The sequence below is a fragment of the Acetobacter cerevisiae genome, from assembly GCF_001580535.1.
Taxonomy (GTDB): Bacteria; Pseudomonadota; Alphaproteobacteria; order Acetobacterales; family Acetobacteraceae; genus Acetobacter; species Acetobacter cerevisiae.
Genome location: NZ_LHZA01000136.1, coordinates 1 through 44453, shown reverse-complemented (window position 1 = coordinate 44453; position 44453 = coordinate 1). Strand labels below are relative to the sequence as shown.

General features: G+C 57.1%; 41 protein-coding genes, 1 tRNA gene and 1 pseudogene. 13 read left to right on the top strand and 30 right to left on the bottom strand.

Annotated elements, in window-relative coordinates; translation table 11 throughout:
* Positions 1–426: 426 nt before the first annotated feature.
* Positions 427–2796: a heavy metal translocating P-type ATPase gene (locus tag AD928_RS06240; protein ID WP_082779775.1), complete on the top strand. Its 2370-nt coding sequence runs from the start codon at positions 427–429 to the stop codon at positions 2794–2796.
* Here AD928_RS06240 and AD928_RS06235 read toward each other — a convergent pair.
* The 9 genes and pseudogenes from AD928_RS06235 to AD928_RS06195 all read right to left on the bottom strand — a co-directional run bounded on the left by AD928_RS06235 (position 2750) and on the right by AD928_RS06195 (position 13526).
* Positions 2750–4572: pseudogene (locus AD928_RS06235) on the bottom strand (ABC transporter ATP-binding protein/permease). The gene AD928_RS06240 and the pseudogene AD928_RS06235 overlap by 47 nt on opposite strands.
* Positions 4490–6538, bottom strand: coding sequence for a TonB-dependent siderophore receptor (locus AD928_RS06230; protein WP_062249126.1), 2049 nt, complete (start codon positions 6536–6538; stop codon positions 4490–4492). The pseudogene AD928_RS06235 and the gene AD928_RS06230 overlap by 83 nt, the downstream one beginning before the upstream one ends.
* A gap of 332 nt (positions 6539–6870) precedes the next feature.
* Positions 6871–7083: a heavy-metal-associated domain-containing protein gene (locus tag AD928_RS06225; RefSeq protein ID WP_062249124.1), complete on the bottom strand. Its 213-nt coding sequence runs from the start codon at positions 7081–7083 to the stop codon at positions 6871–6873.
* Between the two features lie 80 nt (positions 7084–7163).
* Positions 7164–7811 carry a ubiquinol-cytochrome c reductase iron-sulfur subunit gene (gene petA, locus AD928_RS06220; protein ID WP_062249122.1) on the bottom strand — a complete coding sequence of 216 codons (648 nt, stop codon included), beginning with the start codon at positions 7809–7811 and terminating at the stop codon, positions 7164–7166.
* The gene (locus AD928_RS06215) at positions 7811–8623 is read right to left on the bottom strand and encodes a cytochrome c1 (protein ID WP_062249120.1); all 813 of its coding nucleotides are present in this window, start codon (positions 8621–8623) and stop codon (positions 7811–7813) included. The genes petA and AD928_RS06215 overlap by 1 nt, the downstream gene beginning before the upstream one ends.
* Positions 8623–9864 (bottom strand): cytochrome b, encoded by a 1242-nt coding sequence (locus tag AD928_RS06210; RefSeq protein WP_209436668.1) that lies wholly within the window; start codon positions 9862–9864, stop codon positions 8623–8625. The genes AD928_RS06215 and AD928_RS06210 overlap by 1 nt, the downstream gene beginning before the upstream one ends.
* Positions 9865–10023: 159 nt before the next feature.
* Positions 10024–11046: an Lnb N-terminal periplasmic domain-containing protein gene (locus AD928_RS06205; protein WP_062249116.1), complete on the bottom strand. Its 1023-nt coding sequence runs from the start codon at positions 11044–11046 to the stop codon at positions 10024–10026.
* Entirely contained in the window at positions 11046–13079 is a 2034-nt protein-coding gene (locus AD928_RS06200) for a lipase family alpha/beta hydrolase (protein WP_156470121.1), read from the bottom strand. Before AD928_RS06200 ends, AD928_RS06205 begins: the two co-directional genes overlap by 1 nt.
* Positions 13080–13172: 93 nt before the next feature.
* The gene (locus tag AD928_RS06195; RefSeq protein ID WP_209436667.1) at positions 13173–13526 is read right to left on the bottom strand and encodes a winged helix-turn-helix transcriptional regulator; all 354 of its coding nucleotides are present in this window, start codon (positions 13524–13526) and stop codon (positions 13173–13175) included.
* Positions 13527–13626: 100 nt separating this feature from the next.
* Between AD928_RS06195 and AD928_RS06190 the strand changes: the two genes are divergently transcribed.
* The 4 genes from AD928_RS06190 (at position 13627) to AD928_RS06175 (ending at position 16425) form a co-directional block, all read left to right on the top strand.
* Complete coding sequence (locus AD928_RS06190) at positions 13627–14646, top strand: zinc-binding alcohol dehydrogenase family protein (RefSeq protein ID WP_062249112.1); 1020 nt, start codon at positions 13627–13629, stop codon at positions 14644–14646.
* A 52-nt stretch (positions 14647–14698) separates the two neighbouring features.
* The gene (locus AD928_RS06185; RefSeq protein ID WP_156470120.1) at positions 14699–15133 is read left to right on the top strand and encodes a cupin domain-containing protein; all 435 of its coding nucleotides are present in this window, start codon (positions 14699–14701) and stop codon (positions 15131–15133) included.
* Positions 15134–15172: 39 nt separating this feature from the next.
* Entirely contained in the window at positions 15173–15760 is a 588-nt protein-coding gene (locus tag AD928_RS06180) for a DNA-3-methyladenine glycosylase I (protein ID WP_062142972.1), read from the top strand.
* Between the two features lie 458 nt (positions 15761–16218).
* Complete coding sequence (locus AD928_RS06175) at positions 16219–16425, top strand: hypothetical protein (RefSeq protein ID WP_062249110.1); 207 nt, start codon at positions 16219–16221, stop codon at positions 16423–16425.
* A gap of 13 nt (positions 16426–16438) precedes the next feature.
* Here AD928_RS06175 and AD928_RS06170 read toward each other — a convergent pair whose 3' ends face one another.
* The 6 genes from AD928_RS06170 to AD928_RS06145 all read right to left on the bottom strand — a co-directional run bounded on the left by AD928_RS06170 (position 16439) and on the right by AD928_RS06145 (position 25373).
* Positions 16439–18478, bottom strand: a complete 2040-nt coding sequence (locus AD928_RS06170) for an FUSC family protein (RefSeq protein ID WP_233419978.1) — start codon at positions 18476–18478, stop codon at positions 16439–16441.
* A 376-nt stretch (positions 18479–18854) separates the two neighbouring features.
* Positions 18855–20465, bottom strand: a complete 1611-nt coding sequence (locus AD928_RS06165) for a carbohydrate porin (protein WP_082779774.1) — start codon at positions 20463–20465, stop codon at positions 18855–18857.
* A 150-nt stretch (positions 20466–20615) separates the two neighbouring features.
* Positions 20616–22226, bottom strand: coding sequence for a TolC family protein (locus AD928_RS06160; RefSeq protein ID WP_062249106.1), 1611 nt, complete (start codon positions 22224–22226; stop codon positions 20616–20618).
* Complete coding sequence (locus AD928_RS06155) at positions 22223–24040, bottom strand: FUSC family protein (RefSeq protein ID WP_062249104.1); 1818 nt, start codon at positions 24038–24040, stop codon at positions 22223–22225. The genes AD928_RS06160 and AD928_RS06155 overlap by 4 nt, the downstream gene beginning before the upstream one ends.
* Positions 24021–25070 (bottom strand): multidrug transporter subunit MdtN, encoded by a 1050-nt coding sequence (mdtN, locus tag AD928_RS06150; protein ID WP_062249102.1) that lies wholly within the window; start codon positions 25068–25070, stop codon positions 24021–24023. Before mdtN ends, AD928_RS06155 begins: the two co-directional genes overlap by 20 nt.
* A 3-nt stretch (positions 25071–25073) precedes the next feature.
* Complete coding sequence (locus AD928_RS06145; protein WP_231874864.1) at positions 25074–25373, bottom strand: YtcA family lipoprotein; 300 nt, start codon at positions 25371–25373, stop codon at positions 25074–25076.
* Between the two features lie 61 nt (positions 25374–25434).
* On the opposite strand from AD928_RS06145, the gene AD928_RS06140 reads away from it, so the two are divergent.
* On the top strand, positions 25435–25791 hold the full coding sequence (locus tag AD928_RS06140) for an ArsC family reductase (RefSeq protein WP_062249098.1): 357 nt from the start codon (positions 25435–25437) through the stop codon (positions 25789–25791).
* Positions 25792–25841: 50 nt separating this feature from the next.
* On the opposite strand, the gene bfr is transcribed toward AD928_RS06140, so the two are convergent.
* The 11 genes from bfr to AD928_RS06085 form a co-directional block, all read right to left on the bottom strand.
* Positions 25842–26327, bottom strand: a complete 486-nt coding sequence (gene bfr / locus AD928_RS06135; protein WP_179193820.1) for a bacterioferritin — start codon at positions 26325–26327, stop codon at positions 25842–25844.
* A gap of 229 nt (positions 26328–26556) precedes the next feature.
* Positions 26557–27339, bottom strand: coding sequence for a tetratricopeptide repeat protein (locus tag AD928_RS06130; protein WP_062249097.1), 783 nt, complete (start codon positions 27337–27339; stop codon positions 26557–26559).
* 78 nt (positions 27340–27417) lie between these two features.
* Entirely contained in the window at positions 27418–30786 is a 3369-nt protein-coding gene (locus tag AD928_RS06125) for an ATP-binding protein (RefSeq protein ID WP_062249095.1), read from the bottom strand.
* Positions 30779–31537 (bottom strand): DUF4194 domain-containing protein, encoded by a 759-nt coding sequence (locus AD928_RS06120; protein ID WP_082779773.1) that lies wholly within the window; start codon positions 31535–31537, stop codon positions 30779–30781. Before AD928_RS06120 ends, AD928_RS06125 begins: the two co-directional genes overlap by 8 nt.
* Positions 31534–33009 (bottom strand): DUF3375 domain-containing protein, encoded by a 1476-nt coding sequence (locus tag AD928_RS06115; protein ID WP_062249093.1) that lies wholly within the window; start codon positions 33007–33009, stop codon positions 31534–31536. Before AD928_RS06115 ends, AD928_RS06120 begins: the two co-directional genes overlap by 4 nt.
* 192 nt (positions 33010–33201) lie before the next feature.
* Positions 33202–33287, bottom strand: a tRNA-Leu gene (locus AD928_RS06110).
* 107 nt (positions 33288–33394) lie between these two features.
* Complete coding sequence (locus AD928_RS06105) at positions 33395–34102, bottom strand: M48 family metallopeptidase (RefSeq protein WP_062249090.1); 708 nt, start codon at positions 34100–34102, stop codon at positions 33395–33397.
* A 55-nt stretch (positions 34103–34157) separates the two neighbouring features.
* Complete coding sequence (locus AD928_RS06100; RefSeq protein ID WP_062249133.1) at positions 34158–34682, bottom strand: YcgN family cysteine cluster protein; 525 nt, start codon at positions 34680–34682, stop codon at positions 34158–34160.
* Positions 34683–34710: 28 nt separating this feature from the next.
* Positions 34711–35169 (bottom strand): hypothetical protein, encoded by a 459-nt coding sequence (locus tag AD928_RS06095; RefSeq protein WP_062249088.1) that lies wholly within the window; start codon positions 35167–35169, stop codon positions 34711–34713.
* Positions 35166–36146, bottom strand: coding sequence for an extracellular solute-binding protein (locus AD928_RS06090; protein ID WP_062249086.1), 981 nt, complete (start codon positions 36144–36146; stop codon positions 35166–35168). Before AD928_RS06090 ends, AD928_RS06095 begins: the two co-directional genes overlap by 4 nt.
* Positions 36147–36306: 160 nt before the next feature.
* Positions 36307–37428 (bottom strand): ABC transporter ATP-binding protein, encoded by a 1122-nt coding sequence (locus AD928_RS06085; RefSeq protein WP_062249085.1) that lies wholly within the window; start codon positions 37426–37428, stop codon positions 36307–36309.
* Positions 37429–37495: 67 nt separating this feature from the next.
* On the opposite strand from AD928_RS06085, the gene AD928_RS06080 reads away from it, so the two are divergent.
* From AD928_RS06080 to AD928_RS06050, 7 genes are all read left to right on the top strand, one after another.
* Positions 37496–37798: a hypothetical protein gene (locus AD928_RS06080; RefSeq protein ID WP_043551376.1), complete on the top strand. Its 303-nt coding sequence runs from the start codon at positions 37496–37498 to the stop codon at positions 37796–37798.
* 38 nt (positions 37799–37836) lie between these two features.
* On the top strand, positions 37837–38262 hold the full coding sequence (locus AD928_RS06075) for a hypothetical protein (protein WP_062249082.1): 426 nt from the start codon (positions 37837–37839) through the stop codon (positions 38260–38262).
* A gap of 135 nt (positions 38263–38397) precedes the next feature.
* On the top strand, positions 38398–38892 hold the full coding sequence (locus AD928_RS06070; RefSeq protein WP_061507925.1) for a MarR family winged helix-turn-helix transcriptional regulator: 495 nt from the start codon (positions 38398–38400) through the stop codon (positions 38890–38892).
* A 22-nt stretch (positions 38893–38914) separates the two neighbouring features.
* Positions 38915–39109, top strand: coding sequence for a DUF1656 domain-containing protein (locus AD928_RS06065; RefSeq protein WP_025826372.1), 195 nt, complete (start codon positions 38915–38917; stop codon positions 39107–39109).
* 28 nt (positions 39110–39137) lie between these two features.
* Entirely contained in the window at positions 39138–40049 is a 912-nt protein-coding gene (locus AD928_RS06060; RefSeq protein ID WP_025826370.1) for an HlyD family secretion protein, read from the top strand.
* 19 nt (positions 40050–40068) lie between these two features.
* Positions 40069–41583 (top strand): efflux transporter outer membrane subunit, encoded by a 1515-nt coding sequence (locus AD928_RS06055; RefSeq protein ID WP_062249131.1) that lies wholly within the window; start codon positions 40069–40071, stop codon positions 41581–41583.
* Positions 41584–41599: 16 nt separating this feature from the next.
* Positions 41600–41884 carry a hypothetical protein gene (locus AD928_RS06050; RefSeq protein WP_062142024.1) on the top strand — a complete coding sequence of 95 codons (285 nt, stop codon included), beginning with the start codon at positions 41600–41602 and terminating at the stop codon, positions 41882–41884.
* Positions 41885–41932: 48 nt separating this feature from the next.
* Here AD928_RS06050 and AD928_RS06045 read toward each other — a convergent pair whose 3' ends face one another.
* The 4 genes from AD928_RS06045 to AD928_RS06030 all read right to left on the bottom strand — a co-directional run.
* On the bottom strand, positions 41933–42742 hold the full coding sequence (locus tag AD928_RS06045) for an alpha/beta fold hydrolase (RefSeq protein WP_062249081.1): 810 nt from the start codon (positions 42740–42742) through the stop codon (positions 41933–41935).
* Between the two features lie 187 nt (positions 42743–42929).
* Positions 42930–43439: a RidA family protein gene (locus tag AD928_RS06040; RefSeq protein WP_082779771.1), complete on the bottom strand. Its 510-nt coding sequence runs from the start codon at positions 43437–43439 to the stop codon at positions 42930–42932.
* Between the two features lies 1 nt (position 43440).
* A complete protein-coding gene (locus AD928_RS06035) occupies positions 43441–43875 on the bottom strand; it encodes a c-type cytochrome (protein ID WP_062142022.1) in 435 nt (144 codons plus the stop codon).
* On the bottom strand, positions 43875–44453 hold a 579-nt coding region (locus AD928_RS06030), incomplete at its 5' end, for a flavin monoamine oxidase family protein (RefSeq protein ID WP_209436666.1). The genes AD928_RS06030 and AD928_RS06035, both read right to left, overlap by 1 nt.

The window sequence follows — 44453 nt, the reverse complement described above, 5'->3', positions numbered from 1 at the left end:
GTGCTGGTGCTGGTGCTGGTGCTGGTTGCTGATTGCGCCAGCGCAGGCTCTGTCGCACTGACCAGACCAAGGCCACCGGCCAGAACCGTTGGCGCGATGAGGCGCAGGGATCGTGACGATGCAAACGGTCTGCCGGGCAGGATACGAAGCAGAAGAACAGGCATGAGCTCAGACAAATGAGGGGGCGCAGAAAAGCAGGGCCGGAGCAACCTGATACCCCGACGAGGGTATGGTCTCAAGAAAGGATGCTGTTCCGCAGGAAGCCGCGACGGCATGACCGGGAGTTCTGCCGGGGTTGAGGGGGAAGGCCGTGCTGGTCATATAAGGCTGTTCCCTGACAGGGCACGCGCTTTGCATGCAGGTTTTCTTTCTTTTTTATACCGGTATGGGGTATAAAATACAATGAAATCCCCTAAGGAGTCCTCTGTGTCACAGACCGTCAGTTTCCCCGTTGGTGGCATGACCTGCGCAGCCTGTGCAGCGCGTATTGAAAAAGTTCTGAACCGTCAGGATGGTGTGCAGGCAACGGTCAATTTTGCCTCGGAACGTGCTCAGGTGCAGATGGACGGGCCAGAAACTTCTATCGAGACTGTTGTTGGTGCAGTCCGCAAAGCGGGTTTTACTGTGGATGAGAGAAGCATCGACCTCTCCCTCTCAGGCATGACCTGTGCCGCCTGCGCGGCCCGGATTGAAAAAATCCTCAACAAACTGCCCATGACGCAGGCCAGCGTGAATTTTGCAGCGGAAAAGGCGCATATTGTTTATGTGCCCGGTGTTGTGGAACCGGAAACCTTTATTGCCCGTATTGAAAAAGCCGGTTTTGGCGCGAAGCGGCTGGATGATGGGGTTCGGGAAGATCCCAATGCCCGGCGTATCGCTATCTGGCAGACGGAACGTAATCGCTTCCTTCTGACAGCACTCCTGTCTCTGCCGTTCTTTGTGCAGATGGTCGGCATGGTCTTCGGCTCAATGCACATGATGCCCGACTGGATGCAACTCCTGCTGGCCACACCCGTCCAGTTTTTCTGCGCGCGCCATTTGTACCAGCGTGCATGGAATGCGGTGCGGGGTGGCTCAGCCAACATGGATGTGCTCGTGGTGCTGGGTACAAGCATTGCGTATTTTTTCAGTGCTGCCGTGGTACTATTCCACTTGCATCAGCCAGTTTATTTTGAAGCCAGCGTATCTATCATCACGCTGATTTCTCTTGGCAAGCTGATGGAAACCCGCGCGAAGAACAAGACCAGCGCCGGGATTGAAGGCCTTCTCCAGCTTCAGCCGCAAATTGCTCATGTGGAAAGCGGTGCAGACGTGCTGGATCGCCCTGTGGCGGAGGTGCATGTCGGGGATATGCTGGTGGTGCGCCCCGGCGAGAGCGTGCCTGTGGACGGCGTGGTGGTGGACGGCACCTCTGAGGTGAATGAAGCTATGCTGACGGGTGAGAGTTTGCCCGTGCTCAAGCAGGCGGACGCTCAGGTGTTTGGTGGCACAATGAACGCCAATGGCGTCCTGCGCGTAAAAGCCACCGGCGTGGGGGCAGATACCGCGCTCTCCCGTATTGTGAAAATGGTTGAACAGGCACAGGGCTCTAAAGCCAATGTGCAGCGGCTGGCGGACAAGGTTTCCAGTATCTTTGTGCCTGCCGTGGTCAGTCTGGCGCTGGTGACGTTTCTGGTCAGTTGGCTGATCACCGGCAATGCCTCATGGAGCCTTGTTTCTGCGGTCTCCGTGCTGGTTATTGCCTGCCCCTGTTCTCTGGGGCTTGCAACGCCTACAGCCATCATGGTGGGCACCGGGCTGGGCGCGCGCTGCGGTATTCTGTTCCGCAATGCCGATGCACTGGAACAGGCGGAAAAACTGACCACCATCATTGTCGATAAGACTGGCACCCTGACAGAAGGTAAGCCGACTGTCAGTGATGTGCAGCCAGCCCCGGAGGTTGAGACTGCGCATCTTCTGGCAGTTGCTTATGCGCTGGAAAAGGATTCCGAGCATCCACTGGCTCGCACTGTTGTAGACTACGCCATGGCCCACAGTGTGCAGGCTCCTGTAGTCAGCGCATTCCAGGCCGTTCCGGGCATGGGCGTTACGGCGCAGATGGGTGAGGCGCTGGCCCGTCTGGGGGCCCCGCGTTTTCTGACGGATGCAGGTGTGACGCTGGATCATGCTGTGATTGAACTTCTTGAGAGCGAAGGCAAAACAGTTGTTGGTGTGACACTTGGCGATCAGCTTTTGGGTTATATCGCCCTGTCTGACCGCCTGCGGCCCGATGCAATTGCAACAGTTAGCGCTTTGAAAAAATCCGGCATCAAGGTCGTGATGCTCACGGGCGATAACCAGCGCACCGCCTCTGTTGTGGCGGCGCAGGTTGGCGTGGATGAGTATATGGCCGGTGTTCTCCCCGGCCATAAAGCGGATGCTGTTGAAAAATATCGTGCGGCTGGCAGCCTTGTTGGCATGGTGGGGGATGGCATTAATGACGCCCCGGCACTGGCTGCTGCTGATGTCGGCTTTGCGATTGGGGCCGGGTCTGCCATTGCGCTGGATACGGCGGATGTTGTGCTGATGAAAAGTGATCTGACCAGTGTGCTGGACGCGATTTCACTCTCCCGCGCAACACTGGCCAAGATCAGGCAAAATCTATTCTTTGCCTTTATCTACAACATCCTTGGTCTGCCGCTGGCAGCCTGCGGTTTGCTGAACCCGATTGTGGCCGGGGCAGCCATGGCGATGAGTTCCGTCTCGGTTGTCAGTAACTCGCTGTTGCTGAACCGCTGGCGGCCGCAGTCTCGCTGATAGTCTGAACGAGTGCGCCTTTTGGGGACAGCAGAATTTCGTGCTGATGGAAGCGGCGCAGGTTGGCGTGGTGCGCCACACTGACAAGTGTGGCCTGCGGAAGGTGTATTGTCAGCACACTATAAAGCAGGGTTTCATTCTCTTCATCCAGCGCCGATGTTGCTTCATCCAGAAATACCACACGCGGGCGGAAGAGCAGCACGCGGGCGATGGCAAGGCGCTGTTCCTCACCGGGGGAGAAAATCTGGCTCCAGTCTGCAACGTCATCAAGGCGAGAAATATAGCATGCCAAATTGACACTTTTCAGAACGCTCTCATAAGCCTGCGTGTCATAATGGTCCGGTGTGGCCGGGTAGCTGAGAACCTGCCGGAGAGACGTACCATCGGGCACATAAGGCCGCTGCGGGACAAACATGGCATGCTGTGTGTCAAAGGCAAGTGTGCCACTGCCATAGCCCCACAAACCCGCCAGCGCACGCAGGAGCGTGCTTTTACCAACACCAGACGGGCCGCTGATCATCCAGCGTTCGCCAGTGTACAGAGTCAGGTTGGGCAGGCTGGTCAGAACAGAACCGTCCGGCCGTTTGAGGACAAGATTTTCAATCTGCACATCCCCGGAAGAGAGCGTGTGGCGGGTAATCCCTTTTTCAAAAGGATGCCTCACAATGCGTTCAAACTCGTTCAGACGTTGCAGGATGGAGCGCAATGTGGCGAGGTCCGTGTAGTTATCAATAAACCATTGCAGGCTGTTGCGGGCCTGCATGAAGGCGGCATTGGTGCGGGAATATAGGCCGACTGTCAGCGTATGAGCCAGAAGTTTGGGGATGAGCATAACCCAGAGCAGGCAGGACGCTGTTTCATGAAAAAAATTGGTAATGAAATTAGCGCGCCATGTGTAGGTCACAACGCTGCGCCAGTTAGTAGCAATATGCGCAAGATAGCGTGAAAAACGTAGGTTTTCGGCTTCCTCTCCACCATAAAAGGCAATTTGTTCAGAGTTGCGGCGCACGTCCATCAGGCCTGCACGCAGGTCCGCGTCATAATGCTGCTGACGGTAATTGGCGCCCACCAGCGGGCCACCAAACCGTTCCAGCACTAAAGACGTAAACAGGGTTGCCAGAACAGTGCCGAGAAACAGATAGCCGGGAATATGAATGGCATGGCCATGCCAGCTGAAGGACAGTGTGCCGCCATGTCCCACAGCACGATGGAAAAAGAGATTAGGGTGGTCACAGCCTGAATGGCGTCCAGTCCCAGCTTGAGCGTCCAGATTGTCATTTGAGACAGATCGTCCGCAATACGCTGGTCCGGGTTGTCTGCCTGTTCCTGGCCATGCTCCAGCCGGTAATAGGTCTCGTTTGAAAGATACTGGCGCAGATAGACACGTGTATTCCACAGCCGCCAGCGCATGGATAAAACCTGTGTCAGATAAACCTGAAAAACATAAATGGCAGAAGAAAGAGTGGCCATAAGAAGATAAGATGGCAGCAGGGAAAGGCAGTCCTGCGCGCGAAACGCAAACATGGCATCAAAAAAGGACTGGTTCCATTTTCCAAACCACACTGCCGTGCGGACATAGAGAAATGACAGACCAATAATCCCTCCCAGCATGGCAAAGGCCCGCCATTTTTCTTCTGAAAGCCAGTAGGGGAGAATGACCTTCCAGTCTGAAAGGGAATGAGGGGGCATTTTCTCAGTAGTTTGCACGAAGTGTGGCCATAAAGCTGCGGGGGGCTGCGGGGAAATTGAACTGCCAGACACCGCTTGCCCGTTCATAATAATAGCGGTTTGTCAGGTTGCTGGCATTCAGCTGGATCTTCAGATGCGGTGTCACATGATAGCCGATCATGCTGTCCAGCGTCATGTATCCGCCCTGCACTGTTGTCGGGTAGCTGCCGCGCAGAGTGCTGTTGGCGTCCAGTCCAACCCCAAAGCTCAAAGTGCGCAGCCGCCCGCGCGGGACGGTATAGTGTACCCAGGATTTAAACATGTGCCGCGGAGAAAAAACGCCACCAAAATCCGGGGTGCTGGGATTGGAAACTTTTGTATCCAGATAGGTATAACCAAGAGAAACATTAAGGTCGGGTAGGATGTTGCCGTCAATCTGCGCTTCCCAGCCCTGACGGCGGATGGGGTCGGTTGTTATATAAAACTGGGAATGGTCCGGGTCCTGCACCGGCTGATTGACGTTTTCCATTCTGAACAGCGCAGTTGAAAGATTCAGACGTCCATTGAAATATTCGGCTTTGAAACCCGTTTCCACCTGATTGCCGTGTTGCGGCTTCAGCCCTCCGCCGTGGTAGGACATGTTCCCAACAGAGGGTGTGAAAATGCTGGAATAGCTGGCGTACCAGGAGATGTTGGGTGTGATCTGATACACTGTGCCCAGATACGGCGTGAGCTCTCCATGAATATTGGCTTCCGGCTGCCAGCTGCTGGTCGGTCCGGGCGAGATATATCGCATCCGCTCGGAAAAGCGTGAGACGCGCCCACCAAGAATCAGGGAGAGATTCTTGATAATTTCAAGACGAAGTTGCCCGTAAAAGCCCCACTGGGTCGCATTATCCCGTGTGCCATATCCGTCCGGGTCTTCCTGATAACTGATACTGCCTGCGGGAGGGCGTGGCACACTATTGGTGTTGTTGATGTTCACACCATTATAAATGTTATCGCTCAGAATATTGCCGTAACGCGTCACCTGATTGTAGGAATTGTAATTGAAGCCGAACAGGGCGTAATGGGTACGGTTCAGAAAACGAAAGCTGCCATTGGCGTAAATATCGGCTGAGCGTGCGCTGTTGGTGCCACGCATAGCGACAATACCTGCATCCTGATACTGCATGGTGCCGGTCTGCGCATCAATCTGCGTCCAGGGTTCATTATAAAGCGTATTGTAGCTCTGGTCATAAAAGGTGCCGCGGGCCGTCAGTTTCCAGTCGCCCCAAAGTTTTTGAGACAGAGAGGCGATGGTCTGCTGCGTCATGTAATTGCTGTATCCCCATTTCTGGGATGGATTGGCACTGCGGCCTCCATACCAGAGGGTCTTTTCTGTCGTGACAGGCAGCCCGTAATAAGGAGCCGTAATATCCTGCTGCTGGGCGGCGTGTGAGACAATAAAGGTAGTGGAGGGTGTAATATCCCATTCCAGCGCACCATAAGCCTGCCATTTGCGCGAATGGGCATATTTATAGAAATAATCATTATCCTGAAACAGATCCGCCGTGCGGAAACGCAGGGTCTTGGAGGCATTCAGGGGGGTGGAAAGGTCAATATCCGCGCGATAATTGTTGAAACTGCCAACGGTCGCCGCACCATTGACGGAAAAATCCATACCGGGTTTTTTGGTCACCTGATTGACCACGCCCCCCGGCGAGCCACCGCCCTGCAGCAGGCCGGCAGAACCGCGCAAGACTTCAATCCGATCGTACATTGAAAGATCAAAGCTGGCATTATTCAAAGTGCCAGCGGATCCCGGCGTGTTGTCAACCGAGGTCGTCATTTGATAACCGCGAGAATAGAAATTGGAATTTGCGGTCGAGCCGGGCAGAACGCGGATGCCGTTAATCTGGCGCATGGCGTCCGTCATGGTCAGCATGTTGGAATCCTGCATGCGCTGCTGTGTCAGAACAGAAACGGATTGCGGGATATCCTTCAGCGCAACAGGTGTTTTTCCCCAAGCTTCTGCGGTCGGCGTTGTATAGGAATGACCACTCCCAACAACCTCGATCTTTTCTTCTGTCATGCATTCTACCTGACCGGGCGAGGCAGGCGCAGGAGCGCACATGGGTGGTGCTACAGTATGGGGTGGGGGCGTTTGTGCTTTTTTGTGCACCATAGGATGGCACAAGGGCCGGATGCACATCATGCGTTTGGTTTTATGGGATGAGGGCAGAGGACTCAAACGCCTCTGGCCTTCTGCTTCGGCAGATACAGGAGCCCAGAGGCCGGTCAGAATCCCGCTTAAAATCAGAGCGCATTGTGAAACACTGGCAAAATGACGCGCGCGACGGCCAGACTGTTTCATGATGGGCACCCCGGCAGGAGGGCAAAAGACACAGTTTTGTCAGCAGGCACTCAGGAGGCCAGATCAAACCCCAGATCGTCCACCACTTCAGAAAACTGGGCAGGCGTTACCAGGGCAGGGTCATACTGCACGGTTACTGTGCCACCTTCCAGAACCACGTCTGCTTCGGACATACCCTTCAGGGCTTCAAGCGCTTTTTTCAGTTTGCTGGAGCAGCCATTGCAGGACATGCCTTCAACAATGAATGTTTCTGTCTTTGTCATAGCCTTCGCTCCTTTTATGGCCAGCCGCGTGAGAGGGACTTATCCGCCAAACGCCGGCATCAGGCAACACGCCGTGTTTTTCAGATCTGTTCAATGGTGGAAAAGTCGAAGCTTTCTCCCTTGGGGTTCTCACCCAGTCGCAGTGTTGTGGGGGTGGGCATGACATAGGGGGGGACCGGCAGATTATAAGGGGCAGGCGCGCCTTTAAACACGCGGCCGGCCAGGTCAAACTGCGAGCCATGGCAGGGGCAGGCGTAGCGGCCTGTCTGGTCAGGTGCTGCGGCCGGGGCCGTGTAGGCCGGCACACAGCCCAGATGCGTGCAGATGCCAACATACACACCATATTCCGGCACAAGTGAGCGGTGCCAGTTGCGGGCGTAGGTGGGTTGTTGCAGCGCGTCAGACTGTGCGTCCCGCAGTTCGTTCACCAGGGTCGGGCTTTGTAGCCTGGCGAGGTCTTCCGGCGTGCGGCGCAGAATGAAAATGGGCTTGCCCTGCCATACGGCCGTCATCTGCTGGCCCGGTGCCAGTTTGGACAGGTCAATTTCCACCGGCTGATGGGCTGCGGCGCTGTCCTGCGGTTTCAGGCTAGCGACAAACGGGATGGCGCAGGCTGCCAGTCCTGTGACCGTGCCAGCCGTGGTGACCATACCAAGAAAATCACGACGTCCAGCGCCGTTGTCCTGATCCTGCCCGTTGGGTGGGGTGTTGTCTGCGGGGTTTGTCATCAGTCGTCTGCGTCCTGTGCGTTCCGGGTGGTGCCGCGTTTCCAGATTTTTCTCTTCCAGGCAATGGCCAGTACCAGCAGGCCACTCAGATAGGCAAAAACATACAGGCCTGTGCGGTGCCTGTCATTCCGATGCGGGTCAGAGGCCCAGACCAGAAAGGTCGTCACATCCCGTGCCTGTTGGGTGGCGGTGGCAGGCGTGCCATCCGGAAATTCGACCGCGTCGTCCATCAGCGGGGGTGGCATGCCCACCAGATGCCCGTCTGCCCAGTCATTGTAGAATTTGCCTGGCACCACCGGGGCACCGGGCGGCGGTGGCATATGGTAGCCGGTCAGAAATGCGTACAGCCAGTCTGCACCATGGGGCTGAATGGCCGCCAGCCGGGACTGGTCCGGCGGGGCAACGCCGCCCATCATGGCAGCGGCTGCGGCCTCACTGGGGAAGGGGGAGCGCAGATGGTCATCTGGCAGGCCGGGGCGCATGGTGGGGTGGCCTGCGGCGTCCAGCGGCCCGGGAACCTGTTTGGCATGCGCCAGATCCCTGATGGCCTGCTGGGAAAGTCCGATCCCGCTGAGGTCATTATACGTCACGCTGCGCATGCCGTGGCAGGACGAACAGATTTCATTGAACACGACAAAGCCGCGTTGCAGGCTCTTCTGGTCGAACTGGCCTAAGGGCCCGTCAAAGCTCCATTTCTGATGCGGCGGCACAGGCGGAGTGAGCGCGGCAGGGGCCGCATGGGCGACAAGCGGCAGGCTGGCCAGCAGCGCTGTGCCAAATGCTGCTGTGCGCGAAAGGGAAAGCCGGACCATCAGGCATCTCCTTTGGCAGAGGCAAGGGAGGTGGGGAGCTGTCTCGGTTTTTCAAACCGTGCGGCCAGCGGCAGGATCACCAGAAAATACCCAAAATAGTAAAGCGCAGACAGCCGCCCGATAAGCATCCATGTCCCGGTGGCGTGATGCTTGCCCACCAGTGCGAGCAGCACAAAGGAGATCACCAGCCCCAGCAGAGCCGGGCGGCAGATTGGGCGGAAGCGGGCGGAGCGCACGGGGGAACGGTCCAGCCAGGGCAGGGCAAACAGCACAAGCAGGGAGCCTGCTGCCGCCAGAAGCCCGCCAAATTTGGAGGGCACAGACTGAAGCAACCCGTAGAACGGCAGGAAATACCATTCCGGCTCAATATTGGCGGGCGTGTGTAGTGGGTCCGCCGGGGCGTAATTGTCCGGCTCTGTCAGCAGGCCTGGCCAGAAAAACAGCAGCGCACAAAAGACCATGGCGAAGACAATCAGCCCGATCAGATCCTTGCTGGTGTAATAAGGATGGAAGGGAAGTGTGTCTTTTGGGGTTTTGGGTTCCACGCCCACCGGGTTGTTGGATTTGGTCACATGCACGCAGGCCACGTGCAGCCCCACAACAGCGACGACCAGAAACGCCATCAGGAAATGCAGCACAAAAAAGCGGTGCAGGAAGATGTCGCCCAGATGGTCACTGCCGGTCAGCACATGTTCCAGCGTGCCGCCAATAACCGGCACGGCCCCGACGGCTTTGGTAATGACGTCAGCCCCCCAGTAGGACATCTGGCCCCACGGCAGGATGTAGCCTGCAAATGCTGTCGCCATCACCATGACCAGCAGCACAAGGCCACTGAGCCAGAGCATTTCCCGCGGTGCTTTGTAGGAGCCGTAATAAAGCCCGCGGAACAGATGAATATAGAGCGCGGCCAGAAACAGGTTGGCCCCGGTCATATGCATGCCGCGCAGCAGCCAGCCGCCAGAAAGCTGACGGTCTATGGCTTCAACTGAAAAGAAAGCCTCGGCACTGGTCGGGGTGTAGTTCATGGCCAGAAAGGTGCCGGTTGCCAGCATCAGCAGCAGCACAACCACCAGAATGGCGCCAAAATTCCACAGCCAGTTCAGGTTCCGGGGCATGGGGAAGACCACATATTCCTTACGGAATGCGGAAAAAACCGGCAGCCGATGCTCTATCCAGCCAGCAGGACCGCCCGGAGAGGCGGCACTTGGAGAGGCTTCGTCCCGTGACTCAGGCTGATTCATGCACACCATCCAACTTCAGTCTTTTAACGTCTGGCCCCGTCAGCAGAAGTGAAGCCAGCACTCTTATGAGGTGGACGCTATTGTGGCATGAATGATGCAGCACTCAAAGATAGCCTGTTTCGGAAAGGTATCGTTTTTCCGGAAATCCGGCTCCCGGCTTTATCTGTTGGAAGACAGATCTGTTTCCAGAGGCAGAGTCTGCCGGATTTGAGTGGAATAGTCCGGGCCGGGCGTGGCACCCTCTGGCCGCTGAATCCGGCTGCGGTTATGCAACGTGCGGAAGTCCAGATGGGTATCCAGCAGGCCCAGCTTGTAGGCGAGAGAGGCCGTATAGCCGCTGAGCAGAATCCGCCAGTCCAGTCGGTAACGGAAGCTGGCCTGCGCGCGTGTCAAAATGCCCGTGGTGCAGTTTGATGTGAGGGTATTATACCACTCCGGCGTGTGGGACAGGTGATCGACTTCCTGCAGATAGCTTTTGAACAGGCGTTCTCTGGCTGCTGGTGAGAGAAGGAGCCGATACAGATAGACACGTTCCTTGCGTACGTCTGTCCGCACACCAATCAGATCCCGCTCATCGGCCACAACGTAAAACAGTTCATAATGGTGGAAGAAGCCGGCAATGGCGGAATAGGGAAACTTTTTCTGGCGGCGCGTTTCAATGGACATCGCCACATGCCGCCCGTCCCTGAAGCCGAAGCTGAGGAAGACATGCGCAATGCTTTCCCCTGCCCAGTAGGACGTAACCAGATCGACGGAAGAGAGGTCATCCAGCGCATAATCCGCATCATAATAGCGGGGTGTATAGTCGCTGGGTGTTTTGTAGATGAAGTTGCGGACGTGGTGCAGATGTACTGTCCGCCCCTCCAGTGAAACACTGGCTGGCACCGCATATTCTCCGGCCCAGTCCCGGTTGTTTTTCGGTGGGTCCGTCACATACCAGACGGCAAACGCGGCACTCACGCCAGCCAGCGCCAGCCGGGCCGTCTGGTGCGTGCGCAGGAAGAACGCTGCGCCCAGAACCAGCGGAAACAGGCAGGTCAGCCCCAGCCGTAGTGCATCCGGCTCCAACGTGGAATAATAGAGAGCCGGTGTGCCAAACGCTCCCAGCAGGAAGGTGGCACAGCCTGCAAACCAGTGGGCCCAGCGTCTGTTATGTGCGGGTTTGTTGGACGTCCGCGGCATTAGTGGCTCACCTGTGCGGGCACTGGCGGAATAGAAGGCAGGATGCCATCGGGCGTTTCGGCTGTGCCGGGGCCGTTGCCGTGTGTGGGGACAAACTGGCCGCCAATGGCGGTAATATCACTCTGGCTTATCAATCCGCCTTCCAGAGTGCCGCCCTGCGTGCGGGCCAGATGGTTGCGGAGGATACGGCGGATTTCAGCAATGGTAATCGGGTTGGACTGTGTGGAGTGGCCGGAATGGCGGACGACCAGTTCAGAGTCCACATCCGGTACATGCGCGCTTTCATACTTCACAACGCCATCATCAGAATTTTTCAGACTTTTATTGCCCAGAACAGGAATAATGGAATGGGTGCGCACATCCGGCACCACAGGAATGGAGGCCAGAGACTGGATGAAGAGACTATGGGGAGACATGCCGTACACACTTCCCACCCGCCAGGGATTCATGTTGAGCCGAGCGACATTCGGGTCACTGACCAGAACCTGTTTGGTGACTTCACGCACCGTGAGCGGAAAGCTCACCATCCGCCCGACAAGGCGCGCCAGAGAGAAATTGGCCATGTAACTGCCGTGCTGCGGGGTGGAGATAAACACGACCTCCTTTGCTTCCGGCAGAGGTGTGGGAAACAGAGCGTCCTGCAGCAACGTCCTGGCATCCGGCGTCAGCTTCAGGGATGACAGCGGGCGGGGGATCAGGCCGTTCCACAGCGTATCTCCGGTGTTAATAACCAGCATCTTGGCCAGTAATCCGCCCTGACTGTGGCCAATGAGCGTGATGTTCCCCAGTGCCGGGTCCGCCTTTGTCCCGCCAAGGTCCGCCACAGCCTGCGTAATGGCGTTGCGGAGTTGCAGAGCGGAATAGGGGATTGGGTTTCCGGTGGCGTAGGAGAAAAACCAGAATTCGTAATGTTTGCGAATGTCCCGGTCTTCCAGCAGGTCATTCACCATATTGGCCCAGCGGGCCGGGCTTGAAGCGGTGCCGTGGATGAGTACGACTGGCATCCGCCCGACCTGATGCGGTTCTATGGTGGCCAGTTGTGGTGTACGGCCATTGTCAAAAAAACGACCGTCCAGAAACCCTTTATATTCCGAGGACCAGTCCATTGCATCACTCAGGCTGAGCGCGCGGGCTGCTGTCTGATCATATTGTAAGGGGACCGGTTGTGGCGCTGCCGGAGTGGTGGGTGTTGTATGTTCGCTCAGGTCTTCATCAATAGCTGTCAGATCCAGCCTGCCGCGCAGGGCGCTGGTCAAAACCTGCTGGCGTGGATGATCGAGTGACAGGAGAAGGTTAAGCGGTACCCTCAGTTTTTCCGTAATCTGGAAAGAGCGGCTTTCCGGGTGGTCCATGTGAGGGAGTGCGCCGACGGGTTCGCCAAGTCCGGTATGGCTGTAAACATTTTCCAGCCCCCGGACGGAAAGCCGGGCCATGGGGCGAATATCCTGCAACACATGGTCATGCCATACCAACTGGCTGGGCGTCGTACTCAGATCCAGCGTGCCGAACGGTAACGTCCAGCGTTGGGGTGTGAGGCTGACGGGGCTGCCAAAGGCTTCTGTCAGCGCCAGCATATAGAGGTCACAGGTCTGCCGGACATGCAGGTCGTACGCTTTTGGCCGTTCGTTTTCCGGGCCATTGGGGTTGAGATACGCGTAAGCATACAGGGCGGATGCCATGAATTCGGCCCGGTCTGCATGCCGGTGGGCGTGCATGTAGCTGAGTTCAGCGAGGGCAAAAAGCTGGTCAGCCAGACCCTGCGCATAAAAATGAGCCTGTGTCAGACTGCGGAGGGTGGCGATGGTCTCTTTAGGGTGGTTTTCCCACGCGCTCAGCAGGTTTTGCAGTTGGAGAACCGTATGAGTGGTATTGCTGAGCCTGCTGCCACTGAGTGCACTTTGGCTGTGTTCCTGATAGGCCTGCCGGAGGGAAAGCGGAGCGACGGAAACAGGAGAAGCGCATCCGGACACAAACAGAAAGGCTGCGCTGAACACCAGTTTTCTGGTGGTTATTCTGGAAAAAAACCTGTTCATAACCTGTCGCAAATTGTTTTTCGTCGCTCTCTGCGCGGACTCTACAGGGTTTTGTGCCATGCTGAAATGATTGTCTGGTCGTTTCTGCCCGGGTTATGGTGGTGTGTTCTGCCCGAACTCGGTATTTTCATCTCCCCATTTTTTGAGCGCCACGATCACGGGCTCCAGCGTACGCCCGCGTTCGGTCAGGCTGTATTCCACCTTCGGGGGAACTTCTGGATAAACCGTTCGTAGAACAAATCCGTCATGCTCCAGTTCGCGCAGCTGCGTTGTCAGCATCCGCTGGGTGATATTGGGCAGGCGCTTGCGGATTTCGTTGAAGCGCAGCGTTCCCTGAAGCAGGTGATACAGGATCACCCCTTTCCATTTTCCGTCGATATATTGAAGCGTCGCCTCAACAGCACAGCCGGGGCTGCACGCAAGTGATTTATGACGAATACGGGTCATGACGGTATCATTTCCGATACTATGGGCGTTAAAAGTGCGTTCTTGTGTGGCAAGAGCATAGCGCTCACGGTGTTCCTGACTCAACAGAGGAGCAGAACTCATGCGCGCCATCGGTTATCAGACACCTCTTCCCATCGAAAATCCGGCTTCTTTGCAGGACATCAATCTGCCAAAGCCTGTTCCTGCCGGACGAAACCTTCTGGTGGAAATCAAGGCTGTTTCGGTCAATCCCGTCGATACAAAAGTCCGTCGCAGCGCAACGCCGGAGGACGGTCAATGGCGGGTTCTGGGCTGGGATGCTGCCGGGATTGTTGTTGCGACCGGGCCTGATGTTACGGACTTCTCTATTGGGGATGAGGTTTTTTATGCAGGTGCTCTCGATCGACCGGGGACCAATGCGGAGTTCCATCTCGTTGATGAGCGGATTGTCGGTCGTAAACCTCGTTCTTTGAACTGGGCTGAAGCGGCGGCCCTGCCGCTGACAGCCATTACAGCCTGGGAGATGCTTTTTGATCGCCTTGATATCCGGCGGTCCGTTCCCGGTGTGAAGCCGTCTCTTCTGATCATTGGTGGCGGAGGCGGGGTTAGTTCTATGGCCATACAACTGGCGAGAGTCCTGACGGATATTACGATTATTGCTACAGCGTCCCGCCCTGAAACGCAGGAATGGGTGAAATCCCTTGGGGCACATTTTGTGGTTGATCACAGCAAGCCTCTGGCTGCGCAGGTTGCTGCACTGCCAACCGGTAGCCCCGGCTTCGTTTTTTCCACGACGCAGACCGATCAGCATGTGGCAGATATTGTGGACTTGCTTGCGCCTCAAGGCCACTTCGGTCTGATTGATGACCCGGCTACCCTTGATGCCGTGCCCTTCAAAAAGAAAAGCCTCTCCCTGCACTGGGAACTCATGTTTACCCGCTCACTGTTTGGAACAGCAGATATTGGCAAACAGGGAAAACTGCTGAACGACGTAGCCCGTCTTGTGGATGAAGGGCGTCTTTGCACGACACTTGGTAAAAATTTCGGCAAAATCACAGCGGCCAACTTGCGCGAGGCGCATGCAGTGATTGAGAGCGGTCAGGCAAAAGGGAAGATTGTGCTTGAAGGCTTTCCGGCCTGAGGTCCGGATAAAACCGTTTTGCAGAAACTGCTCAGAGTTGGAGAAAACGTTCGTGATTAAAGAAGAACATGTGATGGCCTTAAACCGCAGTGGCGGACGGTTTGACCTCACTAAAATTGCCGCGGCTTTCCCGGAAACTGCCGAGACCATGCTTCTGGATACCTATCTGACGGATAAACCTGAAGCCAGTATCAGAGTGTTTCGGATTTATCGGGATATTCCGCCTCATTATCATACCCAGTGTGATGAAGTGCTCCATGTCCTCTCCGGGGAGGGGACATTCTGGATTGATGATCCGGCAGATGAGGCGCCGTTTGCACCGGGGCACCTGCTGGTGTTCCCGCGGCGGGCCGTGCATGCCCTGCCGCGTATTCTGCGTGATCCGGTCATTTTTCTGGCCATCGATACACCCCGTCGGGCACCGGATGATGTGGTTTTTATCAATCCTGCGGATGGCACGCCTGTGGGTTTTATCAAAAGTCTCTGAAGGCATGACGCTGGCAGCAGGACCATATAGAAAGACAATATGAAAAGTCACAGTCCGTCCTCCTCCACCGCTCCTGTCACACGCTGCCGCTGGGCGGAGACAAACCCGCTTTTGCGCACCTATCATGACGAAGAATGGGGCGTCCCTGTGCATGATAGCCGCATGCTGTGGGAAATGCTGATGCTGGAGGGGTTTCAGGCGGGCTTATCCTGGCTGACGGTTCTGCGGCGGCGCGAGGGTTTTCGGAAAGCTTTTGCTGCGTTTGATCCTGAGCAGGTGGCGCGCTTTGATGAAGCCGATGTCGAGCGTCTGATGCAGGACCCCGGCATTATTCGGGCGCGGGCCAAAATTCAGGCGACAATCGGGAATGCGCGGGCCTATCTGGCCATGCAGGAGCAGGGCGAGGATTTTTCTGCGTTCTGCTGGGGAATGGTTCCCGGTGCGCCGGTGGTCAATACAACAGGGCAGGTGCTGGCGCAGTCGCCTGCGTCTCAGGCTCTCTCGAAAGCCCTGAAGCAGCGTGGCTTCAAGTTTGTTGGTCCTGTGATTGTTTACGCGTGGATGCAGGCGGTGGGCATGGTGGTGGATCATGACCCCGCCTGTTTCCGGTATGATGCCGAGAGTTAAATCGGCTTGGTGTTAAATACGATTAAAGGCAGTTGAACTCCGAGTCTCGCAAAAATGTGAAGTCTCTGAGGTGGATGGATAGGTCGCATTCTCAACGGGGATTTTGGGTTTTTGTTGGCGTGAAAAGCCTTAATACATTGAAAAACAATAAGAAAATATCCACAAATCTCAATCGTCTAAATTTAATAAAATAGAAAAATAACAACTATTATAATCGTGTTTTTATTGACGAGCCGCATTTTTGCTCATAGGGTCGGGCTCACCTCACCACCGTGAGGCAGTAATGAAATCAGGGAGCGGTTTTGATGACGCTGCGAATGTGCAGGGACCCGCGATGTTGCATGCGAATGCAGCAGATCAAAGGTCACAGTGTGCAGAACAGGCACACTCTATAATCCGCCGGGAGTGAAACTGCCGGCGGAGACACCCCTCAAGGGGTTTTGTTTTCGAGGTCAGTCATGATACGTACTTCAAAAATTATCGAAATAGACGGCGTTTTTCTGGGAACAGCTATTCAGCTTAGTGGTGATCAGGGGCAGCGCTTTTATGCGGCTCATGAGAGTGTGCGTGCGCTGCACAACGCCATTAAGCCTGATGTAGCGATGCTGGCTCGTCAGGTCGCGCAGACGTTCCGCCAAAATCAGGCTGTTTCTTACGCCGCGTAAACAGGGCTGTCAGTCAGAGGGGGTGCCCCTGACTGACAGCCTTAATGTGTTCGTCGTCCAGATCCGCCAGATCCAGTTTCCGTAACAATGTGAGCAGATCATCCAGCCTGGCGTCCGCCAGTGGTGCAGCATTAGACGAGGACTGATCTGTCGGGTCAAAGCGTTCCGCCAGACGGCTATACAGGTCTGCCCGCTGGAGGACCGCCTGTGTCGGCTCGGGTGTTTTTTCCATCCACCAGACACTGGCTGCTCCAGCCAGCTTCCGTAACAAAAAGAGAATTTCTCTTGCTTTGCCGATCTGGTCGGAGCGGCGGAGCCCTTCCAGCCGTGCAGTCTGGCACTGAATTTCTGCAACGGTGCTGGTCGTGCCAGCCTTGCGGCGTGCGCTTTCAATCTGGTGCCAGCTCAGGATTTCCGGACCTGTGGCAAGTGCTGCGTAACGAATATTGGCCCGGAACGCATCGGCTACCTGTGCGGCCAGAGGGGCACCACGTCGTTCTGGCCAGAGCAGGAAGCAACCCGCAAGTCCAACCAGACTGCCGATAATGTTGTTGATGGCGCGCGCCAGCGCCACATCCCACCCCAGACCGGGGCTGACCAGATCCGTCACCAGCACGAAGAGCTGGGTCATGAACATCACGCACAAGGTGTAATTGACGCTCCGCAGCGCAATAGTTGCCGCTGCCAGCGGGAAGATCAGCAGCAGGATGCTCCAGACGGGCAGGAGTACGCCCATCACCGCCGCCAGCAGGCCGCCTGCAATACTGCCAATAACGCGCTCAATCGTGCGGGGGAGGGTAGTTGTTACGCTGGGCTGCGTGACAACAACGACGGCCATCATCGCCCAGTAGGCGTAAGGCAGGTCCAGTTTGAGAGAAATGGCATACGCTATCAGCACCGAAACACAGAGCCGCGCAGCGTGTCGCACGCCTTGCGCCCGTGGTACGGCAGCAGGGCGGGGTGCGCCGCGTTGCGTCTGCCCGGCAGGCTGAGCGTGTGACGTGGAGAGGGTCTGCCAGGCGGTAATCAGGTCCTGCACAGCCCGCGCGCAGACATGCGCCCCTTTACCAAACAGATCTGCATCCTGTTCCGCAATGCGGGCCAGAAGACGCTGCTGGCGATGCAGGCGCTCGGGGCGGGGTTCCGGGCGCTGGGCCTCTCGGGCCATACGGTGCAATGTTGTGGTGACAACGCGCACCGTGCGGCGGGCTGCGTGGGAGGTCTCGCCCGATAAGACGGCATGTTCAAAGGCGATCAGCGCGATAAAAATCCGGTCACAGGCTTCAATAGCCGGGAGAAGGGTGGCGCGGGTTCTGCTGCTGATGGCGTCAGCGGACAAAATCTCAATGCGGCCACGTGTCCGTTCAATCCGGCTGCGGATTTCCCGCCGGAACGCCCCGATGGACGCACTTTCCTGCTCCATATCTGGAGCGCCGGGCGTCATGTAGTCCAGCAGACGGCGCGTCATGCGTTCTTCTTCCCGCAGTACGGCGGAACAGGCCAGCCGCAGGGGCATATACGGGTCTACCGGCCATGCCAGAACGCAGATCAAAGTGGCCCAGATGGCCCCCAGCGCAAACAGGCCGGACAGCCGCACGGCTACTTCTGGCGGAAAGGGATAACAGACCGCTACCACAGCGACGATGGCTGCCAGAACACCAATTTGCGTGGCTGTTGCCCCGCGTAGGCGGAGGAGCGCACAGCCCAGAACGCTCACGCCGAGTGCCACAAAGGCGGGGAGCATCCCAAACCCTGCGGCTGCGGAGACGGACCCACTAATCACCGTGCCAAGTGCTGCAAATTTAAGCATGGTTTCCAGCCGGGAGCGCAGCAGGCCGCCGGGGTCTACAAGGCAGGTCCAGAACGCAGCAAAGGCGGACCATGCCATAAGGGGCATGTGCAGGTACAGCGCCAGCAGCATGACGGTGCCAACAGCTACCCCCGCGCGCAGCCCTTCCCGCACGGCCACCTGTTCCGGTGCAATGGCAATGGCCCGCACACCCAGCCAGTGTGCAATGGCGGAGGGCATCAGGGTGCGAGAGGCCGCACGCATGAAAGTCTGTTTTCCGGGCAGAGAAAGAGGCAGGTTTGTTTTCATGGACAGTTAAGGCTGAAGGGTGGAAGGACGGAGGAGGGCAGAGGCAGTGCGCCGTCCGCCATCATGCCGGAGAGAGGGGCGTTTTCTGCAAGCAAAAAAGCAGACCACACCGGGATGTGGTCATTCTGCAGGATAGGAAATGCTGGAAGAGAAAAGCCCTTGATGCGAGAGGACACCGCACGCAGGGCAGGCGGGTGGTGAGTCCGGGGTGTCGCCACGAAACGGCGTATCAGGCCAAAAGATGTTCGGGCACACTGATCCTCTGAAATTATACGTTATAACATACTCATCTCATATTCTGGCCTGCACTTCAACAGGGACAGCGAGACGCTTAGAACGTCACGCTTGTATGCAGCCCGAAAACCGTCTCATTGCCAATGCGGCGCCCCGTAGAGGGATAACGCGGGTCGGCTTTGCCGCCCATTGGGTTCCAGATTTCCTGAAAATCCGGCTGGATAACCAGCCAGGGCTGGACTTCCGCCTGATAGGTCACTTCCAGATGGTTTTCATTGCCGGGGATAAGGCTGCCTGCGTTCCGGTTATATTGACGCCAGCCAGAGCTGGAGCGGCCAATGCCCCAGCCAACGCCAAATGTATCGTTCGGGCGGCTCAGGAAAGGCGCTTTAAGGTTCAACCCGGCATCCGCCGCAAAACTCACCAGATTGCGGTCCCCGCTATTTCCCGTGGCGCGGGCAAACAGACCCAGAGAGCGATCGGATTTATAGGAAGGCCGCCAGACCATCTGGTCAATAACGCCATAGACCATCCAGTTTCCCCGGTCCCAGCGTGGGGAGCCGCCGTTTTTCCCCATCAGCTGGTCGTGCGTATTGTAACGATAATCCGGAAAATTCGCGGTGTCGTAAAAACCGCCCAGCTTATAAATGCCGGGCAGGCCGGGATCTTTGGTGGCGTCCGAGAGGTCTTCCGGCTGACGGTTGAGCGTGTAATGCAATTCCCCGATCAGCAACGCGCCGGTGCCGGTATTAAATCGCGTGCCGCTGCCATCATGCGTGACCTGATTGGTGGGGTCCGCTGCATTGCCGCCATTCTGGATGTTGAAGGCGTTATAGCGGCTGCCCGGAGGGTTATCATCCGCAACGGCCGCCAGAAGGGTCCAGGCATGGGTCAGGTGATAACGGACACGCAGAGCCGGGGATGACAAAGGCCATGAGGGTCCGCCACTATACAAATTGACAGAAGGCGCCATGGGCCAGCCGAAATTGGAATTTAGAAACAGACCGCCATATTCAGTCAGCATGAATTCCGATTCCAGATTCTGCTGCCCGATCCTGACGCCAAGTTTGCCGTTAAAGAACAGCTGCCGGTACCAGAGTTCAAACAGGCGCGTAGAGCGGTCGGCTTCATAACTGCTGACGGGGTTAAAGTTGGCCAGATGGTCCTGCGTGATGGAACGTCCGCGGGTCTGTAGGGCACTAATGGTAAAGATCCCGCCTTTCAGGCCAATCAGTTTTTCCAGATCAACGGTCAGGGTCGGGGCCGTGATGGCATCATAGGCCGGGCCGGAGCCTTTCCCGCTGTGGGCATCCATGGTGCTGGGAGCCCCGCCGGAGGTGTTGCCCCACAGTTCTTCCACATCTTCCATCTCAAACGTGATGCCGTATTTATACAACCACGTTCGCAGGCCGCCCATCGTGCCCAGCAGGTTGTCACTGGTGTCCAGATCATCATTGCCGGTTTTGCTGGCGCGCGGCAGATGCAAAGCATTGATGCCGATGCCCATGGCGGACTGGTTCATGAACGGGGCCGAGTTTCCCAGACTTTGCTGGTCCCGCTCGGCCTGATCATCCACCGGGCTTTGTGCCAGTCCGGTTGCCGGGAGCAGGCAGGCCAGAAGGGACAGAAGAGTCCGGGATGCAAGGCGAGGCCGCCTGAAACGCTGCTCTGTATGCCCCGGGAGGCTGGTCAGAAAGGCGGCCCGCATAATGCACTGGTTTCCTGTGGGAGGCGTTCTAAACAACACTCCTGTTTGCGATGACAGTTTTTGCCATTCTACTGCCCTGCCCTCTGAGGTCAAAGTTTCTTGCGGTCCTGCCGGACCATGGGCGGGTTGTGTGTGAAGAGGAGGAGGGTGTTAGTTCTGCGGTGCATCGCCCAGAGCGCCGGTTGCAAAGGCCAGACTGGCAGCTGCAATCAGGGCGGCATAATAGGTGTCTGAATGGCCAAGCTGCGCATCCAGCAGACCTGTTTGTGCCAGCGTGGCCTGCGTGATGGATCCGACCCCGCTCCGATAAGCGGCAAAGGCAGCGTTAAAGCTGGTTTGCGCTGCGGTTTGCAGGCGGCTTGCTGCTGTGTAGGCGCTCAGGCTGCCATGCAGGCTGTTTTCTGCCATGACAATCTGTTTTACGGACTCATCAACAGTTTTACGCAGAAGGGTCTGAGCACTATCTGCCTGATTTTTGGCCTGCCGCAACATCGCAGCCCGCATGCCACCATCAAACACCGGCACGGTAATGCCACCCAGAATAAGGCTGCTGAAATTGTTGGTCGACAGGTTCAGAGTTGGGTTGGAATCTGCACCAATGCCGGGCACGGAAGACAGCGCCAGATGGCCGGTGGTGTAGGCAACGTTGCCGGATAGGAAAACCTTTGGAAGAAACTCGGCTTTTGCAGCGGCAATATTGCTTTGTGAGGCTTTTGCCGCAGCATAGGCTGCCAGAACATCCGGGCGCTGCGCGACGGCCTGTCGGACCATATCATCTGTCAGACGCATGTCGGCCATTGTCAGCGGGCGGTTTGAAATATCCTGTGTTTGCAGGCGTGTATTAGGGGAAATCCCCATGGCGGTCATCAGGTCCAGATAGGTATTTTCTGCGGTATTCTGGGCCTGCACAAGCCGGAGTTCTGCCTGTGCCGTCATCTGCTGGGCTTGTGTCACATCCACAATGGTGCCTTGCCCTTGTTTAAGGCGCATTTCAGCCGCAGCCTGCACTTTTCTGGCATTTTCCAGAGCCTGCTGAACCAGTGTGACACGGGCCGCTGCAGCGGCATGGGTATAAAAAGCCAGTGCCACTGCGTAGATGATTTTCTGATGCGCCGCCGTAAACAGAATATTGGTGGCGAGCTGCGTTTGTTTGGCGGCGTTGACCACGGCCTCCCGCTTCCCAAAGTCAAACAGCAGCCACTGCATGCTGAGCGTCTGCACTTCGCCATGTCCGGAATTGCGATTGCGGACGCCGTCTCCAAGGGATTCCGCCTGATTGATCCCGTTATTGATAACGTTTCCGATATCCCCGGCATTGCTCAGGGTAGGATTGTTGCCGTTGTTGTGTTGGTGCGTATAACCGCCCACCACAGTCGCACTTAAATGCGGCAAATAAGCTGTGCGGGTAATGCCCACCGCCAGAGCGGCATCGCGCGCAGTGTTCCACGCCTGCCGGGTAGTGGGGTTGGCCGACTGCGCAAGATCAATCAGTTCCGGCAGGGAATAGGTGTGCGTTGTGCTGACATCCGCATCTGCCGGGCGCGGGGCAATGGTTTCGTTGGCAGGCAGTGTGTAACCCGCAGGCAGAGCAAGCGCGTGTTTGTTTTTGCCCGGCAGCAGTTCGTCTTTGTCGGACACATTGGGCTGCCATGGTGCATCTGGCCGATCCGTTGCGCTGTTCAGAGCTTCCGTTGCGCAACCTCCCAGCAGAAAAAGCAGGCTTGTGGTCAGGCGAACTGAGCGGAGGAAGAAGCGGGTCATGACACCACCTTGTCCAGAGAGGCGAGTTGGGCAGACGCAGCGGGGCGCCGTGCGGGGATCAGACCGTCTTCTGTCAGGCAGGAAATCTGGCTGGTGATGGCCTGATAGCTGGCGAGTTCATCCATGTTGGCGCACAAATGGATGGGCTCAACGCTGGCAAATTCAATCATACGTTCAGCCTGTGCCAGCGCACTTTGCACGGCGGCGGCCTGTTGCAGTTCATCCTGCACAGAGGAAGCATTGAACTGCGCCTGCAACGCCTTCAGAGTGGCGGAAACTTTATCCCGGATTTTATCATAAGCACTGGATGGCCAGAAGCTGGTAAAAACGGCATAGGTGATGAAGTTTCCAAGGAGAATGCCGATAATGCGGTCTCGCGCTGTTGTCATGTCCGATGTCGGGCCATAGCCCTTCAGGTCTGACAGGAAAAAAGCCAGACCAATCTGGAAGCCTGCATAGGCAATCCGTTCATCCCCCGATTTAACCCATGCAGCAAGGAGAGAGCCTGCAAAAATCAGCGCCAGAAAGGCGGCGATATTGGTCAGATGCGGCATGATGAAAATGATGGAGAGGATGCCCAGTGCGCCCCCAACCAGAGCTCCGCTGATACGCAGGGTCAGCTTGGAAATCATTTCTCCCATGGTGGGGAGTGCGACAATAAAACAGGTGATGATGCAGGTGTGGATGCCGTCCCAGTTCAGAATCTTGAAGATAAAATAGCTGAGCATCACAGCTGCTGTGCCTTTCACGGCAAAGCGCACATGTTCCGGGTTGGTCCAGGCATCCGGTGCGAAAAAACCGGAGGAAGAGGGTTTGCTTTTGGCTTTTTCGGAGGACTCGTCTTCTATCGGTTTCGTAAAATCTGGCAGCAACGCAGCGATCTGTGCAAGAGCCGGAGAGGTGTAAGGCACAGGAGGTTGCCCGATATCGGTTGGATAGCCTCCGCTCTGAAAAATATCTGCCATTTCAAGCAGGGTTTCAATCAGGGCTTCTGGTGCGTGAGGGTACGTGTCAGATGCGTTTGTTGCCTCACACGCAGCAGCATGGGCGAGGGCCAGTACACCGACACTCCGCGGAATAGCCTGTTTCAGACTGGCAAGATCCTGCTTGCGCCATAGTTTTTCCAGCCCAGCCATTTTCAGGGACATCATCATGCCTTTTGTCCCGTCGCGCAGCAGGGCTTCGGCCTGATCACGCGTCTGCTCATCTTTAGGGTTGCGCAGCAGGGCAGCACTCAGGCGCAGATGGTGGGCAAGGGTGCGGGTCAGAATGGTTTTGGGAGACGGGCAGATAAAGGGGGCTAGGCACACCATGACAGCACCCGGCACCAGAATAAACAGGTCGGCATAAAGCAGGGCGCGGGTTGCCAGTTCTCCAAAGGGCACATTCCCGATGGCGATCATGGCATACACCACAACCAGCCCCAGCATGTAGGCTACTGGCTTCAGCTTGCTGGCGGAGCCGAGGAAAAAGAACCCGAAAGATAAAACGGCTGTAGCGATGACAAGGCCCATCGGGTGGTCCAGTGTCAGGTGCATCAGCCCGAACATCATGAGGATGATGACGCCAAACAGGATGTTAACGGCCAGCCCGGCCAGCACATTGGTCACACGGTCTTTTTGCCACAGGGCCATGGTGACAAGGGCGGGCACGGCAATGTCCGGCACTTGCCAGATCTCCCCCACCAGCACAGTTGTGGTGCAGGCCGCCGCAACCCGCAATGCGTTGCAGCCCCGGCCGGGCGCACGCTCCGTGACAAGCTGCCAGAGGCGGGCCGCCGTCAGTGGTGGTTTGTTAGTGGCAGGCTTCGCCATGCCGGATCTCGACTGTGGCTGTGGCGCCAAGCCGCAGCAGGCGTGGGTCCGCCGGGTCCAGCCGGATGCGCACGGGGAAGCGCTGCGCCACATGCACCCAGTCCATCTCTCGGGGGACCAATGGCAGCCCCCGGGCGAGACCGGCGGACTCTAATGAAGCGACACCCCAGCCAATGCTTTCCACATGGCCGCGCAGGGGCGTGCGGCGGTCAATCATGGAATAGACTGTTGCACAGTCTCCCGGCGTGATGGCCGGCAGGGTGATTTCCCGAATATTGGCGCTGGCGTACCAGGCGTCATTGGCAATCAGTGTGAAAAGAACCTGAGAGGGAGCCAGAATTTCCCCTTCCTTGACGCGCAGACTGGTGACGTAGCCATCGGTCGGGGCGACGACGGTTGTCTGGCGCAGGGCGTAACGGGCCTGATCCAGCATGGCCTGTGCAGCCTGCTGGGCGGCAAGAGAGCTTTTCAGATCCCCGATGGCAATCTGCGCGGCATCGGCCTGCTGATGGCTCTGGGAGAGAGAAATGGCGGCATCATTCAACGCCACTCGAGCCTGATCATATTGCTGCCAGGGGATATAGGCGTGGCCGGCCAAAGGTTTAAGGCGTTCCACTGTGCGGGCTGCCAGATCATGATTGGTCTGCGCACGGGTCGCCTGATCCTCAGCAACAGCCGCATTGGCAGTTTTGACAGCCAGCAGGCGTTTCTGGTTTTCCACTTCCGCGGCTGCCAAGGCCAGATTGGCTTCTGCCTGATGCACGGCTAGTTCGTACGGTTCCGGGTCAAGACGGTAGAGGAGGTCTCCCTTTTTAACGGCCTGATTCACGTGCACAGGTAATGCAATCAGGCGGCCGCCGACCGTGGAAGCCATATGCACCACTTCGGCATCAATGGAGCCACTATCGGACGAGGGATAGGCGCTGTCCTGACGCGAGACGTACACGCCCAGACCAATGGCACCCAGAATGCAAACCGCAGCAATGGCAAGCCCGATGGGGCTGGTTGTGGAAAGAGAGACTTTCTTCATACTCTACGGTCCAAACCAGAGGAGCCATGTCAGCAAGGCGGTGATAACCCCGAGGGACAGGTAGGTAAACAGGCGCAGGCTCAGTATGGCATCAACGCCAGTCAGCACAAAAACCACGCGCAGGCTGACAGCAGCGGCAATGCCGATCATGCCGCACAGCATCCAGTCTGGAAAATACGCACCGACCAGTGAAAAAGAGGGGGCGCCCTGTACTGTGCATCCGCCAAGCAGAAGAGCAGAACTGATGCCAAATGGGCGGATGGACAAACGAAGCATGGCTGCAAAGTGGTATAATTTTGACAAGTCTGTCAATCAGTTCAGCCAGAGGCAAGAAGCTCATAGTGAAAGGATGGGAGGACGGTAGATGACAACACCAGTCGTGATTTACGGGATCAAGAGTTGTGACACCATGCGTAAGGCCCGGAAGTGGCTGGACGAGCACGGTGTGGCCTATCAGTTCCATGACTATAAAAGTCAGGGCATTGACGCCGCGCATCTGAAAAAATGGATGGATGTGGTGGGGTGGGAAACGCTGCTCAACCGTGCGGGAACAACCTTCCGCAAACTGCCGGAAGACCAGAAAACCAATCTGGATGCCACCAAAGCTCTGGCGTTGATGCGGGCTCAGCCATCGATGATCAAACGACCCGTTCTGGAGGCTGGTTCTGTTGTGGTGGGATTTAAGCCGGAACTTTACGCTCAGACATTTGCGGCGCGCTAGGAGCGCCGACTACCCCCGGCGAGAAAAGCCGGGGGTAGAGGAGAACAGGATTAGTCCTGATCAGGGGCAGCAGCAGAGTTCAGGTGGATGTAGCGCTCAATGCCAACCTGCTTGATCAGATCGAACTGGCGATCGAGGAAGTCTTCATGTTCTTCTTCGTTCGTCAGGATTTTCAGCAGCAGGTCACGAGAAACGTAATCCCGCACGCTTTCGCAATAGGCAATGCCTTCACGCAGGTCGCCAATTGCCTTTTCTTCAAGCTTCAGGTCGCATTCCAGAATTTCCTTCACGTCCTGACCAATCAGGATGGTGTTCAGGCGCTGGACGTTCGGCAGGCCACCCAGGAAGAGGATGCGTTCAATCAGCCAGTCGGCGTGGCGCATTTCTTCGATGGATTCTTCATATTCCTTCTTGCCCAGCAGGGTCACGCCCCAGTGGCGCAGGGTGCGGGCATGCAGGAAATACTGGTTGATGGCCGTCAGCTCGTTTGTGAGCTGGGTGTTCAGATGTTCGATAACTTTTGCGTCTTTAACCATGATGCGGACTTTCTGTTCAAGTTGAGAACTTAGGGCCAGCATGTAACGCAACCTTTTATAGAAGGCAAATAAAAAACGCTTTTATATCAATAGAATATAGGAATTAAGTCTCACTATCAACAAGAGGTATTTCTTATCAGATACTTCTGCAAAAGTGATGTTTTCCAGGTCACGGAGATGTGAGTGGTCTCAGGAGTGCTCGCAGCGCTGCCTGAGGAGGGCAGACGCGTCAGGGTGTGACGGAAGTTGATTGGGTGTGTGGCGGGAGGGTTTGCAGGCGTTCCTGCAAGGCTGTGTAAAGCGTGGGATCTCCTGCCTCGCCCAGACTGGTCAAAGCCCGATCCATGGCGAGAAGAATATCTGACGTGGCATCCGGGAGGGCTTGCCGCCACCAGTGTAGGGCATCATCCACATGTCCGGCGTCAGCCAGAGCTGTGGCGTAGTTATGGCAGCCGCGATAATCACCGCCTTCAGCGGATTTGCGATACCAGACTAAAGCCGCCTCTTTATCCTGAGGTGTCTCCCAGCCTTCTTCCAAAAAGCGTGCCAGAAGGTTCATGGACTTGGCGTGCCCGTTGTGTGCCGCTGTTGTAAAAAGCCCGAGCGCCTTTTTCATGTCACGCGGAATGCCAAGGCCACGCATGGTCAGAATGCCAAGATTATAACGGCCCCATTCATCGCCGAGGCTGGCAGCAGTTTCATAATGGTGAGCGGCCTGTTGCAGGTCCTTCTTGCATCCCCACCCAAAATGGTGGCACCGGCCTATCATATTGTGTGCAGGGCCGTATCCGGCATTGGCGGCCATAGTGAACCAGACTAGGGCCTTAGAGTGATCAGGCGCGACATAGGCACTATTCAGCAGCACTTTCCCCCATAAAACCTGATCCAGGTGATGGCCCCGTTCCGCGCGTTGACGAATGGCGTCTATTTGCTCCGGCAAAGGGGTCTGGGCAGGCTTTTTGTTTTTATGTGGCCGTGAAAACAACTGCTGCCATACGCCCGGCCCTGACATGATCTCCACTCCTTATTTGAGAAGGATTATCATTATCAAAGTAGGGGGCGGGTGGCAATTGCGGGGAGCGAGGGGTGGCTATGCAGATTGGGATACCTTGTTGGCAAAATGCTCCTCTATACTCAGAACACGCAGGCGCGAGTAATTTCCATCCTTATTGTCCACAAAGCCCACACTTGAAACAAAAGGTTCAATAATATGGATTTTTTGTAAAGGTGTAATAATAAGAAGCTGCATGTTGAGTTGCTGGAACAGCCGCAGGCCGTATTGGGTGGAGTCATCAGACCCACGGCCAAAGGCTTCATCAATCACCACAAAGCGGAAGGAGCGCGAGCGTACTTCGCCCCATTCCAGTCCGAACTGATACGCCAGGCCGGCAGCCAGAATGGTATAGGCCAGCTTTTCCTTCTGGCCGCCAGATTTGCCCCCGGAATCTGTATAATGGTCGAACTCGGTCTCATTCGCGCGCCAGCGCTCACTGGCCGCGAAGGAAAACCAGTTGCGTACATCAGTGACTTTTGCCGTCCAGCGGCGATCCTGTTCCGCAAGGCCTTCACGCCCGCGGAAGCGTTCGATCATGGTTTTCACCAGATAAAAGCGCTGCTCGGAATACTGTTCGGTATCATCCCCGGAAACAGCATTTTCGGTGCAGGCACGGAGGGAGGCCTGAAAATCGCGGATTTCCGCGTCCTGCGTCTGGTGGGCTTCAAGCCGGATGTAGCGGTCCGGGTTATAGTCAATCTGGGTCAGGGACGTATTGATGACGGCAATTCGTTCCTTGATAATCTCCCGTTCCTGCGCCAGATGCGCATTGAAATTGGCAATTTCGTTAATTGTATTGACTGTCAGAAGGTTTTTAAAGCGACTGACAAAGCGCGGAAGGTCATCTTTTTTGAGTTGTGCCAGCAACGCGCAATACTCAGGGCCGGCATCCAGATGATCGTCCATGTCCTGCGCTTCGACCGGATATGTTGTCCGGAACTCCCGCATATCCTTCAGAATACTGTCGCGCAGGCAGTCCAGTGTGCGCTGTTGCTGGTCAATCTGTGTGTCCAGCTGGTCTCGCAGTTGCGTCTCAGCAACCTCGCAGGCGTCAAGGCTGGCAAGGTCTGCGCCATTTAACTGTGTTTGAAGCTGGGTGAGTTCCTGCTCATGCTGTGGGGTAAGCGTGTACTCGTTCAGAACCGTCTGGCAATGTTGCAGGCGGGCCTGAAGAGTTTCAACAGACTGATCCAGAAGTGCCTGCTTTTTAAACAGGATCATATACTCCGCTTCAGCCTGCCGTAGCGCCTGTTCTGCATGCTCTTTCTGCTGTTTGAGTTCACGCAGAACATCGGATGTTGCTGTTAGAGCTTCCCGTTCGGCTGTCAGTTGAGCTGCTGTTTGTGCGGCACTCTGCCAGTCCAACTGGGTGTAATCGGGGTAGCGCTCCAGCCGGGTTAGCGTTTCAAAGCGTTCCTGCAGCATTTTACGGGTATTTTCGGCCTGCGCAATTTCACCAGCATGTTTCTGGATCAGCGCTTCCTGCTCCCGCTGCCGCTCTTCAAGAGCTGCAATCTTGATGGCGTTGTTCCAGCCCAGAACATAGCGGCTCCGGTCATCAATCCGGTGGCGGTCATCTTTTTCATGCCGACCGCCCGGTTCCTTGACCTGACCAGACCGGGTAACGGCTTTGCTGGAGCGGCGGAAATCGTCCTGAGTTTCGCAGCAGGTAAAGCTGAAGCGGTGTGCCAGTTCGTTTTCCACCCAGAGCCGCATGGGGGAGTCCGGATGGACTTCCAGTTTCTGGGCCAGTGTATTGGGATGGCGACCGGCATGGGAACCTGAGCGGTGTTGCTGAATGTGGTAGTAAACCAGACGCCCTTTTAGCTGCGTGCGGTCAACCCAGTCCACCACCTGTGCATAGAGATGGTCCGGCACAAGCAGTGATAATGCAAAATTATGCAGCAGACGTTCCGCAGCGCCTTCCCATTCCCGCGCGTCATCGCGCACCCGGATAAGTTCCCCGGCAAACGGCAGATCCTCCGCAGACACATCCAGCGCATCACATAGCATGGCGCGCATGCGGATCTGCCGTTCGTCAATATTACTCTGGCGTTTCCGCAAGCTGTCCAGTTCGGTGATAATCTCGGCGTGCTGGTTTTTTTCTTCGTGGAACAGAATGCTCTGCTCGGTCAGATCCTTTGCAAGCCAGGTATCCTGCTTTTTCCACTCACCTTTCTGCTTCCTGAGATGCTGCGTAAGCTCCAGAAAGCCTTCAGCAGAGTTAGAAGGTTTTTCATTTAGTTTTTCAACAAGTATTGCGTAATGCGCGGCATTTTTGCGCCGGTCTTCACTGGTCTTTTCGGCTTGCTGGATGGCGATGGCTAGTTGCTCAAGCCTGTCGCCCCCGTTGGCATAAATAGCTTGCTTGATCTCGTCCAGCTGCTGCTTGCTGGTGGTGCGTACGGCATCCTGTTCAGTCAGCTGCTGCTGATTGGTTGCGGCAACATCCTGCTCTTTGGCAATTTTCTGCTCAAGCAGGGTGGCTTTCTGGCTGGCAAAATAACCCGGCAAAGCCTGACGGCAGGCTTTGAGCGTGTCATGCCGGTTTTTACTTTCCGTGTGGGCGGTGAGGTCTTCTGTCAAGGGCGTGAGCAGGCTGATCTGCTTCTGCGCTTTCAGGACAGCCTGATGCGAGTCATCCAGATCTTCAAAATGAGAAATCAGGGCATGGATGCGTTCAGTGGCGTCAAACTGTGCCAGCATGTTTTCCCGAACAAAGTCTGTGATATTATCAACAGACTTCATGGAAACAGTTTGCAGAAACAGATCTAAAGCCTGCTCGTTTTCAATCCCGAAGCGGCGACGGAACCATGCGGCATAGCGGTTAAAGCTGTCTTCTACTTCCGCACCCTGCGCACGCAGGTTTTTACGCAGTTGCAGGATATCCGTCCCGAACCCGGTAAAATGCTCCTGAATGGACAGTTCTTTTTCCGCGCACACAAAGAAGCGTGCAAGCTGCACCTGCTGTTTTTTTATCCAGAAAACCTGCGCCAGTGTGACGGTTTGCAGATACCCTTCGTTTTTGAAAACACCTAGAATAACCGTGTAGCTTTGTGTGTCACGCAGGCTAACTGATTTAGTGGAACCGGTTGCGTCGTTGCGTTCGGATTTATAATGGCCGGTCACGTAGGAGCGCAGGGAGCGCTCACGCGTATCAGCCCCAGCAGCTTTGTTATAAACAATGCGCTGTGCGGGAACGAGCAGGGTGGTGATGGCATCCACCAGTGTGGATTTGCCCGAGCCAATATTACCGGTCAGCAGCGCGTTCCGACCGTTGAGGTCAAAGCGCCAGATCCGCTTGTCAAACGTGCCCCAGTTCAGCACTTCCAGACGATGCAGACGGAACCCGGCCAGACGATCATCCACGGCAAAGTCGAGCGGGGCTTGCTGGGTGTCAGTCACGGTCGGTCAGTCCTGTATCGGCATGGTCAGGAAAAAGCTGCGATTCAGCTGTGGTGTTCTGTTCTGGCGTGGCGGGTACGCCTGTAAGGGGCAGGTCCGTCTGCTCAAGGCTACGGGCATGCGCCAGATAGGCTTCCAGCCGTTCATCCAGCGTCGCCAGCCATTCCGCATCAATATAGGCCTTCAGGATGCGCCGCACCTCGTAGCGAGGCGGGGCGTTGGGGGCATCTGCACTGGTGGGGGGGAGGGGGCGCAGAAAGCCAAGTTCGGCCACGCGGCGGATATAGGTTTCAATCTGCGCGAGTTGCCGGACTTCATTGCTACTTTCTGGCAGAAAGGTCTGAAGCATGGAGGCGATATCATCGCGGCTGAGGATAAGGCGGGTCTCGCCGCCCATGGCATCAAACCGGACCAGTTGCTGGCGGAGCAGGGCTAAAAGCAGACTGACATGGAAGGAGAGCGGACGCCGCGCAATCAGACGGAGCATGCGGGATGCGCCTTCTTCCTCTTCCGGCTGCGGTGCGCTGCGCAGATACGCATAGCCCTCGGCGGGGTCGATAATCAGAACCAGCCCCAAAACGACGACATAATCCCGCACCTGATTTTGAAGGCGGAGCAGATGTCCCCACAAGCCTTCATCTTCCTCCCGGTAGATCACGCTTTTTAAGAGCGTAATGGCGAGCGTGGAGAGAGAAGCTGGCCCGTGAGCCGAAGCCTCTGTGTCCTCTGGGATATTGACCGTCTGGCTCATGCCGACCTCACAAAAATTACGCGTTGCAGGGTGGCGTGGCGCGTTATGATGGACCCATCCGTTGTCATAATGTCCCAGTTTACATGATCGTTTATCTTTTCATCAATGAGGCTCTCAAAGCGCTCACTGCTGAGCTGAAGATAGGCCACGAGTTCAGACAGGCCCTGTTCCAGCGGGTGGCGACGCAGCAGCGCAGCAAGGCTGATTTGCGGGGCTTCCGCCAGCGCCTGCTGAATGTTTTCGGTCAGGCGCACGCGGTCCACCACGACCTGTTCATAAAGGGCTATGGGGTCCACATCGTCCCCCGTGTCTTCCGGCAGCGGGTCAACCGTCAGGATCGTGGGGAGCGGGGGCGAATAAAGAGGCCGTTCCATAATAAGGTCAGGGGAGGCGGCCATGGCGTCCAGATCCGTCAGCGCCTCATCGGGCGGGCAGTCGGACAAGTACGGGCGTGCGGCGATGGCGTGGGCCTCGATATTATGCAGGATTTCCATAATGCGCCGGGTTTCCTGCCGGCTCTGGTCATCCAGAAACTGACGCAGGCGGTGGGACAACTGTGCGACGGTGCGCTGTGTGTGGTCGCCCGCTTCCAGCCAGTCATAATGAATACGGCGCAGGCGTGGGTCCGGGTTCTGCGCCGCAATGACGGGCAGGGAGAGAATATGTTCCAGCTGTTGGGAAAGTTCTTCCTGTCTGCGGCTGGACATGAGGAAGTTCCAAAAGGCCTGAAAACTGCGGCCCTGATCGGATTCATTAATCAGATCATGCTGGGCCAGAATTTCATCCAGCAAAGCGCCTTTGGTGCCATCCCATAGAGCAACGCGTTCCCGCACCGCGCGGTCCAGACGGCGAAAATTATGTTCTACTTCACGGAAGTCGGCGAGAAGATCGCGCGCCATGCGGGTGAACTGGGAGAAGCGTTCCTTGATGCCGGTATCATCCATCAGGCTAAGATCCCCGCTCTGAATGCGGGCAATTTCGGCGTCAATTTCATCCCGGCGCTGGTGCAGGTCGGCAAGGCGCTGGTCCGGGTCGCTCTGGGTGCCTTCATTCATCTGACGCAGGAGGTCGAACAGGGTCCGCAGACGGGATTCTGTGCCGACAAAGCTGCGCTCTGCCAACTGCTCCAGCCATGAAAGTGCTTTTTCGGTAGCCGGGGTCATGTCGAACACGGCGTTGTCTGTGCCGAGCTGATAGAATTTTCTCAGCCAGCCTTTGTCGGGAGACGCCCAGTCTTCCAGATACTCCCGGGCGGTTCTGGGAAATGCGTTTTCATCCAGCTGCTGGCGCAAAGCATAGAGCGTGTCCTCCAGCGCTTCCGCCATGCTCTCGGCTTCCAGACTGCGCACGTTGGGGCGTACGAAGGCCTGATGCAAAAAGCTGAGAATAAGGGGGGCATGGTCCGAGCATAACAGGCGCCAGGCCGGATTATGCTGGCGCATGCTGTTGAGAGTTGTGAAATCAAGCTTCATCTGCGCCCGCCTCTAGTGCTCCGCCCCGGATGCCAAAAAGGCCTTGTTACAGGATGAGAGCAAGTGAGGCGAGGGAGGTAAGAGTGCGGGCCTCTAAGGCGGCGCATGACGAGTTCCCATTATGGGAAGACAAACGGAAAAATCCCGCAGACCGTCAAATTCTCATTTTGCTGTTATATTTCAAATGGTTGGTGGTGCGAACTGCGGGACTCGAACCCGCACGCCCTTACGGGCTGGAGATTTTAAGTCTCCTGCGTCTACCATTCCGCCAAGTTCGCATAAGGTGGACTGTTTTTGTCAGCCATACAGGGCGTTTTACTGTGTTACGGCGGGTTTTAGCATGTTGGGCCGTGGCGGCAAGCGTTTCTATAGCGGGTGTGTGTGTTTAGTGTGCGCCTAACAGGGCTGAGCCGTGGTGTTTCAACCATGCTTCGGCATGGTGTCGGTGGGGGGTGAGCTGGTCTACCAGAGTCCAGAATGCTGGAGCATGGTTCATGTGGCGTAAGTGGGCCAGTTCATGCGCAATCAGATAATGTCTGACGGCAGTAGGAGCCATCACCAGACGCCAGGACAGCATGATGCGGCCAGAGGACGAGCAGCTACCCCATCGGCTGGAGGTATCGCGGATATCAAGCCGTGTGGGACGCAAGCCGGAAGTCTGGGCCTGCGCGCGGAGTTCCTGACTTAATATCTGGCGAGCATGGTTTTTCAAAAAATCTGTAATCCGCCTGCTGATAAACTCTTCAGCACCGCTCACACAAATCTGGTCCGCCTCTATCCAGACGCCGCCACGCGCAGTGGGATGATGCACAATGGTATGCGGCTTTCCCTCAATGGGAATGGTGCGGCCCGGCCGGAAGGCGGGGGCCTGTTGCAGAGCCGTCAGGCGTTTTGTGATCCAGTGTTTCTGGATTTTGAGAAACTGCACAGCCTGTGCAGTAGAAAGCCCGGAGGGGAGTGTGACCGCCACGGCCTGTCTGCGCGGGTCAATCCGGAGGGAGAGCCGTCGCGCCCGGCTGGAGGGTTTCCAGATGACGGGCACGTGGCAGTCCGGAGCGAGTTGAATGAGATCCGGCGTCTGCGTAGGTGGCATAGAGTTGGTGCGGGGGGCTATGGCAGCACCCCGCTCAGAACGTGGAACAGGCTTTTCAGGGCGTATCGGCACGGATGTGGCGGACCGAAGGCCGCTTGTGCGCGCTGGGTTTTTTAGGTTTTTGGGCAGGCTGGCCGGGCCATGTGACGAGATAGTCTTCCAGTGCGCCGGCCTGTCGTTCACTAATGCACCGGCCTGCGGCAGAGGCCCCGGCTTCAATCACGCTTTCCGGATTGCCGGTAATAAGCGGATGCCATGTGGGCAGGGAACGCCCTTCGGAGAGGCGGCGGTAGGCGCAGTCGGGCGGAAGCCAGTCCAGTTCGGACACCATTGCCGGTGTCAGGGTGATGCAGTCCTGCACTTTTCTGTGGCGGTGCGGGTAGTCCGTGCAGCGACAGTCGGAGACATCCAGCAGGCGGCAGGCGACGGACGTATAGTGAATTTCGTCCGTATCTTCGTCACGCAGCTTATGCAGACAGCAACGGCCACAGCCATCACACAGGGATTCCCACTCAGCGGTGGTCATCTCTTGGAGCGGGGTGGTTTCCCAGAACGGAGCGGTGGATGAGGGGGAAGTCATGCCGCGCAGGATAAACCGGCAGAAGGCTTCAGGAAAGAGGGGCTTTGCTGATTCCCAGAGCACCCAGCAGGCTGAGTGCCAGAGCCAGACCGATGCTGCCAGCCAGCGGACGGCCCAGAAGGGGGAGCCAGAGCAAACGGATACGGGTGAGGGACGTTGCTCCCAGTTCCTGCGCCGTGCGCCCCCAAGTTGATGGTGCGTCTTTGAGGCGGCGAAGCGGTGCGAGCGAAATGGCCGGTCCGATCAGCACACCCTGAAGAAAGGGAAGAAGCAGAGCTGCGCGGTCAAGCGGCAGCAGGAACGGCAGCGTAAGGGCCGCTGCGGTGGCGGGCAGCAGAACCAACAGGAGCAACGTGTAAAGTCGACCGCCCTGCCGCGTTGAAAGGGCCACACTGAGCACCAGCACTGCCAGACAGATGCCCGTCAGAGCCATGAATAGTGTGTGGGTGATGAGAAAAGGCAGAAGGCCGGACGCAGGAAGGCTCACCGGTCTTCGGCCCAACGTTCAAAGCGTGCAGACAGGGTTGAGAGATGCGAACTCCAGAACGTGTCATTCACTGCGATGGGGGGCAGTATGTGGCGGCTGTCCGGAGAGCCTGCATTGATTTCCGCCAGAGATGGCAGAGACGGCCAAGCATTGGCAAAGGCCTGCTTCTGGGTGGGGTGTTCCAGCCATGCCGTTAGGGCCAGCGCCGTATTTTCTTCTGCAGAGGTTTTTGGCACGCCCCATGCGTAATTAACCTGCAGGCGCTGCGGCCAGTAGAGGCCAAAACGATCCCGGTCAGCCTGTGGGGCGCTGAGAATTTCTCCGGTGGGCACGCTGCCCATCAGCGCACCACCACTTTTAAGAATACGCGCGGCTTCCTCTGGCGTGGACCACCAGACAATGTAGGGGCGCAACTGGTCGAGCTTACGGAAGGCCCGTTCCACGCCGTCCTGCGTGTTCAGGACACGGTAGAGAGCGTCAGGAGAGACGCCATCGGCCAGCAGGGCAATTTCCAGTGTGGTGCGGGGGTCGCGGCGCAGGCTCCGGCGGCCCGGGTGACGCGCAACATCCCAGAAGTCCGACCAGTCGGGCGGCGTATCAAAGCGGGAACGGTCCCACGCCATGGCAAAATCAATAGACGCGGAAGACTGGCCACACCCGTTGGGGGAGGGGTCAGCCGGGTCACGCACCAGCAGGCCAAGAGAGCAACTGATTTGCAGAGAGCTGGTTTCCATCATCACGGCGGCCCAGCGGTGAGGAGACTCGGTTTCCTGCTTGCGAAGAGAGTCGATCTCTCCATCCCATGAGGAGGGCGCAAGAGGATGCTTGATAAGCTGCGCATAGGGCGTGAACAGCACTTTCTGCTGGGTGGCTGTAATAGCCCCCCCAAACGTCAGAATGCGTACCGGCTGCACCACGGTCCGATGAATCCGGCGTATCGAGCGCGCATCAGCCTGCGAAAAAGCAGGCAGCACCATGCTTGCCAGAACGAGCGCCGTCAGCCCGTGCCGAAAGAAGGCTGACAGGGCAGAGGGCCTCTGCGCACGGGGGCGAAGGGGCGTTTTGAAGGATGCGTCGCGAAACGAAAGAAGGGACAGGGGTAGCCTCACGCGGTTGCTGCTTAAGTCAAAGGTAATTCTAGCCTGATTTGTGGTCCATCGGAAAGGCGGTGGCGTTTGCTGTTTGCCAGGCAAGCAGCGCGACGCGCCCCGGCTCAAGGTCTCGCATGGTGTGAACAGGGGGGCGATGGGCAATAATTTCCCCACCATCCTGCATGCGAAAGCGCATGTGAATGGCTGTACCCACATGCCGGGCGGAGACCAGAGTGCAGAGCACCATGTCGTTTTCTTCAGGCGGTCCGCTGAGCTGGCGCGGGAACATGACGGAGAGGCGGTCTGGCGCGATGCAGATATTGGCGAGGTCCTGTTCCTCCAGCCCCGGTGCGGCCATGGCCTCCACCGTCTCGCCCGTGGGGAGGCGGAGTTCGGCCATGTCGTCTTCTGCATACAGCACCTTGCCGGTCAGGACATTGGCTTCACCAAATGTAATGGCGACCTGCTCATGCGCGGGCCGGTTAAGCAAGTCGGGCGGTGTGGCAAGCTGGAGCAGGATGCCGTTTTCCAGAATGCCGATGGTGTCTCCGGCCATCAGGGCTTCTGTGCGGTCCCGTGTAAGGAGAAGGGTGCTGAGGCCAATCGCGCGTTGCAGCTTTTCGAACAAAGCCATAACGCGCATCGTGGCTGTATGGTCCAGAGCGCTGAACGGGCGGTTCAGGACGAGCACTTCAGGCCGCATGACGAGGGCGCGCGCCAGCTGGCCCCGCAGATTTTGCTCTGGTGTGAGGCTCGCGGGTTTAAGGGCGCGCCGGCCATCCAGCCCTACCAGAGAGAGTGTTTCCGTTGTGCGGCGTTCGCTTTCCGTAGCGGAGACCTGCCCGGAAGCCCGGAGGGGGAACAGAATGTTGTCCGCCAGTGTCAGGTGCGGGAAAAGCGGCGCATGGGCCCCGATGGTGGCTAGGCCACGCAAGCCGGTCGGGCGATGGGTGACATCTTCCCCGCCAACCAGGATCTGCCCGCCATAACTGGGGGCATGTCCGGCCAGCACGTCTGTCAGGCGCGACAGGTCCTCATGCTCGGTGCCGATTCCCAGCAGGGCCACGCACTGGCCTTTCTCCACCCGCAGGCTGAGGCCGGGGAGCGGAGGGAGGAAAGCGAGATTGTGAAGGGCTAGCGGCGGGGGCGAGCTATGCGCCGTATGCATGCAACCTTATCCTTAGCGATCAGTTAAAAGAGTGTTGTCAATAAATCTAACGCGAATAGGGTGTTCCATGTCTTCTGATAAACTCAAGGATGTAAAGGCTGCTGGTGAGTCTGCTGCTGAGACAGCCCGTGATGAAATTGAAGCCGTAAAGGCGCATCTGGAACGGCTGATCACCAAGCATGTGGTGCCCGCGCTGACGAATGCTGGCGGTAAAGCCAGTGATTTGACTGAAGAAGCAGTTGCCAATGCGCGTGAACTGGCCAATCATGCGCGCAGCGATATTTCCAAGCAGACGCGTGCGCAGTCGTCATGGGTGTCCATCGCCATTTCCGGCGTTGTGGGCTTTATCCTCGGTCGGATGTCACGCTGAAGCCTCACGTGATCTGAACGAAGGTAGTCCCTGAGTCCATGCGTATTTTTGAACTTGGCAGGTCCGCCCTGCATGCACAGTCCCATCTCATGCAGCAGATGGCGGTCCGGTTAGGAAAACAGGCAGCATTTCTTGTTGCCGCCGCGGTATTCGGGTTTTTTGCCCTGATATCCGGGCATGGACTCCTGTGGGCCCTGTTCCTGTTTACCTTCCATTGGGGCCCGGTGACGGCCGCATTCGGCGTGTTTGCGCTGGATGTGATTTTTGCTCTGATCTGTATCCTGTTTGGCCGTCGCTCTTACCTGACGACCGCAGAAGTGGAAGCCCGCATCGCCCGTAATCGCTGTGCGACACAAATGAGGGAATCCGTCACACTGGCCGCAGTCACGGCCACGGTGGCAGGGTCTCTGGGCCGCAGCGGCACCCGCAAGGTGTGGGACGTAGTGCGCCGCAAGAAGAACTGATTTCTTTCCATCCGCCTTTGCCCATAGGTTCCATTCCAATTTTGCATTGGCGGGGGCGGATTTTTTCTGGGAATGATTGCCATACGATTTTGTGAGCGTGCGAACAGTTTGTATGCTTGCTAGTATGGGCACATAATGGAACCTCCGCGTTATCCTGATAATAGCATCGAAACCCGCCGGTCCTTCGGGCACCGGCTGGCTCGCCTTGCGGCCATCTGGCGGCGCGAGATTGATGCGGATTTGCGCCGGTTCAGCCTGACGGACGCAACCTGGCGGCCCATCTATTATCTCAATTTTTCTGAACAGCCTGTCAGACAGACAGATCTGGCCCGTTCTCTCTCACTAGAGGCGCCGTCTCTCGTGCGGCTGCTGGATGTGCTGGAAAAGCGCGGCTTTATTGTCCGGGAAATTGATGAGGAAGACCGCCGTTCCAAGCTTGTCAGCATTACGGAAGAAGGCCGGAAAGTTGCCGCACTTGTCAGCCATGCGGCAGACGATGTGGCAACACGCCTGACCGAACATGTAACCCCGCAGGAACTGGAGCAGTGCTGCGGGATTCTTGACCGGGTTGAACAGGCCGCGTCCGGGCAGAAAGATCTGGCCGGGTCAGAGCGGGCACACGCACGATGAGAGTTGCTACGAGAATGGCGTCATGCTGACGGAATTCAATCTCTTTGGTGTCTTCATGGCACCGATCGTCGTCTACGCACTGGCGGCGCTGCCCCTTACCATGTGTGTTCGTTTCGTGCTGTGGTGGAGCGGCCTGCTGGGCTGGTTCTGGCACATCGCTCTGTTCGAAGTTTCGCTCTACGTTTGTATCCTCTGCCTGCTCATTTTGTACGTCTGACCCCTGAAAAGGCTTTTGAGTCTCCGCAATGCCCCTTCTGCGCACCCTGATACGAGTTATTCTGACCCTGGCGGTTGTCTCTCTGGCCATTGTGCTGGGGGTGACCCTCTGGAACGTCTACATGATCGCTCCATGGACCCGTGATGGTCGTGTGCGTGTATATGTTGTGGACGTGGCTCCTGAAGTCTCGGGCACTGTGGTGCAGATCCCGGTGGTGGATAACCAGTTTGTGCACAAGGGTGACCCGCTGTTTGTGCTGGACCCCGTACGTTTCCGTCTGGCGATCCGTGAGGCACAGGCCCGGCTGGATGGCGCGCTGGAAGATTTGAAGCTCAAGCGCAATGATGCCCGCCGCCGTATGGGGCTGGGTGGCATTGTCTCGGCGGAAGAACAGGAAGTCTTTAACTCCAATGTGGCAACGCAGATTGCCGCGGTGGATGCAGCCCGCGCCGCGCTGGACGTGGCCAAGCTGAACCTTCAGCGTTCCGTGCTGTATTCCCCGGTTAATGGTTACGTGACCAACCTTAACCTGCGGGTGGGCGATTACGCATCCTCCGGGCAGGCCCGTCTGGCCGTGATTGATGCCGACTCCTACTGGGTTTACGGCTACTTTGAAGAAACCAAGATGTGGGGCGTGCATGTGGGTGACGAAGCCCGCGTCAAGCTGATGGGCTACAAGCCCATCCTGACCGGTCATGTGGTGAGCATTGCCCGCGGTATTAACGATACCAACGGTACCCCCGACAAGCTGGGCCTGCAGGATGTGAACCCCATCTTTACCTGGGTGCGTCTGGCCCAGCGTATCCCGGTGCGTATCCATCTTGACCACGTGCCGGACAGCGTGACACTGGCCGCCGGCATGACAGCGACTGTCAGCGTTGGGCCGGAGCCACGTGGCCGACGGGGCAAGATGACCACCTGGCTGCAAGATCATCTCTGAGAGCGGCATGGAACATAAGATGAAGGTTCATCGTCGCCTCGGCCTTTTCATGGCGTCTTCCCTGATGCTTTCGGCCTGTACTGTCGGGCCGAACTATCAGGCAGAGCGCATGAAGGTGCCGGCCCAGTTCAAGGAAGCAGCGGAAGAGCACCCTGCAACCCAGGAAGAAATTGACCGCACCAACAAGGAAATGACCGAGTGGTGGGCGGCGTTCAAGGACCCGGTGCTGACCGGTCTGGTCGAGCAGGCGATCAAGGGGAACTATGATCTCCAGATTGCCGGGCAGCGGATTCTGGCCGAACGCGCCATTCGTGACCGGTCTGCCTCGCAGTGGTATCCGCAGATGGATGCCAATATCGGTGGCGGGGATGTGCGGTATTCCCTGAACATTGATAACTGGCCGATCCGTCCCGGTAACCCGCAGAACCGCCCGGAAGCTTCCATGCTGACCTATGGCGCAATGGCGACGTGGGAAGTGGACGTATTCGGGCGTATCCGCCGTGATGTGGAAGCGCATGAGCGCGCAGTGGAAGCCTCCATTGAAGGCCGCCGTGCGCTCCTGATGACGATGCTGTCCGAACTGGCATCTGACTATATGTTGCTGCGCGTCACGCAGTTGCAGATCAAAATTGCTACGGACAATATCCGCGTTGCCAAAAATGCGGTGGATCTGACCAACAAGCTGTATCTGGAAGGCGTGGGGAACACCCTGCAGATTGCGCAGGCTCAGGCCGAGCTGGATACGCAGATTGCAGCGCGTGAACCGCTGAAAACCCGTGTCTCTCAGGTAACGCACGCTATTGCCGTGCTGCTGGGGCAGATGCCGGGTTCTCTGGAAGATGAACTGAAGGTGCCCCGGCCCCTGCCGACCGTGCCGGAATTTCCCGCGACCCTGCCGTCTGTCGTGATTGCCAACCGCCCGGATATCCGTATGGCAGAACGGCAGTACGCACTGGCGACGGCGCAGATTGGCGTGGCTGTGGCCAACCTGTATCCGCACTTTGTCATTCCGCTGACCTTCAACCCAAACGCCTCGGCCATGTATCAGCTGTTTCAGGTCAATGCGATGAGCTGGCAGTTCCTGATGATGGCGAGCCTGCCGCTGATGCACGGTGGCAAGATGACGTCTGAAGTCCGGGCGGCTCAGGCCTCGGCGGAAGCAGCGCGTCTGACCTATCGCCAGTCCGTGCTGAACGGCTTCAAAGAAGTTGAAGACGCCATGGCGGCCTGGCACGATGATATTGAATATGCCGAGCAGTTGCATAAAGCGGCAGAAGACAGTGCTACGGCCAGTGAGCGGGCACGGCGGTTGTATGGTGCTGGTCTGGTCGGCTTCCTGGAAGTGCTGACAACCGAGCGCACCACCCTGAATGCGCAGAACATGGAAGCTCTGGCTCGTCTGGAACGTCTGCGTGATGCTGTGAATCTGTACACGGCATTGGGCGCAGGCTGGAAAGGTGTGGCGCTGACCAATTCCACCCTGCCGGTTTCCCTCGAAACACAAAACGTGCTAGCGCGGGCCTTCAAGCAATGATCTGAAAGGTCACATCATGAGCAAGTCTTCGTCTCCTTATGTGCGTCGGCTGCTCTGGATTGTGGCCTGTTTTGTGGGTGGTTTTGCGCTGCTGTGCGTGAGTGGCTGGGCGCTTGTTGTCAACGGCAGCACGCAGGACTCCGCGCTGGTGACAGCCCTGCGCTGGCTGCCCGTTGCGACGGGTGCGATCACGGTAGCGGCGGGGTTTTTCCTGCTGTCTCTGCCTGTGCCTGAAGACCCGGAAGATTTCTTTCTGCCGGATGATGCTGACGGCGAACTTGAGAGAACAGACGGAAAATAAGAAGAGGTTCAGCCCGTTATAAGAGCTGAACCCTTCTCGCCCTGACCGTCAGGCTTTGACGGACAGGAAATCAGCCAGAGCTTCGTTAAACAGAAGCGGGGCTTGCAGGAAGGCAAAATGGCTGGTCTCCGGCAGGATCATGTAAGAACTGTCCGGAATATGCGCCATCAGATATTCCAGATGGGGGCGATGAATCATCTCGTCCCGGTCCCCGTCTACAATCCACGCAGGACAGCGGATAGCGTTCAGGCGGTCTTCCGTAAATTCGGCATCATGCTCCCATTTCCACAGGCCCCAGACGGTTTTTGAAAAGACATCAAATTCATCCGGGGTCGGGGAAAGCTTGCGGTAGTCTTCTGTTGCGCGTTTTACAAAAGCGTTGACCACCTTATCTCCGCTACAGGCCAGATTAAGGCCGGAGGCGGACATATGCGCCCCATAAGCAAAGATGCGTTTGATGCGGTCCGGGTGTTCAGAGGCCAGAATGATGCTCTGCACACCGCCATCGCTCCACCCGACGAGACTGGCATTCGGGATTTCCAGATGGTTCATCAGGTGAATGATATCGTCGGCCATCTGGGCGTAGCTAAGGGGTTTATTCCCTAACGTGCTGCGGCCATGCCCTCGGCTATCCACGAGGATGATACGGTGCGTTTTGGCAAGATACGCAGCCTGTACGCCCCAGTAATCAGAGTTCGCCATGCCGCCATGCAGCATGATGATGACATCGTCCCCTGTGCCGCCTTCCGTATAATAGAGCGAGCATCCGTTAATGGGGGCGTGCTGTCCTTTAAAGGAGGCCAGAGGGGCCGGGGTGGCAGGTAGGGTTTGCCAGCGTTTTGTTAAATGCTCAGTCATATCGTCAGGCCTCGTAAAAGAGCGTGTTGTGGGCATCTTGTTATAACAAGATGCCCTACGCTTTTAGATGGCTGTGTATGACGAGACTTGCAAATGTGTGGGGCGGGATGCTGTTTCCCCAGATCCCCCGCTTGTCTTTTGGTTTGAAAAGCGATGGACTGGGGAATTCTTTGCCAGACAACAGGCCTTATTTCTTAGGCGTCCGAACAGCTGTCACTTCAATTTCAATCAGCCAGCCGGGGTTGGCGAGCTGGGCCACGGCAAAAGCGGAGCGCACCGGCAGGTTGGGCTGCTTTTCCGTGCCGAAATACTGGGTGTAGGCCTTCATCATGCCATCAAAATCCAGCTGCTTTGTGCGCGGGTCCGCAACCATATAGATGTGCATCTGCACGATATCCCCCATGGTCAGGTTCAGCTTTTTCAGCTCGCCTTCAATGCGCTGGAGGGAGGCGAGGGTCTGGGCACGGGTGTCGCCATAGGCCTCAAGGCTTTTGGGCGGTGCGGTTTTGTCCTGCACCGGAGCCCCCATGCCGCTGAGATAAATGGTGGTGGCCCCGGCGGGGACTTCCACAGCGGTGGAGATGGGGAATTTCCCCTCACCATGACGGATCACACCGCCCTCAGCATGCGCCAGAGCAGGGAAGGCAGCCAGAGCCGTCAGGGCTGCGGCGGGGATCAGGCTTTTAAAAAGGCGCACGTTATTCTTCCTCTACTGACAGATGGGGACGCATTTCAGAAACGTCTTCTGGTTTCAGTGCATCAGTATAATGGTTCCCGAAATGTGTGCGAACGTAATTGACGACATTGGCCACCTGTTGGTCATTCAGCAGCCCGGCAAACCAGGGCATGCCGCCAAAGCCGTTCAGCACCACATAAGCCGGATACTCGGCACTTTTCAGTTTGGGGTTGCCGGCCAGAGCCGGGAACTGGGCCCCGGCTCCCACAGCGCCTTTGCCGTCTGGCATATGGCAGCTCTGGCAGACGTGATGATAAATGGCCTCTCCATCCGGCAGAACCTGCATTTTACCGGCCACGGCACTCGCGCTGTCCGCATGGGCTGCAACCGGGGCGAGGGCAGGGGAGGCAAGGCCTGCGGTAAGGCAGAGAGACGTTACAAGCAGAAATTTACGCATCAGGCGGCTCCCAGCGCGCGTTTGTGCAGACGGGTCACGGCATCCAGTGCGGAGAGAATGGCCCCTTCCTGCCAGCACCCGACGTAAGAGGCATGCTCACCTGCCAGAACGAGGCGATTGTCCACGGCGCACAGTGTTTTGTAATGGGTTTTCCGGGCTTCTTCCGTCCACATGGAGCAGCAGCCCAGAGTCCAGGGTACGCGGCTCCATGCAAAACTGACGCCGTTTGAAAACTCTTTCCGATACTGAGGATGAATGGCCATCCCCTGATCCAGAGCGCGCTGAATACGTTCTTCCGGCGTCATGCCTGCAAAATCGTAGGCGGCGGGGCCGAACATGTAGCCTCCCAGCAGAACGCCGGGACCTTTTGAGAAAATGCCGTTGCTGGGGTAGGAAATCTGGCTGATCTCCTGGTCGGTAAAGCTGATGCCGCCGTAAATCTGATCATCTTCCTCCCAGAAGCGGCGCTTGAACTCCATCCCCATTTTGACGGAGGACGCATAGGGCACGGCGGCAATAGCGGCTTTCATCCCCGCATTAACCTGCACATCAAGCTGAGACAGCACAGAAAGCGGAAT

Coding starts and splice junctions, on each gene's coding strand:
- AD928_RS06210 (WP_209436668.1), bottom strand. CDS start 9,864: ATGAATCAGCCTGAGTCACGGGACGAAGCCTCTCCAAGTGCCGCCTCT.
- AD928_RS06205 (WP_062249116.1), bottom strand. CDS start 11,046: ATGCCGCGGACGTCCAACAAACCCGCACATAACAGACGCTGGGCCCAC.
- AD928_RS06120 (WP_082779773.1), bottom strand. CDS start 31,537: ATGAGCCAGACGGTCAATATCCCAGAGGACACAGAGGCTTCGGCTCAC.
- AD928_RS06105 (WP_062249090.1), bottom strand. CDS start 34,102: ATGCCACCTACGCAGACGCCGGATCTCATTCAACTCGCTCCGGACTGC.
- AD928_RS06090 (WP_062249086.1), bottom strand. CDS start 36,146: ATGGTGCTGCCTGCTTTTTCGCAGGCTGATGCGCGCTCGATACGCCGG.
- AD928_RS06070 (WP_061507925.1), top strand. CDS start 38,398: ATGGAACCTCCGCGTTATCCTGATAATAGCATCGAAACCCGCCGGTCC.
- AD928_RS06215 (WP_062249120.1), bottom strand. CDS start 8,623: ATGGTCCGGCTTTCCCTTTCGCGCACAGCAGCATTTGGCACAGCGCTG.
- AD928_RS06165 (WP_082779774.1), bottom strand. CDS start 20,465: ATGCGGGCCGCCTTTCTGACCAGCCTCCCGGGGCATACAGAGCAGCGT.
- AD928_RS06225 (WP_062249124.1), bottom strand. CDS start 7,083: ATGACAAAGACAGAAACATTCATTGTTGAAGGCATGTCCTGCAATGGC.
- AD928_RS06140 (WP_062249098.1), top strand. CDS start 25,435: ATGACAACACCAGTCGTGATTTACGGGATCAAGAGTTGTGACACCATG.
- AD928_RS06180 (WP_062142972.1), top strand. CDS start 15,173: ATGAAAAGTCACAGTCCGTCCTCCTCCACCGCTCCTGTCACACGCTGC.
- bfr (WP_179193820.1), bottom strand. CDS start 26,327: ATGGTTAAAGACGCAAAAGTTATCGAACATCTGAACACCCAGCTCACA.
- AD928_RS06230 (WP_062249126.1), bottom strand. CDS start 6,538: ATGACAGAAGAAAAGATCGAGGTTGTTGGGAGTGGTCATTCCTATACA.
- AD928_RS06100 (WP_062249133.1), bottom strand. CDS start 34,682: ATGACTTCCCCCTCATCCACCGCTCCGTTCTGGGAAACCACCCCGCTC.
- AD928_RS06160 (WP_062249106.1), bottom strand. CDS start 22,226: ATGACCCGCTTCTTCCTCCGCTCAGTTCGCCTGACCACAAGCCTGCTT.
- AD928_RS06080 (WP_043551376.1), top strand. CDS start 37,496: ATGTCTTCTGATAAACTCAAGGATGTAAAGGCTGCTGGTGAGTCTGCT.
- AD928_RS06190 (WP_062249112.1), top strand. CDS start 13,627: ATGCGCGCCATCGGTTATCAGACACCTCTTCCCATCGAAAATCCGGCT.
- AD928_RS06175 (WP_062249110.1), top strand. CDS start 16,219: ATGATACGTACTTCAAAAATTATCGAAATAGACGGCGTTTTTCTGGGA.
- petA (WP_062249122.1), bottom strand. CDS start 7,811: ATGACAAACCCCGCAGACAACACCCCACCCAACGGGCAGGATCAGGAC.
- AD928_RS06055 (WP_062249131.1), top strand. CDS start 40,069: ATGAAGGTTCATCGTCGCCTCGGCCTTTTCATGGCGTCTTCCCTGATG.
- AD928_RS06155 (WP_062249104.1), bottom strand. CDS start 24,040: ATGGCGAAGCCTGCCACTAACAAACCACCACTGACGGCGGCCCGCCTC.
- AD928_RS06130 (WP_062249097.1), bottom strand. CDS start 27,339: ATGTCAGGGCCGGGCGTATGGCAGCAGTTGTTTTCACGGCCACATAAA.
- AD928_RS06170 (WP_233419978.1), bottom strand. CDS start 18,478: ATGCGTGCGGCCTCTCGCACCCTGATGCCCTCCGCCATTGCACACTGG.
- AD928_RS06075 (WP_062249082.1), top strand. CDS start 37,837: ATGCGTATTTTTGAACTTGGCAGGTCCGCCCTGCATGCACAGTCCCAT.
- AD928_RS06085 (WP_062249085.1), bottom strand. CDS start 37,428: ATGCATACGGCGCATAGCTCGCCCCCGCCGCTAGCCCTTCACAATCTC.
- AD928_RS06035 (WP_062142022.1), bottom strand. CDS start 43,875: ATGCGTAAATTTCTGCTTGTAACGTCTCTCTGCCTTACCGCAGGCCTT.
- AD928_RS06065 (WP_025826372.1), top strand. CDS start 38,915: ATGCTGACGGAATTCAATCTCTTTGGTGTCTTCATGGCACCGATCGTC.
- AD928_RS06045 (WP_062249081.1), bottom strand. CDS start 42,742: ATGACTGAGCATTTAACAAAACGCTGGCAAACCCTACCTGCCACCCCG.
- AD928_RS06060 (WP_025826370.1), top strand. CDS start 39,138: ATGCCCCTTCTGCGCACCCTGATACGAGTTATTCTGACCCTGGCGGTT.
- AD928_RS06195 (WP_209436667.1), bottom strand. CDS start 13,526: ATGACCCGTATTCGTCATAAATCACTTGCGTGCAGCCCCGGCTGTGCT.
- AD928_RS06050 (WP_062142024.1), top strand. CDS start 41,600: ATGAGCAAGTCTTCGTCTCCTTATGTGCGTCGGCTGCTCTGGATTGTG.
- mdtN (WP_062249102.1), bottom strand. CDS start 25,070: ATGAAGAAAGTCTCTCTTTCCACAACCAGCCCCATCGGGCTTGCCATT.
- AD928_RS06200 (WP_156470121.1), bottom strand. CDS start 13,079: ATGAACAGGTTTTTTTCCAGAATAACCACCAGAAAACTGGTGTTCAGC.
- AD928_RS06115 (WP_062249093.1), bottom strand. CDS start 33,009: ATGAAGCTTGATTTCACAACTCTCAACAGCATGCGCCAGCATAATCCG.